Origin of the sequence: Micromonospora sp. LOL_013, from assembly GCF_048060315.1 — a bacterium.
GTDB lineage: Bacteria > Actinomycetota > Actinomycetes > Mycobacteriales > Micromonosporaceae > Micromonospora_E.
On sequence record NZ_JBHMIQ010000016.1, the window covers coordinates 57,672 to 115,098 of the forward strand.

Below are 57,427 nucleotides of genomic sequence, written 5' to 3' on the forward strand. Positions count from 1 at the left end.
GGAACCGGGCGCCGACGACGCCGAGTTCGTCCCGACCCGCAGCCAGGTCGTGGTGGCCAGCGCGGCCGGTGGCATCCATCCGCCGGTCGGCCCGGTGTCGCGGATCACCGCCGACGACGCCGCACTGGACGCGTCGACCCGGCGGCTGCGCCGGCAGGGCTTCGTCGGCCGGGCCTGCATTCACCCGAACCAGCTGCCGGTGGTGCATCAGGTCTACACGCCGACGGCCGCCGAGGTCCGGGCGGCCAGTGACACCATCGCCCTGCTCGAGACGGCCACCGCCGCCGGCACCGGCGTGGTGCTGGACACGGCCGGCCGGCTCGTCGACGCGGCGGTGCTGCGCGGCGCCCGCCGTACGCTGACCCTGGCCGAACGGGCGGGCCTGGGATGAGCGGCGGCAACCGTGCCCCACGCGCTCCACGGCCGGAGCAGGTCGACCTGACCGCGGCACGGCATCCGTGGCAGGAGGTGCCGATGCCCGGTGCCAACCTCGGTTTCCACCTCACCCGGCTGGCCTCCCGGTCGGGGGCGTTCGTCGTGCACGGCCACTTCCCGCCCGGTTTTGCCCGCGACGTCGCTGGCGGCTACCTCGTCGACGAGGAGTTCGTCGTGCTCGCCGGGGAGCTGCACCTCGGTGACGCCACCTACCGGCGCGGCGACCTGACGTTCATCCCCGCCGGCGCGGTCCGGACCCGGATGTGGGCGCCCAGCGGTGCCACCGTGCTCGCCTGGTTCGGCGGCCCGGCGGTGTTCCATCCTGCGGACCAGCTGCCGGCCGGTGCCGCCCCGGTCGCCGAAACCGTTCATCTCGGACCGGACGCCGCGCTGCCGGACCTGCCCGGTGCCACCTGGGCGCCCGGCGACCAGGTCCCCGGCGGGGCCGCCGGAGACGTGGTCAGCGCCGACCTGTCCGGCTGGCGGCGGCTCGGTGCCGGACCGGCACCACGGCCGGGCGACTACGTCCGCGTGGAGAAGTAGCCGGATGGGCGCTCCGGTCTTCACCCAGCGGTGGCTCGGCATGCAGGGCATCTTCGGCGGCTTCGTCCTCGGCCGGATCGTCGACGTCGCCGACAGCGTCGACGGCTTCGCCCCACAGGCCGTAACCATGCACTTCGTGGCCGGCGTCCGACCCGGTCCGGTGGAGCTGACCACCGAGACGCTGCACCGGGGGCGGTCCACCACCAGCCTGCGGATCACCCTGGCCCAGCAGGGTCGGGCCCGGGTACACGCGATGGCGTCCCTGGTGCCGGTCGGGCAGAAGTTCAGCTGGCGTCGCCGCGAGGATCCGGCAGCGTGGGGCGACCCCGAGCAGTTGCCGGCGTACGCGCCCCGGCACCGGCCGCTGGCCTACAGCGCCCAACTGGACGTGCGGGCCGCCGGGCCGCCGAGCCTCACCGACGGCACCGCCGCCTGGGTCCGCATCTCGCCGCAGACCGATCTGGGTGGGACGCTCGGCCCGCACGCCGTCGCCTCGATCTACCTCGACGCGCTGCCGCCGGGGCTGTTCGCCCTGTCCCAGCCGCCGCATTTCGTGCCGTCGGTGGACTTCACCATTCACTTCGCACCCGACCTCGGTGACGTCGCCGGCCAATGGCACCACGTGACCAACCGGACGGTCTGGTCGACGGCCGGCTTCTGTGTCGACGAGTCGACGCTGCACGACCGGGCCGGTAATCCGATCGCCCAGCTCCGTCAAGGCCGGGCGATTCAGTGGCGGGATCCGTACCGGGACCGAGCGGCCGACGGCGCCGTCCCGCCTGGCACTCAGCCGGGGTGATCCTGCGGTAGGTGGCAGGCGGCCAGGTGGCCGTCGCCGCGTGCGGTCAGCACCGGATCGTCGACGGCGCACCGGTCGAACGCCGCCGGGCAGCGGGTCCGGAAGTTGCAGCCACTCGGCGGGTCGGCGGGAGACGGCACCGAACCCCGCAGGATGATCCGTTCCCGGGCCCGCTCGGCGACCGGGTCGGGCAGCGGCACCGCGGACAGCAACGCCCGGGTGTAGGGGTGCGCCGGCCGGGCGAACAGCGTCGCCCGGTCGGCCACCTCCACGATGCGGCCGAGATACATCACCGCGATCCGGTCACTGAGGTGCCCGACCGCGGCCAGGTCGTGGGCGATGAACAGGTACGCCAGCCCGAGTTCGTCGCGCAGGTCCTCCAACAGGTTGATGACCTGCGCCTGGATAGACACATCGAGGGCGGCGATCGGCTCGTCCGCGACGATCAGCTCGGGCTCGCAGGCCAGCGCGCGGGCGATGCCCACCCGCTGGCGCTGCCCGCCGGAGAACTCGTGCGGGTGCCGGTGCGCGTGGTCCGGGTCGAGGCCGACGAGTTCCAGCAGTTCACCGACGCGGTGCCGGCGGGCCCGCGACCCCCGGTGCAGGCCGTGCACCGCCAACGGCTCGGCGACGACCGAACCGATCGTCATCCGGGGGTCCAGCGACGCGTACGGATCCTGGAAGATCATCGTAAGGTGCCGGCGCATCGCCCGCAGGTCGCGTCGGCGCAGCGCGGTGACCTCGGTGCCCCGCACGCTGACCCGCCCACCGGTGGGTTCGACCAGTCGCAGCAGGCCCAGCCCGGTGGTGCTCTTGCCGCACCCCGACTCGCCGACCAGCCCCAACGTCTCGCCGGCCGCGACAGTGAAGCTCACCCCGTCGACCGCCCGGACCACCGCATTCTGCCGGCGGCGGAGCCCGCCACCGGCGACCGGGAAGTGCACCCGCAGGTCGGTCACGCTCAACAGCGGCTGCTCAGTCATCCCCACCGTCCGTACCGGTGGCGGTGCCACCGACGACGTCGTAGAAGCAGGCCACCCGGTGGTCCGGGCCGACCGTGCGCAGCGGCGGCACCTCGGTGGCCGCCCGTGGGTCGTGCCGGTAGCCGCAGCGCGGATGGAACGCGCAGCCCGGCGGCAGCGCCGTCGGATCCGGCGGCTGGCCGGGGATCGTCGTCAGCCGGCGCGGCCGATCGGCGCCGACCCGGGGCACCGCCGCCAACAATCCCATCGTGTACGGGTGCCGGGGCGCGGCGTACAGCTCGTCGACCGGTGCCTGTTCCAGGATCCGTCCGGCGTACATGACCGCCACCCGGTCGGCGATCCCGGCCACCACCCCCAGATCGTGGGTGATCCAGACGACCGCGAGACCCAGCCGTCGTTGCAGCCCGGCGACCACTTCGAGGATCTGCGCCTGGGTGGTGACATCCAGCGCGGTGGTCGCCTCGTCGGCGAGCAGCACCTTCGGCTCACAGGCCAGCGCCATCGCGATCATGACCCGCTGGCGCATCCCGCCGGAGAACCGGTGCGGGTAGTCGCCGAGCCGCTCGCGGGCGTCCGGCAGCCCGACCTGTTCGAGCAATTCCACTGCCCGGTCGCGGGCCGCCGTGCCGGTGGCCACGCCGTGCAGCTCAATCGGCTCGACCAACTGCGACCCGATCGTCTTGACCGGGTTGAGGGAGGTCATCGGGTCCTGGAAGACCATCGCGATCTCGTTGCCACGGATCCGCCGCAGCTGGCGCTCACCGGCGGCCAGCAGGTCCACACCGTCCAGCAGCACCTGCCCGGTGGCGGTGGCCGCCTCGTCGAGCAGGCCGAGGACCGCCAGCGCGCCGACGGACTTGCCGGACCCCGACTCGCCGACGATGGCCAGCGTCTCACCCGGGCGCACGTCGTAGCTGACCCCGTTGACCACCTTCGCCACCCCTCGCCGGGTGCCGATGCGCACCGTCAGGTCCCGTACCGACAGCACCGGGTCGCCGGCCATCAGCCCTGCCCCCTCGACTCGATGACCGACCGCTGCCGTGGGTCGAGCGCGTCGCGCAGCCCGTCGCCGACGACGTTGAACGCCAGCACGGTCGCGAAGATCGCCAGACCGGGGAAGACGCCCATCCACGGTGCCTGACTGACGAAGTCGCGGCCCTCGGCGAGCATCCGGCCCCAGGCCGGATCGGGTCGCTGCACGCCCAGACCCAGGAACGACAGCGCCGCCTCGGCCAGGATCGCGAACGCCAGGCTCAGCGACGTCTGCACGATCACCGGCGCGGCGATGTTCGGCAGCACGTGGCGGAGCAGGATCCGCAGGTCGCCGGCGCCGACGGCGCGGGCGGCCCGGACGTACAGCTGGGCCGAGACCACGAGCGTCGCGGCCCGCACGATCCGGGCGAAGATCGGCGTGTAGACGATGCCGATGGCGATCATCGCGTTGGTGATGCCCGGGCCGAGGATGGCCAGCACCGCGATCGCGAGCAGGATCGCCGGGAACGCGAACAGCACGTCCATGGTGCGCATCAGCAGCGCGTCCGTCGCGCCGGAGTAGAAGCCGGCGACCAGCCCGATCAGCAGCCCGGCGGTCAGCGAGATGCCCACCGCGACGAACCCGACCTGCAGCGACACCCGGGCGCCGACCAGCACCCGGCTGAGCACGTCCCGGCCGAGATTGTCGGTGCCGAACGGGTGCGCCCACGACGGGCCCGCGAGCCGGCCCGGCACGTCGACCGCGTTCGGGTCGTACGGGGCCAGCCACGGCCCGACCACGGCGACCGCCGCCAGCACGGCCAGCACCAGCAGCCCGGCCAGGGCCAGCCGGTTGCCCAGTAGCAACAGGAACAGGCGGCGGGTCATCGGCGCCGTACCCGCGGGTCGAGGTAGCCGTACAGCAGGTCCACCAGGAAGTTGACCACCAGGAACATCAACGCGATGGCCAGCACCGCGCCCTGCAGCAGGCTGTAGTCACGCCGGACGACCGCGTCGTACGCCAGCCGACCCAGACCGGGCCACTCGAAGATCACCTCGACGATCACCACCCCGCCGAGCAGGAATCCGAGCTGCAGACCGACGGCGGTCACGATGGAGATCCAGGCGTTGGGCAGCACGTGCCGGCGGACCGTCTGCCAGCGGGACAGCCCCTTGGCCCGGGCGGTACGGGCGTAGTCCTGGTGCAGCGCCTCCAGCACCGCCGAGCGGACGAACCGGGTCAGCACCGAACCGGAGATCAGCCCCACGGTCATCGCCGGCAGCACCAGGTGGTGGGCCGCCCGGGCCGGATCGTCCAACGGCGACACGTAACCGGAGGCCGGCAGCCAACCCAGCAGCAGCGCGAAGAGCAGGATGTACATGATCCCGCTCCAGAAGTCCGGCACCGAGATCCACAGCTGGCTGAACCCGGTGGCGATCCGGTCCACCAGTGACCCGGAGCGCACCGCGGAGACGATGCCCAACGGCAGCGCGATCGCCAGCGCGACGGCGAGCGCCGCGCCGGCGAGCAGGCTGGTCGGGCCGAGCCGGGCCAGCAGCAGTCGGGTGACCGGCTCACCGCTGCGGAAGCTGACCCCCAGGTCGCCGGTGACCGCGCGGGCCAGCCAGCCGCCGTACTGGGTCAACAGCGGCTGGTCCAGCCCGGCGCGGGCCCGCATCGCCTGGTACAGCTCCTCATCGAAGCGGGTGCCCAGGGCCAGCCGGATCGGGTCGCCGGGCACCAGCTGGACGATCAGGAAGACCGCGACGCTGACCCCGAGCATCGCGACGACCGTCTGCAGCGCCCGCCACAGTAGGAAACGCGCCATCGCGCCGGCTCAGTCGGTCAACCGTACGGTCCGCAGCCGGGTCTTGCCGTCCGGGTGCATCTCCACGCCGGACACCTGCGGCGCCCAGGCCAGCGTGGCCTGCGGGCTGTACAGGTAGCCGTAGCTGACCTCGTCGATGATCAGCCCGGCCGCCTGGTGGTAGAGGTCGCGCCGTTCGGTGTCCTCGACGCTGGCCCGAGCCTGGTCGAGGTACTGGTCGACCTGCGGGTTGGCGTAGCCGTGGAAGTTGAACGAGCCGGCGGAGTGGTGCTGGGCGTAGTAGGCGTACTCGCCGTCGAGGTTGTTCAGCCAGCCGAGGACGTAGCAGTCGTAGCTGCCGTTGCCCTGCTCGTCGAGCCAGCTGGCGAAGTCAAGGGTACGGATCTCAACGTTGACGCCGGCGTCGCCCCACTGGCTGGCGATCACCTCGGCGGCGGCCAGGGTGTGCGGGTACTCGTTGGTCAGCATCAGGTCGACGGTGAGGTCGGTGACGCCGGCGTCGGCGAGCAGCTCGCGGGCCTGGTCCGGATCGTGGCTGAACGGGGCGTAGTCGGTGGCCCAGAAGTTGCCCGGCGGCATCGCCGACTGCACCGGCGTCGCGGCGTCGAAGAAGGCGGCCTGGGCCACCTGTTCGCGGTCGATGGCGAACGACAGCGCCCGGCGTACGTCGATGTCGTCGAACGGCGGCCGGTCGAAGTTGCAGGTGAAGTACCAGTAGTCGTTGCTGGCCTGCTGGCCGAGCTCGACGTCGGGGTCGTCGCGCAGGGTGGCGATCTCCTGGGCCGGCACGTTGTTGGTCAGGTGCACGGCACCGGTGCGCAGATTGGTCAGTGCGGTGGTCGGCTCGGAGACGAACCGGAACTCGACCCGGTCGACGTACGGACCGGTGCCCCAGTAGTCCGGGTTGGCCTCCAGCACGATCCGGTCACCGGGGGTGTAGCTGACGAACCGGAACGGCCCGGTGCCGATCGCGTCGGTGGTCAGCCCGTCGCCGTCGATCAGCTCGGGGGCGACGATCGCCATCCCCTTGAACCCGCCGATGTTGGCCAGCAGGTTGGGGGTCGGCTGGTTGAGGACGAACTCCACCGTACGGTCGTCGACCTCGCGTACCTCATCGACGGTCTCGAACCGCCAGGCGTTCGCGGCGGTCTCCGCGTCGGTGATCCGTTCGAAGCTGGACACCACGTCGCTGGCGGTGAACTCCCGCCCGTTGTGCCAGGTGACGCCGTCGCGCAGCTGGAAGGTCCAGGTGAGCAGGTCCTCGCTGACCTCCCACTCGGTGGCCAGCGCGGGTTGGAAACTCAGGTCGGGGGCCGGCTCCACCAGGGTGTCGTAGACGTTCTCCAGCACCAGGAAGGTGGACGACGCGGTGGAGACGTGCACGTCCAAACTGTCCGGCTCGCTGGAGATGGCCACCACCAGGGTGCCGTCGGAGGTGGGGGTCCCGTCGTCGGTCTCCAGGGACTCGCCGGCCGAGCAGCTGGCCAGCGCGAGCGCCGCCGCGGCGGCGAGGCTCGTCGCCAGCCCGGCCGACCGGGTGGTACGCGCGGATCGCTGCCGGTGCGGGAACGCTGGGGAGGGATTCACCGTCTGTCTCCTACCTCGTTGTCGCCGTTACGGGCTTGACGGGCCGGGTTGCGTCGACGGGATGGTGCACGTCGGGGCTGGTGCACATCGCCAACTGCGTGGTGCCGCCGGATGTTGCCGCGACTGGCTGCGGATCGGTGCACCGACCCTAGTCGATCGCCGCAGGGGTCACAACTCGATGACCTTAGGTGACCGTGGTCCACGTCGGGTCGGTCCACAGTCCGAATGGAACGGTTCATTCAGCGACAGCTCGCCTTGACACACTGGCAAACACATTCATAGCCTTCAGTTTCTTGTATCGTTTCATCGACTGTCACGGGTGCCTGACACCGTCCTGCGGCCGGCCGGTCGGCCAGAGCCGGCCACGCCGCCCGTCGACCGAGGAGATTTCCGGATGAACCGTCGTACCCGACGTCGCCGTCCCCACCGTCCACCCACCGCCGTGGCGTTGCTCGTCGGCGTCCTCACGCTGACCCTCGGCCTACCGGCCAGCGCCGCGTCCGCCGATCGGGCCGACCCTGTCCGCGGCCCCGCCAGCGGACCGACCGATGGTGGTCGCCCCGACGCCGTCCAACTCGAACATCTCGACCGCGGCCTGGTCGCCGCCACCACCCACCAGGGCGTCTTCCTCAGTTGGCGACTGCTCGGCCACGAGGCGACCAGATCCGGTGCCACCGGCATGACCGGTGCCGACTTCCACGTCTACCGGGACGGCCGGCGACTGGCGACCGTGACCGACAGCACCAACTACCTGGACACCGACCCCGTGACCGGCGCCGGCTACCAGGTCGCCGCCGTGGTCGACGGCGTCGAGGTCGACCGCAGCGGTCCGGCGCACCCGTGGTCGCAGGCCTACCTCGACCTGCCGCTGCGTCGGCCCGCCGACGGGGTCACCCCGGCCGGTGAGGCGTACACCTACTCCGCCAACGACATGAGCGTCGGCGACGTCGACGGCGACGGGCGGTACGAGTTCGTCGTCAAGTGGGATCCGTCCAACTCCAAGGACGTCTCTCAGGTCGGCTACACCGGACCGGTCTACCTCGACACGTACCGGCTGGACGGCACCCTGCTGCACCGCATCGACCTCGGGGTCAACATCCGGGCGGGCGCCCACTACACCCAGTTCCTGGTCTACGACTTCGACGGCGACGGCCGCTCGGAGATGATGCTGAAGACCGCCCCCGGCACCAGGACGATCAGCTACCGGCCCGACGGCCGGGTCGCCGACGAACGCTACGTCACCATCCCGGAATCCGACCGGCGGGCCGGCTACTCGCACCGCGACGACTACCGGATGTCCGCCGCCGACTACCACGACCACCTGGTCGACATGTTCCAGGGCTGGCACGCCCACCCGGAGGTGATCGCCGGCAACTGGCCGGCCACCCTGGAAGCGGCGTTCGGCATCGACCCGGCGTACGAGTATCCGCTGTCGCGGACCGACGCGCAGGCCCTCGCCGACCACTTCATCGACGTCTACGCCCCGGCCCGCAGCAGCCGCAACAACCTGCGTGCCTTTGAGGGCTTCATCGTCGACGGCCCCGAGTACCTCACCGTGTTCGACGGCGCCACCGGGCAAGAGCTGCAGACCGTCCGCTACCAGCCCGGTCGGCACGACGACGGCCTGATGTGGGGCGATTACGCGATGTCGCGGATCGAGCCGGGCAACCGGGTCGACCGGTTCCTCGCCGCGGTGGCCTACCTGGACGGCCGCCGTCCGTCGGCGGTCTTCGCCCGCGGCTACTACACCCGCTCCACCCTGGTCGCTTACGGGTGGGACGGGCGCAAGCTCACCGAGCAGTGGTACGTCGACAGCGGCTGGACGCCGATGACCAACCCGTTCAACGACTCGCCACACGGTCGCGACGGCACCGACGACGAGTTTGCCACCATCACCACCCAGGGGCAGCACTCGATCAGCGCGGCCGACGTCGACGGCGACGGCCGGCACGAGATCGTCTACGGCGCCGCCACCATCGACGACGACGGCAGCCTGCTGTACAGCGCGTTCGCGCAGCTGCCGCCGGGCAGCGCGGCCCCGGGCACCTTGGCCCGGCTCGGCCACGGCGACGCCATGCACGTCACCGACATCGACCCGCATCGCCCCGGCTTGGAGGCGTACCTGGTCTTCGAGGGCGGGCGGTGGGCGCCGTACGGGCACGGACTGCTCGACGCCGCCACCGGCGAAGTGATCTTCGGCGCCTACTCCGGAGTGGACACCGGCCGGGGCATGATCGGCGACATCGACCCGCAGCACCCCGGCCACGAGGCGTGGGCGGTCAGCGGACTCGGCCTGCACACCGCCGCCGGCGAGCCGCTCGGCTCACAGATCCCCGGCACCAACATGAGCATCCGGTGGGCGGCCGACGGCACCACCCAGATCGTCGACGGCGCGATCGACCAGACCCCGACCATCGACGACTGGCGCCGGGGTCGGCTGCTCACCGCCGAAGGCACCCGGACCAACAACTACACCAAGGGCAACCCGGGCCTGGTCGCCGACGTCCTCGGCGACTGGCGGGAGGAGCTACTGCTGCGTACGGTCGACAGCACCGCGATCCGGATCCACCTGAGCACCGAGGTGACCGATCGCAAGATGTACACCCTGATGCACGATCCGCAGTACCGCGCCGAGGTGGCTCGCCAGCAGACCACCTACAACCAGCCGTCGTACCCCGGCTTCTACCTGGCCGCCGACACCGACTTCGGAAAGGTGCCGGTGCCGGACCTCTGGGCACCGGGCAGCCTGCCCGCGCTGCGGACCGCGTACGACGGGTTCCGGCGCGACGGCGCGATCACCGGACCGATCACCCACCGGCTGTCCGCCGCGCTGCATCAGGCACAGTGGCACCTCGACCGGGGGCGCACCGGCCCGGCGACGCAGGCCCTGCAGCGCTTCGTGCACCATCTGGCGCATCCGCACCGGCGCGACCGTGTCGACCCGGCCGCCGCGGCCGCGCTGACCCACCGGGCCCGGACAGTCATCGGCATGCTCGGCTGACCACGACTCGACAGACCGGGAGCCGACCACGGGAGCTGACCGGCGGTGCGCGACGGGCCGAGCCCGTCGCGCACCGCCGGTGGCGGCTACCGGTAGGGTCGTCGCTCGTGGGAAGACTGTGGCAGGGCGTGACCGCGACCGTCGGCCGGCTGGCCAGTCAACGCGTACCGGCGCAACGGCGCCCGACGCCGGCCAAGCTGGCCCGCCGCCGGCAGGTGGCCGCGTTGCAACGGCGGCAGCTGTCGTACGCACCCGAGCTGGACGGGCACGCCGATCCCGGCGAGATCGTCTGGACCTGGGTGTCGTACGAGGAGGACCCCCGGCAGGGCAAGGACCGCCCAGTCCTGGTGGTGGGCCGGCGCAGCCGCACGCTGTTCGGGCTGATGCTGTCCAGCCAGTCCGACCGCGACGGGCAGCGGCACTGGCTGTCGCTAGGTACCTGGGGCGACGACAGCCGGCCGAGTTGGATCCGGCTCGACCGGGTGCTCACTATGCGGGAGGACAGCATCCGGCGTGAGGGTGCCATCCTCGATCGGGGCCGGTTCGACCGGGTGTGCCAGGCATTGCGGGCCGGTTACGGCTGGTCCTGACCGGGCTAACGCCCGGCGGTTGCCATGCTGGCCGCATGGTGACGGCATCATGAGGATCGTTCGGCTGGCGATTTTCATCACCGGCAGCTCCGGTGGGTTACGGACCGGGTAGGCCGCCTACTCGCCGAGCTCGCCCCGGACCGGCTGGAGGTCTCCGACCTCACCCGGTTCCGCGTACGACAGCGCCGGGCGTGGGCATCGAGCTGCCCGCGCCCGGCGTTGACTGGCGGATCAGGTGGTCAGCACCTGGCCCAGTCCAGGTTGAACAGGGTGTCGACGTTGCCTTCGGTCGTGGTCATCGACATGCTGGCCTGGCCGCTGGAGGTGCCGGCGTCCACTCGCAGTTCGGTGTTGATGTTCAGTACCCGCTGCTGCCCACAGGGGACGTACACCAGCACTGGTGCGTGGTCGGCAGTGGCCCAGAAGCCGTTGTACGGTCCGCCGAACGTGGCGTCGGTACGGCTGTTGTCGGACGAACCCTGCCAGTAGTAGTTCGTCTGCTGCCGGCCGGTCGCTCCACTGGGAATCCGGGCCCGACCCCGGTAGTCCGCGGTGGCGACCGCGAAGGTCCAGCCGGCCGGCACCTTGACGAGCACACCGAGTTGGCAGTTCTTCCGGCTGTCCGTCGGGTCGGCCCCGTCACCGACGGTGGCGAGGAAGTCGTAGTAGCGAATCCGGAAGCCGGTGTTGTCGGGGTTGGCAACGACCCTGGCCGTGCCGGGCGCGCAGCCTGAACCACTGGCGGCCACCACCTCCACGGTGATGTCGCTGTCCGGCAGGGCGCTCGACGTTGCCGGGGAGGCATGGGCCGGAGCGGTCAGAGTCAGCGCGAGAACCGTGCCGAGTGCGGCGGACAATCCGTGTCTCGCGCCGGTGAGGCTTCTTTTCATTCCGTTCCCCTCGGGGCTCAGGTTATGACGGCTGGGGCACACACGACTTTGCGGAACAACCGCGCCGTTGATCTTCGTCTGCTGGGCCCTTTGGATCATGGGGATTGGGTCCAGAGTGTTTCGGCGGGGCGTCCTGCGAAAAGATGATAGCGACGCGCGTCGATTCATGCAAGTATCTTCTAGCGTCGAAATGTTGATATTGATTCCGCCCAGGTTGCACGTGGTGTGTTCGTTCCGGTGAGATCAACTAGCCGGTCATGGGAGGCAGTTTGAACGACCTATAGGCATGTTGTGGGTGATTTGTGCGGTTGGCACGGTCGCCGCCTGCTCCGTCTGTTGGGTCGGTGGTTGGTGGCGAGATGGCGTGCGACCAATTTCTGGAAGCCACTTCAGGGAATTAAATTTACGTTGACAACGATCAATGCTTGTACGTAGATTGTTGCGCACGCATCGTCGCATCACACATCGGAGGAGGTTTCATGCGCAAACTGCTGACGCGTGGCGGCGTGGTGCTTGCGTTGCTCGCCTCATCGTTGATCTCGGGCGCACCCGCGTCTGCCAAGGGGATCCTGGATGACCCACCGGATGACCAGGTCGTGATCGACCTGGTCGCGATGGCGGGTTCCGGTTGTCGGCCAGGTACCGCCGACGTCGCCGTCTCGCCGGACAACACCGCCTTCACTGCCATCTACAGCGACTACCTGGTGCAGGCGGGTCCGGGTATCTCGGTCACCGAAGGTCGCCGGAACTGTCAGCTCAACGTGCTGGTGCACGCGCCGGCGGGCTACACCTTCGCGATCGTGAAGGTGGACTACCGCGGCTACGGGCTGCTCAGCCCGGGTGCCATCGCCACACAGCGGGCCAACTACTACTTCCAGGGAATGACTCAGGGCACCTTCAGCAACCATCCGATTCCGGCTCCGCTGGACGACAACTGGATGGTGAGCGACGAGGTGCCGATCGCCTCCGTGGTCTGGCATCCGTGTGGCGAGATCCGTAACCTCAACATCAACACCGAGTTGCGCCTGAGCAAGGGATCGTCGACGGACGTTAGCTTCCTGACCATGGACTCGACGGACGGCAGCATCGAGACGATGTACCACCTGGCCTGGCAGCCCTGCCCGTGAACTGACTCTCCCCGTAACCGATGACAGAGGGTGGCCGGCGCGACCGGCCACCCTCGACCGGGTTCATCCCCGGGGCCGCGCCGTCGTACCGGCCCAGCCCGACGGCCCCTACCGGGCCGTCGGTACGTACTCCGGTCACCGTCAAGGAACGGTCCTGCCACGACGACCCACCCGGCTGCTGGTCGGACTGCTGCTGCGGGCCGGCCGGCGGGTGCCGGCGCCGGGCCGACAAACTGGCGTACGCGAGCCCGGCGTCGGGGTAGAGCTGGCTGACCGGGGGCTTCCGAATCGATGGTCCAGCAGTGCGCCGGTTCACCCGGCCCGGCTCCGGCCCACCCATCGGACGGACACCGGGAGAGCAACGGCGGTCCGCGAGCAGACCAGGAGCCGGGCGGCCCAGGCCGCCCGGCTCCTGATCTGCTGTTACCTGCTGGTCAGGGCTGGCTACGCGGGCTGTCGGGGCCCAGCGTGTCGATGAACTCGTGCGGTCCGGTCACCTCGGACGCCGTCCGGGCCTGCTGCGCCCGGGCAGACATCCGCTCGGCCACGGTCCCCGCCGGCACTCCGGCGCGCTCGGCAGCGTCGACGACCTTCCCGTACGCCTGCTCGGCCAGGACCAGCGCACGCCGGTAGTCGTGCCGGGCGAGCGCGTGCTCGGCCGCACCGATCAGTCGGTCGGCCGCCCGCAGGTCCCGATGGGCCCGGCCGGGGTGCGGACCGTCCAGCACCGACTCGGCGAGCCGGTTTGCCGCCTCGTTGTACGTGGCGGTGAGGAACCGGTCGCTGTTGTCCCGGTCGAACTGGCTGAAGTCCCAGTTCAGGTCGATGTAGCTCATCATCGAGTTGACCTGGTCGCCGGACCAGGCGAAGAAGAAGTCGTCCTCCGGGCCGTAGTCGATGCCAGTTTCGCTGTCGTAACCGTCGTGCGGATGACTCATGCCCAGGTGGTGTCCCACCTCGTGGATCAGCGTGGTGGTCAGCCCGTAGCCGCTGTCGACAATCTCCGGGGAGACGAACGCGAAGACGTACGACTGCGTACCGTCGGTGTAGTTGTCGTCGGCGAAGCCCAGCGCCGGCACCGGGGTGCCGGCCGGCAACGCGTAGCTGAACACCGGTAGTTCGTAGTCGACCCGGTTCTGATCGTCGAGCACCCGGTCTAGTTCAAAACTGTTCTGCAGATAGAAGTTGGCGAACGGCGGGTAGCCCAGCTCCGGGTAGCAGGACTCGTCGTCGAGCAGCACGGCGTAGTAGCAGCGTTCGGCGTCACCTTCGAACGCGAGGTTCTGTCCGTCGTAGTCCAGCACGTTGCGCCACCGCAGTTCCCGCAACTCCAGCTGCAGTAGCTCCTCGTCGATGTAGCGGACCGAGGCGTTGACGCCGTCCCAGCCTTCGTAGACGTTGCTGTCGATGTTGATCGTCTTCGGCGGCGCGGCACTCGGCAGCTCCGCCGGGTACAGCGGCGACGTGGTGAACAGCAGGTTGATCGCCACGTAGCGGGTGATCAGAGCGAGATCGCCGGTGAGCGCTTCGGGGGAGCGGTAGCCGGCGGCGGCGTACTCCCAGACCGGCGGCATCCGGTAGTCCTCGATGCCGTTGCCGTCCAGATCGGGAGCGTCGACGTTCCAGTTCTCGGTCCACGACTCCGGCCCGGCCGACAGGTCGTGGAACCACACCCGGCGGGTGGAACCGAGACCGTTCTCCTCGTCGTCGGCGGTGGTGCCGCCCCACGCGGAGATCTTCCGGCTGTCCCGCTCAGCGCCGAAGTTGTGCCCGGTGTCCGGATCAGGTTCGTCGGTTTTGGTGTAGACGTGGAATTTGAAGTCCGACCGGCCGAACCAGTTGATGAAGAATATGGTGTTGCGTCGGGTGTCGACGCCGGCCGGTGGGTTGAGGGCCAGCCACCGCTCCACGCTCGGTGCGTCGATGTGGTGGTTGTCGGTGATCGTGGCGACGTTGCCCTGCTGCTCGTTGTAGAGCTCCTGGTAGGCGGTGAGCGGTGCAGGCGTGGCCAGCCGCTGCAACTCGGCGAAGAACCGGTCCTCGTACCGCTTGTTCGCGTACCGGAGGTGGTAGTCGTAGGTGTAGGTCAGGCCCAGCTTCTCGACCTGGTCGTACCACAGCCGGGAGCGGACCACCGGCTCGTAGCGCTGTGGCAGTTCGTCGAGGTACGCCGACCGGTCCACCTGCGTCCGGCTGTAGCCGAGGAAGACCACGTTCACCGGAACCTTCTCGGTGAGCGCCGGCGCGCCGCCCGGATCAAGATGCGAGAAGTGCGGCGTCGCCGCCTGGCTGGCCGGTGCCGCGGCGACGAGCATCAGTAGTGCCGCCGCCGCCGCTGTCAGGGTTGCCGCTGTGGACCTCGTCGTTGTCCTTGTCGACATTCAGTTTCCCTCCATAGACGACAGGTGGTCGCCGGTTCGGTCAGCCACCCGTGGCAGGGGCGTTTGCCCTCCGCTGTGGACACGGTGTCATCGATCATCAGCGCTGTAAATCCGTCGCCGGTAGAACCTGACGAACCCGCCGGGGGTGTGTGCCCGGTCGGTTGAACCGGGCATCCGTCGGAGCCGTATCCCGGGTTGACGGCGGGCGGTCCGCTGGGTACGGCGATTCGGGAGGCCACGTGGGGGAGCGGGAGCTGGGGCTGCGGCGGGTAACAATGATCACCGGCGGGCTGGCCGTGGCGAGCATCGCCGGCACGCTCGGCGTCGCTGTGGTGGCGCACGCCGATCACACGGCGGACCAGGACGCGAACACTCCGGCGGACAGCGTGCAGGGCGAAACCGCGCCGCAGCCGGCCGGTGTCGACGGGCAACCCGCCCCGGGTCTGGCGGGTACCGATCCGGCGGCGACGGCCGGCGACGGACAACCTGCCCCGGACGGCGCGACCGAGCCGGACCAGCCGGTCGGCCAGGCCCCGCCGACGGCGGAGTTTCCGCCGGTGACCGGCGGTGGTGGCGAACCCGGCCAGGCCACCTCCGGCGGGTCGTGAGGCGATGCCGCTGCTGGAGACCATCCCGGTCGGGCCGGACTGCGCGCAGTGGCAGGTGTGGGGGACGCTGGCCCGGGTGGTGGTGAGCGACCCTGCGGCGGTGCCGGCGGCCCGAACGATCGTCGACGACGTGCTGGCCGCCGTCGACACCGCCTGCAGCCGGTTCCGCGCCGACTCCGAACTGGTCCGGGCATGCCGCAGCGGAGGAACGCCGGTACGGATCAGCCCGCTGCTCGCCGGCCTGGTGTCGGTGGCGCTGCGGGCGGCCCGCGAGACCGACGGCGACGTCGACCCGACCGTCGGGTCGACGCTGTGCCGGCTGGGCTACGACGAGGATCTGCGCTGGGTGACCCTGCATGGCCGGCCCGCCGTGGCGCGGACCGTCCTGCCGGCCGCGGATTGGCGTCAGGTCCGGCTCGACGGGACCGAACTGACCGTACCGGACGGGGTGCAGCTGGACCTGGGCGCGACCGCAAAGGCCTGGGCAGCCGATCGCTGTGCTCGGGACGTCGCCCGCCGGTGCCGGGTCGGTGTGCTGGTCGCCCTCGGCGGCGACATCGCCACTGCGGGGCCGGCCCCGGACGAGCGTTGGCGGATCCGGGTGCAGGACCGTCCGTCGGATCCGGCGTGCGTGATCGGTCTGCCGGCCGGTGGCGCGGTGGCCACCTCGAGCACGGTGAGCCGGCAGTGGACCGCCGGAGACGCCACGATGCACCACATCGTCAACCCCCGCACCGGTACGCCGACGGGCCGGGTGTGGCGCAGCGTCTCCGTGGCGGCGTACAGCTGCGTGCGGGCGAACACGCTGAGCACCGCGGCGCTGGTGCGCGGTGCGGCCGCCGATCGGTGGCTCGCAGGTCTCGGGGCACCGGCCCGGCTGGTGGCCGGGGACGGCACGGTGCGGACCGTCGGAGGCTGGTCCGCGGAGGAGGAGACACAGTGACGGAGGCAGGGTGGTTCGTCGCGCGCGGCACCGGGGTGACGGCGCTCGTCCTGTTGTCGGTGGTCGTGGTGCTGGGAGTGGGCAGCCGGTCGGGCCGGCCGGTGTTCGGGCTGCCCCGGTTTGCGGTGAGCCTGGTCCACCGCAACGCGGCGCTGCTGGCGGTTGGGCTGCTGACGGTCCACGTGGTCACATTGCTCTTCGACCCGTACGCCAAGCTCCGGGTGTACGACCTGTTCGTGCCGTTCGGCGCCGAGTACCGTCCGCTGTACATGGGGCTGGGCACGCTCGCCAGTGACGTGATGCTGGTGCTGGTGGTGACCAGTCTGCTGCGTCGGCGGATCGAGGTGCGGTTGTGGCGGGCGCTGCACTGGCTGGCGTACGCCGCCTGGCCGGCGGCGCTCGGCCACTCGGTCGGAACCGGTACGGACAGCGGCCAGACCTGGATGGTGGCGGTCAACGCCGGATGTCTGGCGGCTGTGCTGGGCGCGCTCGGTTGGCGCCTGCTGCTGTGGGTGCGGCCCCGGTCGCGACGGCGGGCCACCGACGACGCTCCCCGACCCGGGGGGCGGGCCCCCGGCGGATCGCACCGGCGGTCGGGACCCACAACCGACGAGGCAGCCGTCCGCCCGCCGACCGACTGGCTGCCCGCCGATCCGCCAGGCGACCGCGCGCCTGTCTGGTACCCACCTGCCGCTCTCGCCGGGTACCCACCCGCCGGCTACCAACCTGCCGGGTACCAGCCGACCGGGCCGATGTGGGACCGGCCGCCTGCGGCGGCAGGTCAGGCAGAGCACCCGGTCGGTTCCTACGGAGGCGGCCGGGCCGCCTCCGTACCGTCCAGCCTGCTGGACATGTACCGCAAGCCGGGATCGGTCTCCCAGCCGGCGGACCCGCCGGGCTGGCTGCCCGACGCTGACGCCGATGGTGACTTCGTCGCCCGGCGACCACCCGAGGCCGGTGCCATCCCGCCGTCCGGTGACTCCGACGGCTATCGGATTGCGGGCCAGCGTTCCGGCCCTCAGGGCGGGGTGAGAGCCCGGACACGTCCCGCATGATCGCCTCAATGCGGGCCGGGTGCCGATCGCCGAACACCTCGTGCGAAACTCCGTCACGAAGACCAAGTGGGCATGCATCGCGAAACGCAATGTCTGCCGGTACGGATGCCTTCGTGTTCAGCCATAGACCTACACGGTACGTGTAACTCGTGCAGCTCTGTCCTTCAGCTTCAGGGCGGATAGGATGCCAGCGTGAAGAGGATCCACACCCGGGCTCACCGGGTGACGTCGTTAGGAGTGACGACAGGTGAACGATCCGCACGGTGCACGGTTGCAGATTGACTGGGCTCGCTGTGACGGTCGGGGTCTCTGCATCGAGCTGCTGCCCGAGCTGCTGATCCGTGACGACTGGGGCTTTCCGATCTCCCGGGACGGCAGCCGGGAGCCGGCGGTGCCTGCGGAGCTGCGCCGGCACGCCGACCGTGCCGTGGCGAACTGCCCGGAGCTCGCGTTGCGGTTGACCTCCGCCCAGCCGGCGCGTCGGCGACCCTGACCGGTTCTGCCGTCGGCGCCGCTGACCGCGTGCCGCTGTCGCCGCGCTGACCCACACGTACCGCCGCCGTCCTTCCCTGGTCGACAGGCGTCTAGCATGGGCAGGCCTCGTCGGTCGCGGCGTGGCGAGCAAGCCAAGGACACGACCTTGACATCTTCCTCTGCTGAAGCGGGGAGATTCGACTCTCACGGGTCGAATCTCCTGCCGTCACCGGAAAGGCAACGTGGACGTCGATGCGCTCCGGCGGCGAGTCGACTCTCCCTGCCCTGCTCCGCAGGAGTCCGTATCCTCCCCTGCCTGAAAGGCCGCAGTATCCACGGAAGGCATCTGATGACCAACGACGACGTCCGGCAGCCCTGGCTGCGCCCGGTTCTCAGCCTCGCGGAACACGCTGCGGGCGTTCGGCGCGGCGAGCTGTTCGACCGTGCCGGCTGTGTCATCGTGCCGGGCCGGCGACTCGGGCAGCTGGTAGGTGGACGTCCGCCGGGTGTTACCACCCGGCAATGGAGTGTGGCCACTCGGGCGCGGTTCGATTTCGTGGTCTGTGCTGCCGACGACTACCGTCCGGTCTTCGTGGCCGACTTCGTCGACCCCGCCGACCGGACCGCAGAGCAGCGACGCGACGAACGAATGACCGACGCCGTGTGCGAAGCGGTGGGCCTGGCGGTGCTGCGGGTCGAGTCGGCGGCGTTGACGGCGACCGGTCCGGGCCGGCGGGTGGTGGAGTACGTGCTCGACGCACGAACGTTCCAGCAGAGCGCGGCCGGGTTGTGGTCCGGCGAGATCGTCGGGGAAATCAGCTACCGGGACATCGTCGGCCGGTTGCCAGACGGTCGGACCGGCCGGGTCAATGATCTGGGCGCGGTGGCCCGCGTCCGGGCAGTGGAGGCCTTCGTCAGCCGGCAGCTGTCCGATCCGCTCCTACGTGGCCTGCACCTCGAATGGAAGGACGGCGGCGCAGAGGGCTGGGCCTGGCTGACTGCCGGCGAGGGTGGGCTGCTGTTCGAAAGGGTACGGATCTGGCCGCACCGGCTGCACTTCGGGATAGCGCCCGGACGATTCGCTGAAGACCTGGCGGCGGCGGCCGTCGGGGAGCGGTTGACGACACTGGAACTCAGTGAGCCGCAGTTGTGTAAGCGTCACGAGCTGGCCGGCGAGTTGCGGGCCTTGCTGTCCCGCCGTGCCGAGATGAGTGGCGAGTTCGCGTTCGACCATGTGTCGTTCGACTGATCGCGTGCCTCCCGGCCATCTGGCCGATGGGGCGGTGGCGCCGGCGGATGTCCGCCCTTCCGCTGGACAAAATCGTCCGGCGGTGCCGCCGGCGCCGATAACCTAGCTGCCCGAGTGACGCGTGGGCAACTCTGCCGGGAATGTGACCGACGGGTGGTCAGCCCTTGTGGTACGCGGCGATCACGTTTGCCGGGATGCGGCCGCGTTCGGAGACCGGGTAGCCGTTCTTAGCTGCCCATTCGCGGATGGCGCGGTTCTGCTCGCGGTCGGAGCGGGCCGGCGCGGCCGAGTAGCTCCCGCGGCCGCCCCGGCCGCCGGCGCTGCTGCGGCTCACCCGGGTGCCGGCGGCGATGTACGTGTCCAGGGCTTTGCGCAGCTTGCCGGCGTTCTTCTCGGACAGATCTATGGTGTAAGTGACACCGTCCAGCGAGAACTCGACCGTCCGGTCGGCCTCGCTGCCGTCGAGGTCGTCGGTCAGCAGAGTAATAACTTTCTTGGCCACAGATGCTCACTCCTCGGGATACGGCCGTGTTCGGAATTGAGTCTGACGCATTGGCCATCGATTCCGCAACACTTCGGCCATTGTCGGTGGTCAGGCGGTCGGCGTTCGCCGGCTCCGGATCTCGATCCGGACACCATTTGGCGCTGGCCAGGGGGCGGTCGGTCGAGGAAAACCGGCATCCGGGCGCGGGGGTCAATGCCTGCCCGGCGGGGTCACTGATCATCTGGTCCGCCGGCACTGGCCGCCCACACCACGTGGGATGGCCCACAATCCATTACCGAACCGACGGCAGCTCTCTAGGATAGAGGAGCAGTGACGATCGCCTGGTTCAGGCGACGACCGCAGGAGCGGTGAGCGTCCGGTTCGGATGCTCGGTAGCTGCCGTTTGATGGACGTGGGTGCCGGCTGCGGTGATCACCGCAGCCGGCGCTCATGTGCGATCCCTGCCGTCGAATTGCGCGGACAGCGGTCGGCCCCGCTGAGTTCACTCAGCGGGGCCGTGACGGTCGACCGACCCGGGTGGGTCAGCGGAGCCAGGCGTTGCGCCGTACCAGCGGCAGGTTCCGCCACCAGCTGGCAAGACCGTACCGAAAACCGGCGCCCGTCGCGGCCAGACCGAGCAGCACCAGGCCGTAGACTAGGTGGTCGTCCAGGAACGGGTTGGTGGCGATCGGCAGCGACGCCAGCCACATCAGGGTCAGCAACAACGAGCCGGATACTGCGGCGACCCACATTCCGACGCCGAGGATCAACGCCACGCCGATGCCGAGCAGGCCGACCATGAACAACCAGTCGGCCCAGGCCTGACCGGCCATGCCGCTGAAGAATCCGCTGAACGGGCCCTCCACGTTGCTGAGGTACCCGGTGGTCGGGGATCCGCCATTGATCCAGGCTCGCTCACTGGGGGTCGACTTGCCAAGACCGGCGAGTTTGTCGAGGAAAGCCCAGAGAAAGACGAATCCGAGGGCCAGTCTGGTCACTGCCCAGACGACCTCGCCGAACCGGGTCTCGGCTGGCGTGGCGGCGAATCCCCTGTCGGTGGTGGCTGGTGCCGGGTGTGTGGTGCCTGCCATCTCGATCCCTCCCCTGTCGTTGACCGGTGTCGGTGTCCGGCGCTCTCTCCGACACATCGATTGTCAGGGGATTTCCCGGCAGGGCGGCAGGGCCGGAAGTCCCGCCGGCCGGTGCCGGAGGTCGGTCGGGCCGGCGGCTATCAGGGGCGGCTATCCGACTGCAGCCGACCGGCGCGAGTAATCCCGGGCGTGTTCCAGCAGCTTCACCAGGACCTCCTTGCCGGACTGCCGTTGCCGGGCGTCGCAGAGCACCACCGGCACGTCCGGATCGAGGTTCAGCGCCAACTGGACCTCGCCGAGCGCGTACTGCCGGGCACCGTCGAAGCAGTTGACCGCGACGATGAACGGGGTTCCCCGCTGCTCGAAGTAGTCGATGGACGGAAAACAGTCGGCCAGCCGCCGGGTATCGGCGAGAACCACTGCTCCGAGCGCGCCCGTCGCGAGCTCGTCCCAGACGAAGAGGAAGCGCTCCTGGCCGGGGGTGCCGAACAGGTAGAGAACCAGGTCCTCGCTGATGGTGATTCGGCCGAAGTCCATCGCCACCGTGGTGGTGGACTTCTCCTCCACGCCGGAGACGTCGTCGACGGCGACCCCGACCTCGGTGAGCAGTTCCTCGGTGCGCAGTGGCCGGGTTTCACTGACCGAACCGACCAGGGTCGTCTTGCCCACCCCGAAGCCGCCGGCGATGAGCACCTTCACCGCGGTCGGCGCGATCGGCCTGGTGCCGGCCGGATCAGAGCGCTCGTAGTCCATTGATAACCGCCTCGAATACGCTGTCGTCAGTCGGGTTCGACGCCGAACGGGGTTCCTGTACCTCGACCAGTGCGTGTTCGAGCAGGTCGCCGAGGAGGACTCGGACGGTGCCGAGGGGCAGATCCAGGTAGGCCGCGACCTCGGCCACCGACAGCGGCTCGCGGCAGCGGTCCAGGATCGCCAGGTGCTCCGGGCCGAGACCGGCTTCCCCCGGTGGGGTCCGTGGCCTGGCCAGCACCAACGAGATGAGGTCGAACCGGCCGCGGCGTGGCCGGGTGCGGCCGCCGGTCATCGCGTACGGCCGGACCACCGGCCCGGCGTGGTCGTCGATCCACCGGTCCTCACCGGATTCGTCGGACTGGCTCATCGTCGCCGGGTCACTTCTCTGTGTGGTTCTCGGCCGGGCGGGTGCGGGAGGCCAGGTACTTGCCGGCCCTGGTCACCAGCATCGCCATCTCGTAGGCGATCAGTCCCACGTCGGTCTCCTCGCTGGCCAGTACGGCGAGACAGGCACCATGCCCGGCCGCCGTGACGAACAGGAACGAGGACTCCATCTCGATGATGGTCTGTCGTACCGGTCCACCATGGAACCGTTTGCCGGCGCCGCGGGCGAGGCTCTGGATTCCGGCGGCCAGTGCTGCGAGGTGCTCGCCGTCGTCGCGTCCCAGGCCGGCCGAGGCGGCCATCAACAGGCCGTCCACGGAAAGCACGATCGCATGCTCGGCCTGCTTGACCCGACCGACCAGATCGTCGAGCAACCAGGTGAGGTCCGCGATCGAGGCGGTCTGCTGCATCAGTGGTTCTCCTGTTCGTGCCAGCCCTAGCGCTGAGGCTCACGCCGATGGTGGGTTCCGGTCGTCGCTGACCGGTGCGGTGGCCGGTGACTGTCCTTGCGGCGCCGTCGCAGAGTCCTCGGGCGGCGGCGCGTCGGGCAGTCGTGCCGCGTCCGATCGACCTTGCCTCGTTCCGCTCTGGTATGCGCTCATCATCCGTAGTACCTGCTCGGCCGGGCGGGCAGGGGGATCGGCCGGCTCGCCGTCCGGGTGCCGGTCCCGCTGCGACCTGTCGGGCCGGTTCGCACCCGGTCCACCGGCGGATCCGGCGGCTGCGGAGCGTACCCGGACCGGTAGCCCGGACGGGGTGTACGTCGAGGTGTGTGGCCCGGCTGGCGGGGCGGCCCGGACGCGGTCAGGCTGGGGCTCGGGCTCCACCGGCCCGGCCGGACGTCCCGCCGGTGCGGCCGTCGCCGGTGTGTCGCCGTCCGGTGCCGGTCCGGGCTCGGAGCGGGCGGTGGCGGCCACCGGGGCGACCGCCCGCACGGTGGAATGCCGCTCGGCGGCCCGACCCGGGCCGGCTGCGGCCGCCAAGGGCAGCGTATCGATGGTGTCGGAGGTAGCAGGCACCGTCGCTGGGAGCCGGCCGCTGGAGCGCAGATCCGGGTCGGTGGCTTCGTCGCCCGGCACCACCAGTTCCCGTGGGATCAGCACGACAGCGGTGGATCCGCCGTACGGCGACTCCTTCAGGTGCACCCGGATGCCGGTGCGTTCGGTCAGCCGGCTGACCACGAACAGGCCGAGCCGGACGGTGCTGGACAACCGGAACTCCGGATGCTCGGTGATCCGTTCGTTTGCGGCGGCTCGCTCGTCGTCGCTCATGCCCAGCCCGCGGTCCTCGATCTCCACCACGTAGCCGTTGGCGACGAACTGTCCCTTGACCTGGACGGTGGTGTGCGGCGGGGAGAACGACAACGCGTTCTCGATGAGTTCGGCGAGCAGGTGGATCACGTCGGCGACGGCCCGGCCGGCCAACGAGACCTGCCCGATCGGAGCGACGGTCACCCGGGTGTAGTCCTCGACCTCGGCGATGGCACCCCGGACTACGTCCACCATCGGCACGTCGCGGCGCCAGGTCCGGCCGGGGGTCGAGCCGGAGAGCACGATCAGATTCTCTGCGTTGCGCCGCATCCGGGTGGCCAGGTGGTCGACCCGGAAGAGCTCCTCCAACTTGTCCGCGTCCTCCTCCCGGCGTTCCATCGAGTCGAGCAGGGTGAGCTGCCGGTGGACCAGCGCCTGGGTCCGGCGGGCCAGGCTGAGGAACACGTCGCGTACGCTGCGCCGCAGCTCGGCCTGTTCCACGGCGGTGCGCACGGCGGTTTCCTGCACCCGGTTGAACGCGCGGCCCACTTGCCCGATCTCGTCGTTGCCGAACTCCAGCGGCGGTGCCTCGGCCGCCACGTCGACCTCCTCGCCCCGGCCGAGCCGGTCGACCACGCCCGGCAGCCGATCCTCGGCCAGCCGGTGCGCCGCGTCCCGGAGCCGTTCGAGCTGGGCGACGATCGCCCGCGCGGTGGTGATCGACATGATGATCGACGCGACGACCGCGAGCATGCCGAGACCGGCCGCGAGTAGCAGCCGGAGCAGTACCAGCAGGGCCACCGGCACGGCTCGGTCGACGAGGTCGTCGCCGCCGGCCAGCACGATCGTGCGTAGATCGGACATGGTCGTGTCGGTCGCGGGCCGCCACTGCGCCTCGGTCAACGGTGCCGACGAGGAGGACGGCCCGCTCGCGACGATCCGCTGCTGAGCGTTCCGGAAACGTTTGTAGCTGTCGCTGTCGACCAGTTCCGCGTACCGGGCCCGGTCCGGTTCCGGCAGGTTCACCACGGTGGCGTTGACGAGGAATTCCTGTGCGCCGACCAGCTGTACGAACCGGGTGTGCTCGGCCGCGGTGAACCGCTTCGCGACGATCACACCGGCGATCAGCGCATCCTGCTGGGCGACCAGTTCCTGACTCCGGTTGAGATCGGTCAGGGTCGCCGTGTCGTCGGCGATGTCGCGTTCGTCGAGATTGCCCAGCGCACCGAACAGTTGGAAGAACGCGGCGATCGTGTTGGTGTAGTCCTCGTGTGCGCTGCCCCGGTCGACTTCCCGTGCCTCGACGGCGTCGCGGGTGACACGCAGCTCGGTCAGCCACTGCACGGTGTCGGCGACCTGCTGTTCCAGCTCGGCGCCGGCCGCGAGGTCCGCCCACCAGTGCTGGGCGGATGCCCGGAATTCGTCCGCGAGCCGTTCGTTCGCCTCGCGCAGCTCGACCAGTTCGCTGCGGCGTTCGTCGGTCGGCCCGGCCAGGTATGCCATCGCCAGGCGCCGCTCGGACTGCAGCCCGAGCAGCAGCGGCTCGCTCGGCTGGTAGATCTGGCTGTCGTAGGTCTGCACCCACAATAAATTCAGGCCGTCGCGCAGGGTCACCCATGCGGCGAATGCCCACAGCGCGCTGAGCGACAGCAGCAGCGCGACAATCTTGGTACGCAGGTGAAATCCGCGTGACACCATTACACCGTCCCCGGCCTGACCTGCGAATGTCTCGTCATCTGCCTGCTACTCCTGGCCGTACATGCGCGGACCGCGCCGCGCCTGTTCATGAGCGCATGGGCACGGCGCACGCTAGCAGCGTCGCGGTCCGGTGCTCAAGCGTGCCTGTTGGAGCCGGTGACGCGTGCCCGGTGAACGAGTTTGCCGGCGGCCACGATCTCTGCCGCGACCACTGTGATCGGTTGGTAGAGGTCCTTGTCGTGCCAGAGGGCCGGCCCCTGGTCGGCGGTGGACGGTACGAGATGGGCGGCACCCCGGCGGGCGGCCCGTAGCATCCGGTCACTGGGCGGGTCGGTGGTGGCGAGCAGGATCCGTACCGCGTACGCGGTCTCTTCGGCGGTGCCGTGCCAGCGCCCCCAGGAGCCGTCCGGCCGTTGGGTACGCAGCACCCAGTCCACCGCCCGCAGCACGGCGGCTGCCGGCCGGGCCCCGGTGCCGGCGGCGGACAACGCCAACGCGCAGGCGGCGGACAACGCCAACGCGCAGGCGGCGGTCGCGTAGTACGGCGAGGCGTGCCAGCGGTCCTGCCAGGAGCCGTCGGGTTGCTGCTGGTCGCACAGCCAGGTGCTGATCGACCGGCGGAGTACATCCAGGTCGGCGGCGCGCCGGCCACCCCCGACCGCCTGAAGGGTGTCGAGGGCGTGCGCGTTGGTGGTCACCGAGGCGCCGTCCTCACCCGGCCAGGTGGCAATGTGGTCGCCGGCCCGGAAATCGAGCAGCACCGCCGGATCGGCTGGCTGTCCGAGCAGCGCGAGACAGTGCAGGACCACGGCGGTGGTGTCGGCGTCCGGCGGCAGGCCCGCCCCGGTCGCCGCACCGGCCGGGGTGAGCGCCGCACGCAGGGATCCCGGCAGTTCGGGCGGCACCAGCATGGCGACGTCGGCGCGCAGCAGGGTGGTCAGGGCCCAAGCCCGCTCGAACACGGCGACGGGCGTGGCACACGGCACCGGACCGTCGTGTTCGCGTACCACCGTTTCCAGGTAGCGGCGCGCGGGCACCGGGTCGATTTCGGTGCGGATCGGGTCGATGGTGGCGAGCCAGGCCGCGGTGGCGGCCGGCGAACCGCCGACCGTGCCGGCCCGTCGGCCCGTCCCGGATCCCGTGAGCGGGTGTGCCGGCACGGGCGCCACCACTGGACGGCTCAGCGGCGCCGCCTGGTGGGCGAAGGTCTCGTACGCGTGCAGCAGCTTTGTCGGCACCGGCCGGCCACCGGCGGACAGCCGGCGTACCGCGTCCAGCCGGCCGGAGTCGAGTTCACCCCGCAGCCGTAGTAGGGCGTCGGGCGCCGGGTCGTTCGCGGGCGGGCCGGGGCGGTGCCGTAGCCGTTGGTTGATCCGGTCGACCAGCGCCGGCACGATCAGGTCGACGGCGGGGGTGTCGGGCAGTGTCCCGCCGGTCGTCGCGGCGAGGATCCGGTGCGCGGCGGTCAGCCCCCGCATCGTCGCGTCGGGCAGCGGCGTGGCGGTGGACCGGACCGCCGCCGGTACGGCCGCGACGCCGAGCAGCGCCTCGACGGCGCTCAACGTCGGGACCAGCGCGTAGCCGCCCGGACCGCCCCAGCTGCCGTCCGGCTGCTGGCTGGCCAGCAGATGTCGCACCCGAGTCCGGTGCCCGGTCAGCCAGGGGGCGAGGCTGACCAGGCGGGCTGTCTCGTAGACGGAGACGTCGGTGTGGCCCCAGGGCTGACCGGGCAGCCGGTCCACGACTTCCTGCGCGGCCCGGTCCCAACTGTCTGTGACGGGGCCGGCGTACCGTCGGGCACGGCCTGGGACCGGGCCGGTCGTGGCGGGCCCGCCACTGGGCGCGGCCCGGCTTCCGGTGACCGTCACAGCTCGCCCCAGAAGTCGGTGACCCGGTAGAAGCCGCTGGTGTATCCCAGCTGCCGGGACAGGTAGGCGGCCTGGTTGGGGCAGCGGATCTCCAACGGCCGCAGCAGGTCGCGACACCGGTCCACCAGATGTCCGATCTGGTCCTCCACGACACCCCGGTCGGCGGTCACCAGCAGCGCGTTGAGGTCACCCCAGGTGGTGTCCCGCCTGATCGAGGCGAGGTCGTTGACCAGTCGGAGCACCCGCTGCACCTCCCGACTGACGGTGATCAGCTCGGTCAGGTGCGCGAGCGTCGGGCCGTCACCCAGACGCAGCCAGTGCGTCGCGTTGACGAAGGTCGATCCAAAGTTGTCGGCGTTGTCGAGGTAGTCGGCGAAGGTCGGGCCGGCTTCCGCCGGGGCGGTGCGGCGGGCCGCCTTCCACCGCCATTCCCGGTGCATGGCGGTGAGCGTCCGGTCCAGCTCGGCCCACCAGCGGTCCCGTCGGGCGGCGAAGGCGGGTGCCTGGTCGAGTTCGGCGACGAGGTCGGCGAGGAATCGGCCGAGTTCGTCGTCGGGTCCGGCCGCGGCGCCGTGCGCCACCGCACGGCACCGGTCGACGAGGGCGACGATCTCGTCGTCAGTCGTGGCCCGGTAGTCGATCAACCAGTCGGCGGCGAACACCCACAGCGCGGCCCGGTTGGCCAGCCGTAGCTGCTCCGGGGTGCACCAGGGCGCGGCGAACGCGGTGGCCAGCGAGATCGCGGCGCTGACCGCCGGGTCGAACGGGCGGGCCGGGAACAGACCGGGGTAGGCCCGGGTGTGTTCAGCCAGGTCACGCTGACCGTGGATCGCGATCGCGCAGATCCGGCCGTTCTCGGCCGCGCTGTGCAGGTTCGCTGCGGCCGATGAGGACATCGAGTGCATCAGACCGTCCGGGAGAGGGCAGCAGGTTCCATCCGGACCCGTACCGGTGCGTCGGTCCGTACCGACGCACCGGCCTGCGGCGTGGGCAGCCGTCCGTCCGTCACCCGCACCCGGAACCGGCTGAGGACCGTGGCGACGATCAGCGACGCCTCCAGGTAGAACAGGTGCTGGCCGAGGCACTGGTGCGGCCCGCCGCCGAACGGGAAGTGAGCGTACCGCTGCCGGCGCCGTGCCGCCGCCGACGGACCGGTACCGGGGTCTTCCGTACCGTCGGGGTCGAACCGGTCGGGGTCGAACCGCTCCGGGTCCGGCCAGACCGTGGGCAACCGGTGGGTCAGGTACGGGCTCGCCACCAGTTGCGCGCCCGCCTCGATGCGGACCCCGTCGATCACGTCGGCGGCGAGCGCGGTACGTGGGATCAGCCAGGCCACCGGGTACAGCCGCAGCAACTCGTCCAGCACCATCCGGGTGTAGCGCAGCCGGGGCAGGTGGTCGCGGCGGACCGGTCCGCCGCCGACCACCTCGTCGATCTCCCGCTGCAGCCGGTCGGCAACCGCCGGGAGGCGGTGCAGCAGCGGCCAGAGCCAGGTCAGTACGCCGTAGGTGGTTTCGGTGCTGGTGGCGAACATGGCCACCGTGTCGTTGCGGATCTGCGCCTCGTCGAAGGCCCGGCCGTCACGGTCGCGGGCCCGGACCAGGGTCCCGACGACGTCGTCGGTGTCGTCGCCGTCGGCCCGGGCCTGTCGTACCACCGGCAGCACGATCTCGTCGATGGTCCGTACGGCCTGACGGAACGCGCGGTCGCGGGGCAGCGGGACCGAGTTGGGCACGAATGGCAGGAGCAGCCTCGGCAGTACGGCGGTGGCGATGGTGTCCTGGGCTGCGGCGATCCGCAGCGCCTGATCGGTGGTGAACCGGTCGGCGAACATGACCCGGACGATGGCGCGGCAGACCAGCCGGGCCAGTTCGGCGCCGATGTCGACGGTGTGTCCGTGCCGGGCCGCGTCGGCCAGCGGCCCGGTCGCGTCCGCGATCGCCGTGGCCAGGTCGTCGGTGAGGGCGTCCAGCCGTCGTGCGGTGAACAGCGGCTGCAGCGTACGGCGGCTGTCCGACCAGACCGGACCTTCGCTGAGGATGCCGTCGCCGAACAACCGCAGGATGGGCCGCCAGAGCAGGCCACGGCCGTCGCGCAGGTAGTTGGTCGCGTTGTCCCGCAGCACGTGCGCCACCTGAGCGGGATCACTGACCAGGTAGAGCCGGGCCGGTCCGGCGGACAGCCGGACGATGCCGCCGTCGGCGTCGGCGGTGAGCCCGACGAGGGTCCGCAGCGGGTCGCGGACCAGCCCGGGCAGGACGCGTAGCGCCGCGACCGAACGCATCGGGGCGGAAGAGGCACCCGGTCGGGGTGTTCGACCCGTCATGCTGTCACCCTGCACACGATCTCCGTTCCGCCACCTGACCGCAGGGGTCCACCGGGTCGACTAGTGACTGATTGAAAGCATAGGACGACGTTCGGCTGATCATGCCATGACGAACACGGCCAATCTAGGTTCATAGATGTTAAATTCTCCCTTGGTGCGCACACTTTTCGGCGCGCCAGCCGTCCGGTCGTCTGCGCCGGCATTCGACATGGCCTGGTGTGGTATGAGTGCACGGTGACCCAGACGCAGCCCGGCACCGGTGCCGACGACCCGAAGCCGAGCCCCCGACGGGCGTCCGGCTGGCCCTATCTGGTGGAGTTGATCGCACTCTGCGGGCTCGTGGTGGCCCAGCCGCTGCTCGACGTGATCGGTCGCAGCCCGGACTTCTTCTTCTTTCACGGTGCCGGACCGGCCGCCGTTCTCACCCTGGTCGCGGTGATCGTGCTGGTTCCGCCGGTGCTGTTGTGGGGTCTCGGCTGGCTGGCCGGGCTGGCCGGGGCGACGGTCCGGCGGTGGACCCATCTGGCCCAGCTCGGCGGTCTGACCGTGTTGTTCATCGTGCAGATCGGAAAGACGCTGATCGATGTGCGGGGCCCGCTGCTGGTGGTGCTCGCCGTCGTCGTCGCCACCGTGTTGCTCGCGGGGTTCGCCAGGTCGACGGTCGCCCGGCAGGTACTGCGGGTCGCCGCGGTCGGTCCGCTGGCGTTCGTGCTGCTGTTCGTCTTCGCCTCGCCGTCGTCGGCGGTGCTGCTCGGCCGGGGGGCGTCCGGCGCGCCGGTGCGCAGCATCGGTCCGCATCCGCCGGTCGTCATGATCATCCTCGATGAGTTCCCGCTGGTGTCGCTGCTCGACGAGCAGGGTGAGATCGACGCCGAGCTGGTGCCGAACTTTGCCCGGCTGGCGGCCGGCTCGACCTGGTACCGCAACGCCACCACGGTGAGCGGCAAGACCGTCAACGCGGTGCCGGCGATGCTGACCGGACGGTACCCGACCGGGGAGTTGACACCGCACTACTCACAGCACCCGGACAACCTGTTCACCCTGCTCGGACCGGCCTACCAGATCGAGGCCTGGGAGAACGTCACCCAGCTCTGCCCGCCGCAGCACTGTCGGGGACGTCCCGGGCAGGACCGGGGCAGCCTGCCGGTGATGCTGCGGGAAACCGCGGCACTGTACGGCCAGTTGATCTCCCCGGACGATTCGCTGGACGACCCGGCGGCGAGTTTCCGCGAACCGACGGTGGCCGACGACATTCGGGCCAACGACAAGTCCCCGGACGCCGGCCCCGGGTTTCGGATGAGCCGGTTGAAGGAGAACCAGCCGGCCAGGTTCACCGGGTTCCTCGATTCGCTGCAACCCCGGGACACCCCGACGCTGCACTTTCTGCACCTGCTGATGCCCCATTCGCCGTGGACCTATCTGCCGAGTGGGATGCGGTACGACGGTCCGGGCGGGCTGCCGTACGACGGACCCTGGTGGGCCCGGCTCACCCATCAGCGGCATCTGCAGCAGGTCGGCTACACGGATCTGCTGATCGGCGAGGCGTTGCGCACGCTGCGCGCGAACGGCCTCTACGACGACGCGCTGATCGTGGTGACCTCCGACCACGGCGGCAGCTTCAGCGAGGGGATCGCCGGCCGGGAGATGGACGACCAGTTCGCCGCCGCCGCCGAGCTCGCCTGGGTGCCGCTGTTCGTCAAGGAACCCGGCCAACAGGTTGGACGGATTGACGATAGTAACTGGGAGCAGGTCGACCTGCTGCCGACCGTCGCCGACCACGCCGGGGTGCAGGTGCCGTGGCGTACCGACGGCATCTCCGCGCTGCGCGGCGAACGGGAGACTACCGACAAGCGGTTCGACCCGCGACCAGGCGAGCCGGTGACGATCGACGGCCCGGTCCACTTCGCCGCCGTACGGGCGGGTGCCAGCGCCCGGCCGGTGTTCCCGCCGCTGCCGGCGGCCGACCTGATCGGCGCGGCGGTCGACGATCTGGCCGTGGTCGGCACCGGCCCGCCGGCGACCGTGACGAATCTGTCCGAGTACCAGGACGTCCGGGCGGAGCGCGGCAAGATCCCGGCGCTGGTGCACGGCACCCTGCCGGAGTCGGTGCCGGTCGGCGCCCCGCTCGCGGTCGCGCTGAACGGGCGGGTCGGCACCGTGGTTCAGGCGGCGCGCGACGGTGCCGGGCAGCTCCGGTTCGTCGGGCTGATCCCGGACGAGCGGCTGTTCGTCGCGGGCTCCAACCAGTTGGAGCTGTTCCTGGTCGTCGACCCGGCGGATCCGGTCGATGACGACCGGTCCGGTGCGGCGGCGACCGTTCGTCGCCTGCCCACCACCGGCTGATCCGAGCTGCCCGCCCACCTGCGGACGGTCCACCCGATGGATCGTGTCCAGCTCAGGCTTAGCGGAGCCGGCTGCTGGGTATGTGTCTGCCGACAGCACGCGCCGGAACCGTCGATACGGCACCAGCCAGGGTCGATGTCGGCGCGACGTGCGGGTGCCGACGCCGGACCGAAGGAGGCGACCATGGTCGGCAGGATGATCAAGCGTTGGGCGGTCGTCGCGGTCGCCGTGCCGCTGGCGGCGGCCGGGGCGCGCAAGCTCAGCTCGGTGGTGGAGTCCCGCAAGGGGCCGTCGCGCACCTCGAACCTGCTGCGGCGGGCGGGGGACGCGCTGCACCGGAACAAGCGGCACCGCTAACGGCGGCGAGCCGCGACAGGTTGCCCGGTTCGCAGCGCGGTTGGGTCCGTCGCTGCCGAACCGGGCCTCCGCCGGTCGAAGCCGGGCCTCCGCCGGCCCAGGGAACGACCGGCGGAGGCCCGAGGGTCAGGCCGGGCAGCTGCCGGCCGCCCGGCGCTTCTCGATCGCGTCGGCGGCGCCCGAGGCGTACTCGACGAGCACGCCGCCGCCCGGGTCGAACCGCCAGGTGTCCTGCACCAGCCGCAGTGAGCTGTTGCCCACGGTGTCCTCGCGGCGCCAGGTCAGGTCGACGGCCGTCTCGTCGACCGGTGTGACCTCCTGCAGCTGGAACTCGACGCCGTCCTGCACCGGGCACGTCTCGTTGGTCTCGACGAACACGTCCTCCGGAACCGACTGTTGGGCCTCGGTGGTCCACAGCCGCCAGGCACCCGACCAGTCGCCGCCAGCGATCAGGTCGAACTCCTGCTGAGCGACATTGAGCGCCTCGGCGACGTTGACCTGGATCGGCTCGCGGGTCTCGGTCGGCGTGTCGACGCCCGGGACCGACGGGGTGCCGGGGGACCCCGTCGGGGGCGGGGTGCAGCCGGCGACGAGTGTCAGGGCGGCCACCCCGACGAGTACGCTCGCGGTAGAGCGGCGCATGACTGTTCCTCCTCTCGGTGCGCCTCCGGCAGGGGACGGCTTTGGGAGCGCTACCAGAGGTCAATCTGGCAGCTTAGGCCCAGCATCAACTTTTGTCGATCACCTGCGGGTGGTCGGAGCGGTGCTGTGTATCAGGTGTGTGAAACTCTGTGAACAAGGTTGCGCGGGTGGACTCGGCTGTTTGGCTTCTCTGCCTCGCCATACGCCGGGACAGTCTCGGTGAACGGATTTCGCCTCTTGTTCACGAACGTTCAGCCTGATAGAACACGGGGTGGGCGCGTCGTGCTTCGCGGCCCGCTTCGCCGTTCGACCCGCTACCTGAACGCACAGCTACCTGAATGCAAGGTCACCCTCGCCGTTCACGACGGAGGTCTTCTCCCATGGCTGGTACCTCTCCGCGGGGCGATTCCGCCTCGCCCGCCCTCTCCCGCCGGTCGGTGCTCCAGTTCGGGGGCATCGGCGCGTTCCTGTTCGCCACCGGCGCCTGTGCCTCAGGATCGGGCACCGACGGCTCCGACGACGCCTCCCCGGGCACCTCCGCCGACACCCTGCGTATCGCCGTCTCCAGCTACCTGAGCAGCTGGGACCAGGACTTCGTCGGCTTCGACCCGGTCGCGCTCATGCTGTACAAGAACGTCTTCCCGTACATGATCGACTACGGGGTCACCGAGGTCGACGGCTCCCGGATCCTCGACACCGAGAACGTCATGGCGACCTTCGCCGAGTCGTTCGAGCCGAACGCCGACCAGACCGTCTGGACCCTCAAGCTGCGTCAGGGCGTAACCTTCGCCAGCGGCAACGAGATGACCGCCGCCGACGTCAAGTGGTCCAAGGACCGGGCGTTCGCCGCCCAGGCCAACGTCGCCGGCATCTACCGGACCATCGGCCTGACCGAGCCGGACCAGGTCACCGTGGTCGACGACTACACCGTGCAGTTCACCCAGGCGTTCCCCAGCGCGCTGACCCGGCAGATCCAGGCGATCTCGCTGTACGTCTTCGACTCCGAGGAAGCGAAGAAGCACGCCACCGACGCCGACCCGTGGGCCACCGAGTGGTTCACCAACAACGCCCCGACCGGCGGCTACTTCAACGTCGAGCGGGCCGTGCAGGGCCAGGAGATCGTGCTGACCGCCAACGAGGGCTACCCGGGCCCCGACCCGGCGCAGACCACGACCATCCGGATCTCGGTGGTCCCGGCCGCCGCCAACCAGCGGCTCCAGCTGGAAGCCGGCGACATCGACGTGGCGCTGGGCATCGGCCAGCGTGACATCGCCGATCTGAAGAACACCGACGGCGTCAAGGTCATCTCCGCGGCCAGCAACGAGCAGGTCGCCATCCAGATGTCGGTGACCACCGCGCCGTTCGACAACGTCGACGTTCGCAAGGCCCTCGCCCACGCGGTGCCGTACGACCAGATCATCAACAACGTGTACGGCGGCGACGCCCGCCCGACGAAGAGCCTGGTGCCGCTGGACATGCCCGGCTACGACGAGCGCGGCTACCCGTACGGCTACGACCCGGACGCCGCCCGCGCCGCGCTCGCCGCCGCCGGGGTCGACCAGATCAGCTCCGAGCTGGTCTACGCAACCGACAACGACACCCAGCAGCAGATTGCGGTCCTGGTGCAGAGCGAGGCCCGCAAGGTCGGCATCGAGCTGGAACTGGTCCCGCTGGACCCGGCCACCCTCGCCGAGCGGCGGCAGCAGAAGAACATCCCGCTGCAGATCACCGCCGGCCAGCTGTGGGTCAACGACGTCGAGTACATGCTGGCCACCAGCTTCGTCGAGGGTGCCAACCTCAACTACTCCAACTACGTCAACCCGGAGCTGGAGGAAATCTACGAGCGGTCGCACACCGTCGTCGACCCGGCCGAGCGCAACGAACTCTGGCTGCGGGTGCAGGAGATCCTCGCCGCCGACGTGCCCTGGGCGATCCTCTGCCAACCCAACTTCAACCTGCCGGTACGCGAGGACGTCGCCGGCTGGGTCCAGCCCATGGACGGACTGGCCCGGCTGCGCTACCTCCACGCCTCGGCCTGACCGACCCCGGCACCCACCCCTCATGCGCATCGCCCGTTTCGTCGCCCGCCGGCTGCTGCAGCTCGTACCGGTGCTGCTCGGCGTGATCGTCGCGACCTTCGTCCTGGTCCGGGTGCTCCCCGGGGACCCGATCCGGACCATCCTCGGCCCGAACGCCACCGAGGTCGAGGCCGCGGCGGCACGCGCCCGCTACGGGCTGGACCAGCCACTGTGGAAACAGTTTCTGGACTACCTGGGCGGGCTGCTCACCGGCGACCTCGGCACGTCGATCCAGAGCGGCAACGCGGTCGCCGGTGAGCTGGCCCTGCGAGTCGGTCCCACCCTGCAACTGGTGGTGCTGGCGGTCGCCGTGGCGGTGCTCATCGCCGTGGTCGGCGGCATCTGGTCGGCGCGCCGCGCCGACCGGGCAGCCGACCACGGCATCCGGGTGCTGGCGCTGATCGGCAACTCGGTGCCGGAGTTCTGGCTCGGCCTGGTGCTGGTGCTGGTCGGATACAGCATGCTCGGCTGGTTCCCGGCCCCCAGCGGCCGGGTCGCCCCGGACACCAACCTCACCCCGATCACCGGCGCCGAGCTGGTCGACGCCGCGCTGACCGCCAACGGACCGGCGTTCACCTCCGCGCTGGCCCACCTGGCGCTGCCGGTGGCCACCCTGGCGATCGTGGTGGTCGCTCCGCTGCTGCGCAGTGTGCGCGCCTCCGCGCTGGAGGTGCTGCACTCCGAGGCATACACCGCCGCCGCCGCGCACGGGTTGCGCGACCGGCTGCTGCGCCGCGGCTACCTGGTGCGCTCCGCCCTGGTTCGGCTGCCGTCGCTGGCAGCCCTGGTCTTCGGCACCGCGATCGGGTCGACCGTGCTGATCGAGTACGTCTACTCGTGGCAGGGCTTCGGCCAGTGGGCGCTGCGCGGGCTGCTCTACCGCGACTTCCCGGTGGTGCAGGCCTCCGTGCTGCTCATCGCGGTCTGCTACGTCCTCGTCTTCCTGATCGCCGACGTGGTGCACTCGATCCTCGACCCGAGAGTGAAGATCTGATGGTTGACCTGCGCGCGGCCGGCGGACCGGCGGACAGCGCCGACGCCGCCGCCCCGGTGGTGGCCACCGGCACCGCCCGGGGCGGCCGGTTCGCCACCGTCCTGATCTCCGTCGGCGCGACGATCCTCGCCGTGGTGGCGCTGGCCGCGATCGCCGCGCCGCTGCTGTCGTCCTGGGGCCCGCAGGAAATCGACCCGGCCGGCACCCTGCTGCCGCCCGACGGCAGCCACCCGCTCGGCACCGACATCAACGGGATGGACGTGTGGAGCCGGCTGCTGCACGCCGGCCGGCTCGACCTGGGCATCGCGGTCGCCGCGGTCGCCCTCGCCGTGCTCGCCGGCACCACCCTCGGCCTGGTCGCCGGCTACTTCGGCGGCTGGATCGACGACGTGCTGATGCGGCTACTCGACATCTTCCAGGCGTTTCCCACCTTCATCCTGGCCCTGGCGGTGGCCGCCCTGCTCGGCGGCGGCACGGTCAACCTGATCCTGACCATCGCCCTGGTCAACGCCCCCGGCTACGCCCGGCTGGTGCGGGCCGAGGTCCGCTCGGTACGCGAACTGCCGTTCATTGACGCCGCCGTCACCTCCGGCGCGTCGCACCTCGGCGTGCTCTGGCGGCACGTGCTGCCGAACAGCCTCACCCCGGTCCGGGTGATCGCCCCGCTGGGCTGCGGCTGGGCGATGCTCACCCTGGCCGGACTGTCCTTCCTCGGGCTGGGCATCTCGGTGCCGACCGCCGAATGGGGGTCGATGATCAGTCTCGGCTCACCGGACGTGGTCGCCGGCCGCTGGTGGACCTCGGTGCCGCCCGGCCTGTTCCTGCTGATCAGCGTGTTCGGCTTCAGCCTGCTCGGCGAAGGGCTGCAGGAACGCGCGGAAGCGAAACGGCGGTGACCGCGATGGACCCGACGACGATCACCCGGGACCTGCTCGCCATCGAGAACCTGTCGGTGCTGATCCGCCGGCCCGGTCGGCAGGTCGCCGCGCTCAGCGGGGTCGGCCTGCACGTCGACCGGGGCGAGGTGGTCGGCCTGGTCGGCGAGAGCGGCGGCGGCAAGTCCATGGTGGCCCGCTCGATCGTCGGCCTGCTGCCCGGCGGCGCGCAGGCCACCGGCCGGGTCCGCTTCCACGGCGGCGACGTCAGCAGTGACGCCACCGCCGACCCCGGCGGCGGGCCGGGGGACGGTGCCGGCAACACCGGCGGCCCGGTCGACGTGCTGCGGCTCGACCCGGAGCAGCTGCGCCGCCACCGCGGCCACGGCGCGGCGATCTGTTTCCAGAACCCGCGCGGCGCGCTCAGCCCCACCCGTACCGTCGGTCGGCAGTTGACCGACCGGCTCACCACCCATCAGGGGATGACCCGGCAGCAGGCCCGCCAGACGGCCCGGGAACTGTTCGCGGCGGTCGGTATCCGCAGCCCGCAGCGGCGGCTCGACGCGTACCCGCACGAACTGTCCGGCGGGATGGCGCAGCGGGTGATGATCTCCCTGGCCACCGGCTGCGCGCCCGGCCTGCTGATCGCCGACGAACCGACCACCGGCCTGGACGTCACCCTGGCCCGGGAGATCCTCCGCCAGTTCCGCCACGCGGCCGACGCCGACCGGCGCGGGGTGCTGCTCATCTCGCACGACCTGGCCTCGATCGCCGAGGTCTGCGACCGGGTGGTGGTGCTCTACGCCGGCACCGTCGTGGAGAGCGGGCCGGCGGCGCAGGTGCTGCGGGCCCCGGCCCACCCGTACACCCGGGCGCTGCTCGCCTCGGTGCCCGACGTGGACGGCCGCCCGGTCCGGGCCACCGGCGGCGGGATGCCGCTGCTGACCGCCCCGCCCGGCGACTGCCCGTTCGTCTCCCGGTGCGCGCATGCCACCGACCGCTGCGCCGCGCAGCGTCCGCCGACCGGCGCCGTGCCGGCAGCAGCGTCGGACCGCGTCGCGTCGGACCGTACTGCCGTCGGCGGTACGGCCGGTTGGACGCTGGCCTGCTTCCACCCGCAGACCGGGCCGTTGGTCACCGATCCGGCCGTCGTCGACACGTCGGTGGGCACCGCGTCGCCTGGCACCGCACCGCGGGTCGACGCCGAGCGGGCCGGTGCCGCCGAGCGGACGGTGCTGCGCATCGACGACGCGCATATGGTCTACCGCAGCCGGTTCGGCCGCGGCGGGCACCACGCGCTGCGCGGCGTCGACCTGACCGTCGCCGCCGGCGAAACCCTCGGCGTGGTCGGGGAGAGCGGCTGCGGCAAGTCGACCCTGGCCAAGCTGATCCTCGGGCTGGTCGAGCCGGCCAGCGGCACCGTGGAAATCGGTGGCGCCCGGATGGCCGAGCTGCGCGGCCGGGCGCTGCGCACCCTGCGGACCCGCGCCCAGATGGTGTTCCAGGATCCGTTCGGCGCGCTCAGCCCGCGCCGCACCGTCGCGGACGCCATCGCCGAACCGCTGCGCGCGCTCGGCGTACCGGCGCCGCAGCGGGCCGAACGGGTCGGTGCCGCGCTGGACCGGATGGAGCTGGACCGGTCGATCCTCGCCCGCCGCCCGCATGAACTTTCCGGCGGGCAGGCGCAGCGGGTCGGCATCGCCCGTGCCCTGGTCGGCGACCCCGACCTGATCGTCTTCGACGAGCCGACGTCGGCGCTGGACGTCACCGTGCAGGCGCAGATCCTCGAAGTGATCCGCGACGTCGCCGCCGACCGGGACCGGGGCAGCGTGTTCATCTCCCACGACCTGGCCACGGTACGCGGCTTCGCCGACCGGGTGATCGTGCTCTACCTGGGCCGGATCGTCGAGGAAGGACCGGTCGACGAAGTCTTCACCAGCCCGGCGCACCCGTACACCCGGGCGTTGCTGTCCAGCGCGCCGAGTCTCGGCGCCGGGTTCGGCGGCGGCCGGGTCGACCTGCTCAAGGACCTCGACGAGACCGACGCCGCCGCCGGCTGTCCGCTCGCCGCCCGCTGCCCGTTCGTCACCGGCCGGTGCCGCACAGAGGAACAGCAGCTGCTGCCGTACGGGCGCAGCCGGGCGGCCTGCTGGCGGGCCCCGGAGATCCCCGACCTGCTGACCGCATCCGAAAGGTGACCTGAGACGATGCCCGCACCGCACATCCGGCTCGCCGTCGACATCGGCGGCACCTTCGTCGACGCGATGGAGCTGGACACCCGTACCAACCAGGTCCGGTTCCGTAAGGCGTCGACCACCCCGGCCCGCCCCTGGGAGGGGGTGCTCGACGCGGTGACCGCGCTCGGCACCGACCTGTCCGAGGTGGAGCTGTTCATCCACGGCACCACGTTGGGGCTCAACGCCGTGCTGGAGCGCCGGGGCGGGGCCACCGGCATCATCACCAACGAGGGCTTCCGGGACGTCTTCCTGCTCGGCCGGGGCAATGTGCCCGCCGACCACATGTACGACTTCCAGTACGAGCGGCCGGAGAGCCTGGTCAAACGGCGGTACACCGCCGGGGTGACCGGCCGGCTGGACTACCAGGGTCGGGTGGTGACCGAACTCGACCCGGACAGTGTCCGGGCGGCCGCCCGCACCCTGGTCGAGGAGCACGGGGTCGGGTCGATCGCGGTCTGCTTCCTGCACTCGTTCATCGACCCCAGCCACGAACGCGCCGCCGCCGCGCTCATCCGCGAGGCGTACCCGCAGGTCAGCGTCTCGGTGTCGACGGACATCGTGCGCGAGCACCGCGAGTACGAGCGGACCAGCACCACCGTGCTGGAGGCGTACATCCGGCCGATCTTCGAACGCTACGTCGACGAACTGGAGTCCGGGCTGGCCGACCGGGGCTTCACCGGCCGGTTCCTGATCATGCGTTCCGGCGGCGGGTCGATGACCTCGACGACGGCCAAGAAGTCGCCGACGCACACCGTGCTGTCCGGCCCGGCCGGCGGCATCGTCGGCGCCGCCTACCTGGCTGGCGCGCTGGGCCGGGACAACCTGCTCACCTTCGACATCGGCGGGACGTCGCTGGACGCCTGCGTGATCGAGGCGGGCAGCCCGGTCGCCGCGTACGAGGCGCAGCTGGAGCACTTCCCGCTGCTGATCCCGACGTACGACATCCGCACCATCGGCGCCGGCGGTGGCTCCATCGCCTGGCTGGACCGAGGGCTGCTGAAGGTGGGGCCGCAGAGCGCCGGCGCCGATCCGGGGCCGGTTTGCTACGGCCGGGGCGGGCAGCGGCCGACCGTCACCGACGCCTCGGTGGTGCTCGGCTACGTCGACCCGGACCGGTTCCTCGCTGGCACCATGGGGTTGCAGGCCAAGGCGGCGCAGGCGGCGCTCGACGAGCAGATCGCCACCCCGCTGGGGCTGAGCCCGACCGCCGCCGCGGCCGGCGTCTACGACGTGCTGCTGGCCCGCACCGTCGGCGCGGTCCGGCAGATCACCGTGGAACGCGGCCACGACCCCCGGGTCTTCTCGCTGCTCGCCTTCGGTGGCGCCGGCCCGCTGCTGGCCCCGCTGCTGGCCCGCGAAATGGGCATCCGGGAGGTGGTGGTGCCGTTCGCCCCGTCCGGCTTCTCCGCCTGGGGGATGCTGTCGGCCGACATCGTCGACGACTTCTCCCGGACGGTGCTGGCCACCCTGGACGCCGACGCGCCGGAGGGCAGCGTCGACCTGGCCGCGTTGGAGGCGATGTTCGTCGAGGTCGAGGCGGAGGCGGTCGGCTCCCTGGTGGAGCAGGGCGTCGACGCCGGCTCGGCGGTGCTGGAACGCCAGCTGGAGCTGCGCTACCTCGGCCAGGAACACACCCTGATCGTCACCGTCGGCGCCGAGCTGGACCGCGACGCGGTCCGGGCCGCGTTCGAGGAGTTGCACCGCACCCGGTACGGCCACGCGATGAGCAACCGGCTGCAGATCCTCAACCTGCGGGTGCGCGGCATCGGCCGGACCACCCGCCCGGAGCTGGTCCGCCCGCCGGCCGGCGACGGCGACCCGACCCGGGCGCTGCTCGGCCGCCGCGACGCCTTCGACTTCGGCACCCGCGAGGTGGCGTCGTTCGCCGTCTACGACCGGGCGAAGCTGGCGCCGGGGGACCGGTTCGCCGGGCCGGCCCTGGTCGACGAGGGCACCTCCACCACGGTGGTGCCCAGCGGGCAGCACGTCGAGGTCGACCCGCACGGCTACCTGCTGGTGACCCTGGAGGAGGCGAAGTGACCACGCTGGACGGAGCCACCGCCGAGGTGGTGCGCAGCTACCTGATCTCCGCCGCCGAGGAGATGCGGGCCACGTTGATCCGTACCTCGTTCAACCCGGTGATCTACGAGGTGCACGACTTCGGCATGTCGATGTACGACGCCGACCTGCGGCTGATCGCCGAGGCGACCGGGTTGACGTTCTTCCTCGGCGCCAACGACTTCTCGCTCGCCAAGGGCGTCGAGTACGTCGGCCGGGAGAACCTGCACCGCGGCGACATCGTGCTGCTCAACTACCCGTACTGGAACGCGGCGCACGCCTCGGACGCCACCCTGTTCGCCCCGGTGTTCATGCCGGACCCGGCCGACGCCGACCCGGACGCCGACGGCGACCTGGTCGGGTTCCTCTGCGTCCGGGCGCACTGGATGGACCTGGGCGCGAAGGACCCGGGCTACGTGCTCGACTCCACCGACATGCACCAGGAAGGGCTGATCTTTCCTGGCACCAAGGTGGTCTCCCGGGGCGAGCCGGTGCCCGAGATCATCGAGCTGATCCGCTTCAACTCGCGGATGCCGGCCGAGGTCCTCGGTGACCTGCACGCCCAGATCGCCGCGCTGCGTACCGGTGAGCGGCGGTTGCTGGAGATCCTGGCCAAGTTCGGCCGGCCCACGGTGGCCGCCGCCGTCGACGCGATCATCGCCGACGGCGAGGCCCGCAGCCGGGCCGCCCTCGCCGCCCTGCCGCAGGGCTCGTGGACCGCCACCGACTGGGTCGACGACGACGGCATCACCGAGGATCCGGTGAAGATGCAGGTCACCGTCACCATCGCCGACGGCACCTTCACCGTCGACTTCGCCGGCTCGTCACCGGCGGTGCCCGGCCCGATCAACATGCCGTACGGGGCCACCGAGGCGATCTGCAAGGTGATCCTCAAGTCGTTGACCTCACCGGACCAGCCGTCGAACGCCGGCACCATCGCGCCGCTGCGGGTCAGGGCCGAGCCGGGCAGCCTGTTCCACGCCGTCTACCCGCAGCCGACGTTCACCCTGTGGACCGGCATCGTCGCCGTCGAGCTGATCCTCAAGGCACTCGCCCAGGGCATGCCGGACCGGCTGCCGGCCTCGTCCGGCGGCGACGTGCCCGGGTTCATGATGGTCGGCATCCACCCGGACACCGGCCAGCTCTTCGCGGTCAGCAACAACGACCCGGTCGGCTGGGGCGGCACCCGGGAGCACGACGGGATGAACGCCGCCACCCACGTCTCCGGCAGCACCGGCCGGATGACCCCGATCGAGGTGCTCGAGGCCCGGACCGGGATGTTCTTCGAACGGTTCGAGATGCGCACCGACTCCGGCGGCGCCGGCCGGCACCGGGGCGGCGTGGGGCTGCGGCGCGACATCCGGTTCGTCACCCCGGGCGAGTTCCTGTCGGTGATCAAGAAGACGAAGTCGGCGCCGTGGGCGCTCGACGGTGGCGGGCAGCCGGACCCGAACCAGGTGATCGTGCACCCGGGCACCGACCGGGAACGCCGGGTCAGCACGAAACGGACACCGGTGGTGCCCGGTGACCGGGTCACCCTGCTCACCGCCGGTGGCGGCGGGCACGGCGACCCGCGCCGGCGCGACCCGGCGGCGGTCCGCGAAGACGTCGCCGAAGGCTACGTGTCACCGGCCGCCGCCCGCGAGGTGTACGGGGTCGAGGTCGATGACTGACAATGCCACTGTGGATGGCGCGGCGACCGAGGTGGTGCGTAGCTACCTGGTGGCCGCCGCCGAGGAGATGCGCTCCGCGCTGGTACGCACCGCGTTCAACCCGGTCATCTACGAGGTGTACGACTTCGGCATCTCCATCTACGACGCCCGGCTGCGGCTGGTCGCCGAGTCGACCGGGCTGAGCCGGTTCCTCGGCGCCAACGACTACTCGATCCGCAAGGGCGTCGAGTACGTCGGCCGGGAGAACCTGCACCCCGGTGACGTGGTGCTGCTGAACTACCCGTACTGGAACGCGGCGCACGCCTACGACGCCACCCTGTTCGCCCCGGTCTTCCTGCCGGAGCCGGCCGGTGCCGGCGGCGACGGGCCGGCCGGGGACGGCACGCTGATCGGGTTCCTGTGCGTGCGGGCGCACTGGATGGACCTGGGCGCGAAGGACCCGGGCTACGTGCTCGACTCCACCGACATGCACCAGGAAGGCGTCATCTTCCCCGGCACCAAGGTGTTCCGCCGGGGCGAGCCGGTGCCCGAGATCATCGAGCTGATCCGCTTCAACTCGCGGATGCCGGAACTGGTCATCGGCGACCTGCACGCCCAGGTCGCGGCGCTGCGCACCGGTGAGCGCCGGCTGATCGAGCTGGTCGAACGGTTCGGCCCGGCCACCGTGACCACGGTCGTCGACACCGCGATCGCCGCCGCGCAGGCATCCACCGCCGACGCGATCGCCGCGCTGCCGCAGGGCTGCTGGACCGCCGTCGACTGGCTCGACGACGACGGCATCACCGACGAGCCGATCAAGATGCAGGTCACCGTCACCATCGCCGACGGCACCTGCACGGTGGACTTCACCGGATCGTCACCCGCCGTCGCCGGACCGGTGAACCTGCCGTACGGATCGACCATCGCCACCGCCCGGGTCGCGTTCAAGGCGCTCACCACCCCGACCGAGCAGACCAACGCCGGGCACTTCACCGCGCTGCGGGTGGTCGCCGAACCAGGCAGCCTGTTTCACGCCGTCTACCCGGCCGCCACGTTCACCCAGTGGACCGGCACGGTGGCGATGGAGCTGATCTACCGGGCGTTGGCCCAGGGCATGCCGGACCGGCTGGCCGCCTCGTCCGGTGGCGACGTGCCCGGGTTCATGATGGTCGGCACCCACCCCGACACCGGGCAGCTCTACGCGGTCAGCAACAACGACCCGGTCGGCTGGGGTGCCTCGCCCGACCACGACGGCATCGGCCCGGCCAACCACCTGTGCCAGACCCAGGCCCGCAACACCCCGGTCGAGGTGCTCGAAGCCCGGACCGGGATGTTCTTCGAACGGCTGGAGATCCGCACCGATTCCGGCGGCGCCGGCCGGCACCGGGGCGGACCCGGGCTGCGCCGCGACATCCGGTTCACCACCGCCGGCGAGTTCCTGTCCGTGGTGAAGAAGACCAGGTCGGCGCCGTGGGCGCTGGACGGTGGCGGGCAGCCGGACCCGATCCAGGTGGTCGTGCACCCCGGCACCGACCGGGAACGACGGGTCAGCACGAAACGCACGCCGGTCGCCCCCGGTGACCGGGTCACCCTGCTCACCGCCGGTGGCGGCGGGCACGGCGACCCGCGCGACCGCGACCCCGAGGCGGTTCGCGAAGACGTCGCCGAAGGCTACGTGTCACCGGCGGCCGCCCGCGACGTCTACGGCGTACCCGTCCCCGCACCCGCAGAAAGGCCCGCGATGACCAATCCCGCTGACCGGACGCCGGCATGAGCGCCGCCACCCACCGCGAACCGGTCGACACCGTGCTGACCAACTGCACCGTCGTCGACGCCCGCGTCCTCGACGGCGTCGGCCCGGTCACCGACGCCGCCGTCTGGGTACGCGGCGACCGGATCGCCGCCGTTGGCCCGGCCGCCGAGGTGACCGCCGCCGCCCGCGCCGAGGCCGACGTCACCGAGGTTGACCTCGGCGGTGCGTACCTTACGCCCGGGCTGACCAACATGCACACCCACCTGTCGCTGTCGCTGCCCGGTGCCGGCGGGCAGAGCGTCAAGGACCTGACCCCGCACGAGCTGGCTCTCTACATGGCCGACGGGGCCCGGCGCACCCTGCTCTGCGGGGTGACCACGGTTCGCTGCGTGGCTGAGAAGGACCATGCCGACTTCGCGCTGCGCCGGGCGATCACCGCCGGCCGGGTCACCGGGCCACGGATCTTCACCGCCGGCCGGGCGCTGGTCTGCACCGGCGGGCACGGCCACGAGAGCACCGACACCCTGGAATGCGACGGGGCCGACGGGTTCCGGCGCGGCGTGCGCAGCCAGATCAGGGCCGGCGCCGACCTGATCAAGGTGATGATCTCCGGCGGGATCGCCGGCGAACACGAGTCGATCCACACCCGGCAGCTGTTCCCGGACGAGATGGCCGCCGTCATCGACACCGCGCACGCCTGGGGCCGCAAGGTCACCGCGCACGCCGGCCCGGCACCGGTCATCGGTGAAGCTGTCGAGCTGGGCCTGGACTGCGTCGAACACGGCTACCAGCTCACCGAGGAGGTGGCCGCGCGGATGGCGCGGCGCGGAACCGCCCTGGTACCGACCCTGCTGGTCACCCGGTGCAAGGAGTTCTTCGACGAACTCGGCGTACCGCAGTGGATGCAGTGCCGGTCGCTCGGTGCCGGACCCCAGCACCTGGAGAGCTACGCGATGGCCCTGGCCGCCGGGGTGGAGGTACTGCTCGGCAGCGACATGCCGCCGTTCTGGTCCTTCGAGGGCACCAACGCCTCGGTGCGGGAGCTGGAGTACCTGTCGGAGAGCGGCATCGGCCCGGCCCGCGCCCTGTACGCCGGCACTCTCGGCCCGGTCCGCTGGCTCGGCGCCGAGGCCGACCTCGGCACCGTCGAGACCGGCAAGTACGCCGACCTGGTGGCGATGGACGCCGACCCGGTCGCCGACACGTCGGCGTTCCGGGGCGTGCGCTGGGTGATGTCCGGCGGCCGGGTGGTCCGCGACGACCGCGCCGGCTGGACCGCCTGGTGAACGACGTGAGGAGCAGAATGTCCGAGCAGGAGACCGCCGAGATCGCGGCCGCGATCGGCGACATGTACGACGCGTTCCTCGCCGGCGACAGGGTCCGCTTCGACCGGCACCTGCACGCCGACGTGACCACCTGGGAGACCCATCTGCCCGGCCCGCTGCGCACCCGCGACCAGCTGGACGCCTACCGGGAGCGGCGCGACGCCGCCGGGGCCCGGCCGGTGCTGGACCGGCTGGCCCCCGAGGACCTGCGGATCGACGTGTGGGGCGACGCCGCGGTGGCCCGCTACGTGCTGGTCGCGGTGCCGGCCGGCGGCGGCCCGGCCGAACACAGCCGGGTCACCGACGTGCTGCGCCGCACCGGCGACGGCTGGCGGATCGTGCACCACCACTCCGAACTGGTCCGCCACCCGGCGGGACCGGCCCGCGAACCGGCGCTCGAACCGGCCGGCGGCCCGGCATGAGACGCCTCGTCGCCACCGGGTACGGCGAACCCGACCAGGTGCTCACCGTCGCCGACCTGCCCGAGGATCCACCACCCGGCCCCGGCCAGGTCCGGATCGCCGTCGCCACGGTCGGGCTGAACTTCCTCGACGTGATGCTCTGCCGGGGCAGCTACCCGGTCCGCCCGGCGCCGCCGTTCACCCCCGGCGTCGAACTGGCCGGCCGGGTCGTGGCCACCGGCACCGGTGCCGAAGCGCTCGCCGACACCGACGTGGTGGCCTGCCCGGCGCTGCCGCACGGGGCGCTCGGTGAGACCGTCACCATCGACGCGGCGCTCGCCGTACCGCGTCCGGCGGGCATCGACCCGGTCGTCGCCGCCGCCGTCCCGGTCACCTACCAGACCGCCTGGTTCGCGCTGGACCGCGCCGTGGTCCAACCTGGTGAGACGGTGCTGGTGCACGCCGGAGCCGGTGGCGTCGGCATCGCCGCCACCCAGCTGGCCGCCGCCCGCGGTGCTCGGGTGATCTGCACCGCCGGCGGGCCGGCGAAGACCGCGCTGTGCCGCGACAACGGCGCCGACGTCGCCGTCGACTACCTGGCCGGCGACTTCGTCGCGGCGGTAAGCGACGCCACCGGCGGTGCCGGCGCGGACGTGATCGTCGACCCGGTCGGCGGGGACGTGTTCACCCGGTCACTGGACTGCCTGGCGTTCGAGGGCCGGCTCGTCGCGGTCGGTGCGGCCGGCGGCAACCCGCCACCGGTGGACCCGATGCGGCTGATCGCCGGCAACCACACTCTGATCGGGCTCTCCTGGGGCTCGACGTACCCGTGGACCCGGCCGGACGCGGTCGCCCAGGCGTACCAGCGGATCTTCGATCTGATCGCGGCCGGCGCGGTCCGGCCCCCGGTGAACCGGGTCGTCGACCTGGCCGGCACCCCGGCCGCGCTCGCCGACCTGGCCGACCGGCGTACCACCGGAAAGATCATCGTCCGGATCGACCCGAGGGAGCAGTCATGAGCGATCAGAATGTCGGCACCGACGGCGGCGACCTGACCGACGGCGGCGACATGGAGGTCTACGACCTGCGGGTCAGCGTGGACCGGATCACCGGCCGGTCGGTCTGCGGGATGGCCGTCGGCGACCACTTCGACCTCACCGACAGCGCACACCTGAAGATCCCGGAAGGGAAACACTTCTGCGTGTACGCGCTCGCGTCGGTACTGCCGTTCCTGGCCGCCAAGCAGCGCGACATGCCGCCGGGGGACTGGCTGGAACGCGACACCCTGTTCGCCTGCCCGGACCCGGAGGAGGGCCTGGTCATGCGGGTCGAACGGACCTGCAAGCGGCGGATGAACTCGGCCGACCTGACCTGAATCATCGGAGGTTCGCGTGGCTGTGGAAATTGGACTCGGCCTGCAGAGCGACAAACGCGCCGGCGACTACGCCCGGCTGGCCCGTGCTGCCGAGGCGCACGGCTTCGACGTGCTGAGCGTCTTCGGTGACCTGATGTACCAGCCGCCGATCTTCCCGCTGCTGGAGATGGCCGCCGCCACCGATCGGGTCCGGCTCGGCACCGCCTGCCTCAACCCGTACTCGATGGCGCCGTACGAGATCGCCGGCCAGCTCGCCGCGCTCGACCTGGCCTCGCACGGGCGGGCCTATTTGGGGCTGGCCCGCGGCACCTGGCTCGGCGCGGTCGGCATCGAGCAGCCGCGCCCGCTGACCGTGCTCGCCGAGGCCGCCGAGGTGATCCGCCGGTTGCTGCGCGGCGACCGGTCCGGGTTCGACGGCAAGGTGTTCCGGCTGGCCCCGGACACCGCCCTGCGGTACGCGGTGCACCGCCCGGACCCGCCGCTGCTGCTCGGCGCGTGGGGGCCACGGGGTGCCGCGCTCGCCGGCCGGATCGCCGACGAGATCAAGGTCGGCGGCAGCGCCAACCCGGACATGGTGCCGGTGATCCGCGACCGGCTGCGTCCCGGCGCCGACGCCGCCGGTCGGTCCGTCGACGACGTCGGCATCGTGTTCGGCGCGGTGACCGTGGTGGACACCGACGGCGCGGCGGCCCGGGCGAAGGCCCGCACCGAGGTGGCGATGTACCTGGCGGTGGTCGCCGACCTGGATCCGACCGTCACCGTGCCGGACGAGCTGCTGGCGCAGGTCAAGTCGCTGGTGGCGGCCGGACGCGACGTCGACGCCGGCCGGCTGGTGCCCGACGACCTGCTGGACCGGTTCGCCTTCTCCGGCACCCCAGAGCAGGTCGCCGCCCAGGCGCAGGCGCTGATCGACGCCGGGGTGCGTCGGGTCGAGTTCGGCACCCCGCACGGGCTCACCGACGACCGTGGCGTGGAGCTGCTCGGCAGCGCGGTGCTGCCGCTGCTACGTAGGGAGGTTTCCCGATGACAGTCGACGGTGTACTCGTCGTCGCCGGCCCGGGGCTGACCGTCGACCCGGAACTGCTGCGGGGCCTGGTCGTCGCCGAAGCGGCCGGCCTCGGCGTGGTCGGGGACTTCGTGGTCGCCGCCGACGCCGACGAGGTTCGCGGCCTGCTCGACGGGGTCGGCAGCGTCGGCGGGCGCGCGGTGGTGCTGCTGCCCGGCCCGGACCCGGCGGTACGGGCGCTGCTGACCGCCGACGGCCGCTGGGCAGGCCGCACCGTCCACTACGACCCGCAGGTGACCGACCCGCAGCCGACCGGTCCTGGCTCGGTCCACCTGTCCGGCCGGGGAGTGTGGGGGCTGGCCTGGGCGATCCGGCACGCCGTGCACCGGCTGCGCCGCCCGGCGCGACGGATCGCGTACGGCCCGGACCCGGAGCAGTGGGGCGAGTTGCGGCTACCGGCCGATGCGCCTGGTGTGTCCGCCGGGCCGCTGCCGGTGGCGGTGCTGCTGCACGGCGGCTTCTGGCGGTCGATCTGGGCGGCGGACCTGATGGACGCGCTCGCCGTCGACCTGGCCGACCGGGGTTACGCGGCGTGGAACCTGGAGTACCGCCGGCCGGACCGGCACGGCTGGCCGGCCACCACCGCCGACGTGGCGACCGGTCTGGCGGTGCTGGCCAACCTGCCGGAGCTGACCGGTGGCGCGGTGCCGGACGGTCTGCTCGACCTGGACCGGGTCGCGGTGTTCGGCCACTCCGCCGGCGGGCAGTTGGCGCTGCGGCTGGCCGCCGACGGCGGTCCGGTGCCGGTGGCGTTGGCGGTCTCCCTGGCCGGGGTGCTGGACCTGGCCGAAGGGGACCGGCGGCAGGTCGGCACCGGCGCGGTAGCCGCCGCGCTCGGCGGTGACCGCGACACCGTGCCGCAGGTGTACGCCGCCTCGGATCCGATGGCCCGGCTGCCGGTCGGGGTGCCACAGCTGATCGTCCAGGGTGCCGGCGACGACCTGGACCTGATCGACTTCAACCGCCGGTACGTGGCGGCGGCGCGGGCCGCCGGTGAAGACCCGGGCTGGCTGGAGCAGCCGGGCGACCACTTCTCGGTGATCGACCCGGCCGCGCCGATCTGGCAGGCGACGATGACGCAGGTGGACCGCTTCCTGGACCGGGTCCCGGGCCGGTGACGGGCCGGACCCGGTCAACCGGCCCGAAATTATTACGTGTCAGTGAACATGTTGCCCACTAGTGGGCAGTGCGGCGGTCAGAACAGCCGTGGGGTGACCACCGACACGACGGTGGTCACCTGGTCGGTGTCGTTGTACAACCGGTGCGGGGTGCTGGACCGCAGGTGCAGGCTGTCGCCCGGGTAGAGCCGGTGCTCCACCCCGTCGACCTCGTACAGCAGCTCGCCGCTGACCACGTAGGCGAACTCCTCGCCGAAGTGCCCGTACGCCTCCTCGCGACGCCCGCCCGGCGCGATGTGCACCAGCATCGGCTCCAGCACCAGGTTGGGGCCACGGTCGGAGAGCATCCGGTAGGTCTGCTGACCGGAGACGTACTCGGTGGCGCCGTTGTCGGCCCGGGTGAGGGTGAAGTGCACCGGCAGGCTGCCCTGCGGGTCCTCGGCGGTTTCGGTCGGCTCCGCGCTGAAGAACTCGGCGACCGGCCGGTCCAGGGCGGCGGCGACGCTGTTGAGCGCGGTCAGCCCGATCGACGAGACACCCCGCTCGACCTGGGACAGGAACCCGATCGACAGGTTCGCGCGGCTGGCCAGACCGCGCAGGGTCAGCCCCTGCTCCTTGCGGAACTGGCGCATCCGGGCGCCGACCAGATCCTGGCGTGCGTCGCCGTCGGCGACGACGCGATCAGACCTGCGCACCGGACCTCCCGTGACCCCCGCGCGGACCGCCCGCCGGGCCGCGCCGATTCTTGTTCAATGGTATCGAACTAACTGCCCCAACCGGAACCCCGACCGGACGTCGTAGACGGCTAATGCGCACCCTGACGAGCGGACACCTGCCGACCGCGAGCTTGACTACACAGCGTGTCGATCGTCATCCTTGACGTGAAATCCTGCGGAGAACGGGATTGACGGAAGCTGGTGTCCGGTGGCTAGGCTGCTCCAGCAGTCACATTTACACATCGCGGGGGTGGACGTGCCGTACGGCAGGCGCCAGTTGACGTTCGACGCAGACCGGGTACTCAAGGGACTGTCGGGTTGGCCGCCTCGCCTCGCTGCTGGCGTGGCGACCCTGCTGGTGGTCACCCTGGTGCCGGCCGCACCAGCGGTCGCCGCAGCCAACCAGGCACCAGACCGCCCGACACAGCTCACCGTGCACGGCCGCGCCTGCGAGCCGGGCGCCGGCAGAGTCTGGACGCTCACGACGACACCGACGTTCGCCGCCCGCGCCAGCGACGCGGACGCCGGTCAGCAGTCGCTCACCACCACGTTCTCCTGGCGGCGGGTCGGTCAGCCCCCGCACACCATGCAGCAGGTGCAGCAGAGCACCGGCAATCCGTCCTTCGCCTCCGCTACGGTGCCGACGGCAGCGGCGCTGGAGCACGGCGCGTCCTACCTGCTCCGCGCGCGCACCAGCGACGGCACGTCGACCGGGGGCTGGTCGGCGCCGTGCCGGTTCACCGTGGACGTCGTCGCACCACAGCCCCCGTCGGCGGTCACCTCGGCCGACTATCCGCCGATGGCACCCAACCAGCCGCCGGTCGGCGGGGTCGGTATCCCGGGAATCTTCACGATCAGCCCGCCGGCCGACGCCACCGGCATCGTCGGCTACGCCTACACCCTCGACAGCGGCATCGGCCCCGGCTCCGCGCCGGTGGTGCCGGCCGCCGCCGACGGCTCTGCCACGCTCGAGCTCCAGCCGAGCAGAGACGGCTTCAACACCTTGCGGGTCTGGTCGAAGGACCAGGCAGGGCTGGTTTCCACGGTGGTGGAGTATGAGTTCCGGGTCGCCAGCGGCAACGCGCCGGCCGCGCACTGGGGCTTCGACGACGGTGGTGCCGTCGGCGACGACGACACCGGCAACGGTAACCCCCTCACCGTCGTCGGAGCCACCACCGCGCCAGGACGGAGCAGTCCCGCCCTGTCACTGACCTCAGCCGGCGACCACGCGGCCACCACTGGACCGGTCACCTGGCCGCACCCGACGACCGCTGCCGCGCTCACCCTGCGTACCGACCTGACCTTCACCCTGTCGGCGTGGGCCAAACTCGATGCGGCCGGCACCGCACAGACCGTCGTCACGGTCGACGGCAGCACCACCTCGGTCGCCGCAATCGGCTACGACGCGACCGCCGACCGGTGGCGCTTCACGATGGCCGACGGCGACTCCGCCGCCGCCACGCTGATCAGCGTGGACTCCGACACCGCAGCCGTCCCCGGCCGGTGGACCCACCTCGCGGCGACCTACCACAACCCCTCCGGCGCGATGCAGCTGCACGTCAACGGCGTTCGGCAGAACGCGACCGCCACTCTCGCCGGCAGCGTCGCCGCCACCGGGCCGGTGACCGTCGGGCAGGCGCTCCGGGCCGGCGCGGCCACCGACCAGTTCTTCGGCCAGCTCGACGACGTCCGCGTCTACCAGCGAGCGCTCTCCACATCGGAGATCGGCGAGCAGGCCCGCCCGTTCGCGCCCCAGGTCAGTCTGCCCGACGGAGCCAGTGTCGATTTGGGCACCTCCGTCCCGGTGACCTTCGACGCTGGCGGCGACACCAACGTGACCCAGTTCCGCTACAGCGTCGGCTCGGCCATTCTGAACCAGAACGCCGTGCCGGACGTGCCCGGAGGCTCGGTCACCGTGTCCGTCACCCCGACGGCACTCGGTGACGTGCCGGTATTCGTCGGCAGCCGGACCGCCGAAGGCCTCACCAGCCCGCTCACGAGCGTGACCCTGCAGGTGCTGCCCGCACCCGTGCCGGTCACCGGCACCGTGTACGGAACGGACTTCATGCCGGTCGGTGCCGGCGTAACGGTCACCCTGGAGCCGGGTGGTCGGCAGGTATCCACCGGCGCCGACGGCGGTTTCAGCTTCGCGGACGTCAACCCGGGGCAGTACACGGTGACCGCGAGCTCCGGCGGTGGTGACTGTGGAACCGTCGCCAGCACGGAGGTCACCGTCCCCGATATCGCCGACGTCGTGCTGTTCCTGTCCCCGGTGGCCAGCCCGGACGGCAGTTCCTGCCAGGAACTGACCCAGCCGTTCACGCCGGTGTCCGGTACGGCGCTCGCCCTCACCGGTGACGACGAGGTCACCGAGACCGCACTGCCGTTCCCGGTCACCTTTTTCGGCCAGACCTACGACTCGGCCTGGGTGGACACCAACGGGATCCTGACCTTCGCCGACCCCGGCGGCTCGCATCCGACACCGGCCGGCATCCCCACCGTCGGCGGACCCGATGCGATGGTCGCCGCGTTCTGGGACGACCTGATCGTTGACGGGCAGGCCAGCGTGGTGACGGCGACGCGGGGCTTCGCGCCGTTCCGCGAGTTCGTCGTCGAATGGCGGGACGTACGCCGCGCCGCCGACCCCGACGAGCGGATGACGTTCCAGGTGGTGCTCGGTGAGCTGGGCGTGATCCAGGTCAACTACACCGGGATCGACCCGGCCAGCGCGGGTGAGCGCGGCGTCGGTGCCACCATCGGCGTCGAGAACGCCACCGGCACCGGCGGCCTGGAGTACTCGTCCGGCACGCCGGTGCTCGTCGACGACCGTACAGTGGCCTTCCTGCCGGGTGTCTGACTGTCGTGGTGTCAAGCCCCGGGTTGATGGAGAGTTGGCTACAGTAGCTGGTATTCCGACTTCAGTGCGTCGAGCGCGAGTTCCGTGAGGGCTTCCCAAAACTATTTCCAGGTCGGTTTAACGTAATCCGTAAACGCGAAAGATCTCCAACTTGGTCACCGTAAGTAATGTGGCGGGGAACTGTTCCAGCGATCTGCGGAATCCGGTCTTGAGAACCTTCCAACACTTCAGGTGGGCGATCGCGCGTTCAACGGCGGCGCGGAGCCGGTTGAGCGCGGTGTTGCACGCACGTCGGACCTCGGTCAACTCCCGACCCCGGGGCTTCTTGTACGGACTCGCGATGCCGGCACCCTGGTAGCCCTTGTCACCGATCATCCCGGGCCCGCCCGGGGCGTGATGGCCGCCCCACCGGGCGGCGATCCCGGAGACGTCGAAGGCCTTCCGGTCGTGCGTGCCCCCCGGACACGGATCACCCACGTCGACCACCCGTCCCGCGAGGTTGGCGACCACCTGCACGTTCTGCCCGCAGAAGCCCTTCTTCTCGGAGAACAACCCGTCGACGTCGTCGCGTTCCCCGACCGGCACGACCAGACCATCGACCAGGACCGCGTCCCGACGGGCCTGGTCACGGACCCGCTCGTACAACGGGGTCAACACCTCGTCCACCAACGGTTCCACCTCGTCCCGGTAGCGCTCCACGGTCGTCGAGCCGCGGCCGAACACCTCACCGAGCACGTCCGGCGCGAGGTTGTGCCGCAGCCCGAACAGCACCATCACCAGCGCCGTGTCCAGCGGCAACGCCCGCGGCCGTCCCACCGGCAGGTCCCAGTCCAGCAGCGCGTCCACCTGCTCGACCAGCCAGTCGACTTGATCGGAGTCCAACCCGGTCATACGCTCGCAACGCGGCGGCCGGCCGTTGATCGTTTGAGTCCACACAACCCGAATGATCTAGACGATGCCGGTCGCCGTCTCCACAAGCGACACGTCCGAGTTGACCGCACCCCGGCCGTCACACTGAGTTACATAGACAAAGCTCGGTACCGAATCGGCGGACCCCTTTCGGGAAGTCCTCCGTGTAGAGCGACGTCGAGACCGCTGGTGTTTCTCCCAGATTCGTGATGTCGCCAGGTAACCCTGTGCGGGACAGATCGATGGAGATGTCGGTCCACGGTTCGTATCGGCCAGCTATCCGCCGGCCGACGCCTCGAGCATCAGATCTACCGCTTCCTTCATGCCGTAGCGGGAGTCGAGCAAGTCCAAGATTTGTGCCTCGGTACGGGGCTGACCAGTTCTGCCGGAGCGGCCCGCGATCGTGGTGAGAGCCGCCCAGGCTCGGGTGGGGTCGAGCGCGACGGTGTTCGCCGCAAACTCGGTCGGGGGCAGCACCTGCAGGCCGTACGGCATCTTGCTGGCCGGTAGGTCCCGCAGATTGTGGGTGACGATCGCACCGGCACCGCCAACGGCGGCGGCGGCGACCAGATGTTCGTCGTCGGGATCAGGGAGCCCGTACGTGCCGTCCAGACCTTCCCATCCGTTGACTTCGGCATCGTCGAAGTGTCGCCGCATCTGTGCGACGAGATGATTGGCCCGCCTGGTCGCCGTGCTGGCATCCGCGCCTCGGTTGATCAGCTTGGCTCGCTCCTCGTACGCCAGCTCATCGAGGATGACGGTGTTCCACACCGGTCGGTACAGACCTTCGATCGCTAGGGACAGGAGGAAATCCCTTTGTAGGCTCGGCCACAGCACGCAAGTGTCCAAAAGAGCGGCGAACATCGTCCTATTCTGATGGTCCGGTCCGTCGCCGTGCGACCGCCCGGCGTGCTGCCCGTAGTCGAGTGATTACGCTGTCCAGGTCCTCCTCGTCGTCGATGCTTACCGCAGTGGCTTCGAGGGCGGCGTACTGCTCGGCTCGGCGGCGTTCGCGGTAGGCGAGCAGGTGAGGTAGTCGGATACGGCGGTGGGTGCCCACCCGTTCGAACGGAATCTGGCCCTCGTCGAGCAGCTTGATCACCGTGGGGCGGCTGATGCCGAGCAGATCGGCCGTCTGTTGGGTGGTCAAGGTCAAGGTCTGTGGGGCAACAGTCACCGCGAAGCCTTGCTGCAAGGCGTCAACTACCTGTCGAAGCGCTGCGTAGATCTCGGCGGGCAGCTCCACCCGATCGCCCGGCGTGGCTCCGACGAGGAAGTATCGCGGCAGCGCTGACCCCCTGCCTGCCTGTTCGTGAGCCCGCAGGAAGTCATGGACCTGAGCGAGCTGCTCGTTGCGCTGGGGTAGATACGTCTCTTCCTTCAGTGCAGATGCCACCATGATCCCTGCCTCCTCGAAAGTATCGTAACTACCTTCGTTTGTTTCGTCTACGGAAGATGCAAGGTTGTCTGGGGGCCTGCGTAGCTGTCATCTCCCGACTCGGGAAGGGGGACGCGGGAGGCGACGGTACGCCCCACACCGTGAGCCTCGGTCCTGTGCCGCAGTAGGGCCGAGTCTCCCCTCGGTCGGGGCGGCGGGTGGGTCGGCGCCGAGCGCGTGTTTACCAATCAGGAGGTACGCCATGTACATCTGTGCACTCACCAGCGCCGCACCGCTCGGCTATCTCGCCGGGCCGTTCTCATTCCGGGTCAAGAGCCGCTGGTGCCCCAAATGCGGCGAACTCACCACCACTCCACCGCCGCCCGCTGCGGACGGCCGACGAAGCCCGGGCAGGCCGAACGTATGAGTGGGAGTTTGCGGGTAGGGTTCCTGCTCGGCTGGCAGGCTGGCGCGACGTCAGCGGGTGCGGGCGAGCAGGTCGGCGTAGCGGGCCAGGGCGTGGATGGGGTCGATCACCGGGACCGGCACTGCCGCGCGCAGCACGTCGAGCTGCCCGGACCAGAAGGTGCAGGCCACGAAAATCGCCTGGGCCTCATGGTCGACGTAGGCGCGGCGGGCCAGCTCGGGGCCGTGCTTGCCGATCGCCTCGGCCATCCGCTGCCGTACCTCGGTGCCGACCGCCGCCGCCTCGTCGAGCGAGGCCTCCCCGGTCAGTCCCGGGGTGACCTCGCGCTGCGGGCGTCGCACCGGCACCGGTGCCGCGCCGGCGAGTAGATCCAGGCAGCCATACTCGCGGGCCAGTTGGCGTATCCAGTTGGCGTCCTGCGGCAGTTGCTCGTTGGGGCCGGAGGCGACGCCGGGGTAGAGGACCGAGAACCTGCCGTACGCGGCGGCGATCCGGGTGGCCGCCTCGAACGGCCCGGTCACCGGTACGTCGACCAGCGACTTCGCCTCGCGTAACGCCGGATCGGAGGCGCAGGCGACGGCGATCGCGTCGAAACCGTCGTCGGCGCCGGCGCGCACCGCGCCGAGCAGCGGGCTGTAGAGCAGGTCGTCGGCGGCGATGTACGCGCTCGGCGGCACCCCGCGCAGGTTGCGGACCACGATCTCGGTGTCCGGGCCGACCGCCTGCTGCGCCGTCTCCCGGTCGTGTTCGTTGTGCACGTCGATGCCGAGCGGGTTGATCACGAGGACGCGTGGCACGACCCGACTCTCCCTTCGATCAAGATCGCGCCACGCTACCAGCGCCGGCCGCCTCGCTATCAGCTCAGCATCGGTGCTGAGCTGCGAAATCGCCATCACGCGGTGGGTCGCGGCCCGCGTGGTCGGGCGTTCCGCACCGGCGGTGACGCCGGCCCGGAACGCCCGCATCGATGTGGTCGACTGCGGTCGACGCTCAGCCGGTCAGCTCGGCGTCGACATCAGGATCGGCAGCACGGCCCGCGCCTCGGCATGACTGGTGTTGCGCATCGCGGTGGCGGTGGTCCCGGGGATGTCCCACGGGTTGCTGGTCGGCGGGTAGTACATCTTCTTGGTCGTGACCGCGACGACATTGTTGTAGGCCACGCACCGGGTCTCCCACCGGTAGATCTTGCCGGACTGCGGGATGCCGGTGAGCCCGAGCAGGTTGGTGGTGCAGTTCGGGGCGAGAGCGGACAGCACCGTGTTGTTGCTACCGATCGTCAGTTCGAGCAGCCCTCTGGTGCTCAGCCCGGCGTGAGCCCGGGCGGTCAGGGCCAGCGGGCCGACCGTATTGAGGGTGAAGCCGAGCTGGTCGGCGGAGGCTTCGTCGGTGACGACTTCGAGCAGGCTGTCGATCAGGGTGACGCAGGCGGTGGTGTCCCGGGCGTACGCCTGGAGGTTGTCCTGGGTGAAGGTCTTGATGTCGTCGAAGTCGATGATGGCGCTGCGCGCGCAGGCCTTGGCCTGTGCGGTGGCGATCCGGTCGATCT

The 57,427-nt window shown here is 70.9% G+C and carries 50 protein-coding genes (2 of these 50 only partly in view); 27 read left to right on the plus strand and 23 right to left on the minus strand.

All coding sequences use genetic code 11. The features are described 5' to 3' along the window. The 3 genes from ACFHWS_RS12815 to ACFHWS_RS12825 all read left to right on the plus strand — a co-directional run. A protein-coding gene (locus tag ACFHWS_RS12815; RefSeq protein ID WP_416554237.1) for an HpcH/HpaI aldolase/citrate lyase family protein crosses the window boundary here: on the plus strand, positions 1-391 show its 3' portion. The gene continues 470 nt to the left of window position 1, outside the view; the window shows 391 of its 861 coding nt (coding positions 471-861); its start codon lies beyond the left edge, outside the window; its stop codon occupies positions 389-391. A gap of 83 nt (positions 392-474) precedes the next feature. Further along, positions 475-978: a hypothetical protein gene (locus tag ACFHWS_RS12820; RefSeq protein WP_416554239.1), complete on the plus strand. Its 504-nt coding sequence runs from the start codon at positions 475-477 to the stop codon at positions 976-978. Positions 979-982: 4 nt separating this feature from the next. Then, positions 983-1,777: a thioesterase family protein gene (locus ACFHWS_RS12825; protein ID WP_416554241.1), complete on the plus strand. Its 795-nt coding sequence runs from the start codon at positions 983-985 to the stop codon at positions 1,775-1,777. Here the strand turns inward: ACFHWS_RS12825 and ACFHWS_RS12830 are convergent. Genes ACFHWS_RS12830 through ACFHWS_RS12850 form a run of 5 tightly spaced genes read right to left on the minus strand, consistent with a single transcriptional unit; the run spans position 1,765 to position 7,148 of the window. Beyond that, a complete protein-coding gene (locus ACFHWS_RS12830) occupies positions 1,765-2,760 on the minus strand; it encodes an ABC transporter ATP-binding protein (RefSeq protein ID WP_416554243.1) in 996 nt (331 codons plus the stop codon). The two genes, ACFHWS_RS12825 and ACFHWS_RS12830, sit on opposite strands and share 13 nt — an antisense overlap. Then, entirely contained in the window at positions 2,753-3,763 is a 1,011-nt protein-coding gene (locus tag ACFHWS_RS12835; protein WP_416554245.1) for an ABC transporter ATP-binding protein, read from the minus strand. Before ACFHWS_RS12835 ends, ACFHWS_RS12830 begins: the two co-directional genes overlap by 8 nt. Then, positions 3,763-4,620 carry an ABC transporter permease gene (locus ACFHWS_RS12840; protein WP_416554247.1) on the minus strand — a complete coding sequence of 286 codons (858 nt, stop codon included), beginning with the start codon at positions 4,618-4,620 and terminating at the stop codon, positions 3,763-3,765. The genes ACFHWS_RS12835 and ACFHWS_RS12840 overlap by 1 nt, the downstream gene beginning before the upstream one ends. Beyond that, positions 4,617-5,561 carry an ABC transporter permease gene (locus ACFHWS_RS12845; protein WP_416554249.1) on the minus strand — a complete coding sequence of 315 codons (945 nt, stop codon included), beginning with the start codon at positions 5,559-5,561 and terminating at the stop codon, positions 4,617-4,619. Before ACFHWS_RS12845 ends, ACFHWS_RS12840 begins: the two co-directional genes overlap by 4 nt. A 9-nt stretch (positions 5,562-5,570) precedes the next feature. Continuing rightward, complete coding sequence (locus ACFHWS_RS12850; protein ID WP_416568256.1) at positions 5,571-7,148, minus strand: ABC transporter substrate-binding protein; 1,578 nt, start codon at positions 7,146-7,148, stop codon at positions 5,571-5,573. A 394-nt stretch (positions 7,149-7,542) separates the two neighbouring features. Between ACFHWS_RS12850 and ACFHWS_RS12855 the strand changes: the two genes are divergently transcribed. Beyond that, positions 7,543-10,149 carry a rhamnogalacturonan lyase gene (locus ACFHWS_RS12855; RefSeq protein ID WP_416568257.1) on the plus strand — a complete coding sequence of 869 codons (2,607 nt, stop codon included), beginning with the start codon at positions 7,543-7,545 and terminating at the stop codon, positions 10,147-10,149. 107 nt (positions 10,150-10,256) lie between these two features. After that, the gene (locus ACFHWS_RS12860) at positions 10,257-10,739 is read left to right on the plus strand and encodes a type II toxin-antitoxin system PemK/MazF family toxin (protein WP_416554255.1); all 483 of its coding nucleotides are present in this window, start codon (positions 10,257-10,259) and stop codon (positions 10,737-10,739) included. A 239-nt stretch (positions 10,740-10,978) separates the two neighbouring features. On the opposite strand, the gene ACFHWS_RS12865 is transcribed toward ACFHWS_RS12860, so the two are convergent. After that, positions 10,979-11,629, minus strand: coding sequence for a DUF4360 domain-containing protein (locus ACFHWS_RS12865; RefSeq protein WP_416554257.1), 651 nt, complete (start codon positions 11,627-11,629; stop codon positions 10,979-10,981). 479 nt (positions 11,630-12,108) lie between these two features. On the opposite strand from ACFHWS_RS12865, the gene ACFHWS_RS12870 reads away from it, so the two are divergent. Then, complete coding sequence (locus ACFHWS_RS12870) at positions 12,109-12,756, plus strand: DUF4360 domain-containing protein (RefSeq protein ID WP_416554259.1); 648 nt, start codon at positions 12,109-12,111, stop codon at positions 12,754-12,756. A 434-nt stretch (positions 12,757-13,190) separates the two neighbouring features. Here ACFHWS_RS12870 and ACFHWS_RS12875 read toward each other — a convergent pair whose 3' ends face one another. Next, positions 13,191-15,137, minus strand: a complete 1,947-nt coding sequence (locus ACFHWS_RS12875; protein WP_416554261.1) for a hypothetical protein — start codon at positions 15,135-15,137, stop codon at positions 13,191-13,193. 239 nt (positions 15,138-15,376) lie between these two features. On the opposite strand from ACFHWS_RS12875, the gene ACFHWS_RS12880 reads away from it, so the two are divergent. The 5 genes from ACFHWS_RS12880 to ACFHWS_RS12900 all read left to right on the plus strand — a co-directional run bounded on the left by ACFHWS_RS12880 (position 15,377) and on the right by ACFHWS_RS12900 (position 19,466). Then, positions 15,377-15,745, plus strand: a complete 369-nt coding sequence (locus ACFHWS_RS12880; RefSeq protein ID WP_416554263.1) for a hypothetical protein — start codon at positions 15,377-15,379, stop codon at positions 15,743-15,745. 4 nt (positions 15,746-15,749) lie between these two features. Continuing rightward, the gene (locus tag ACFHWS_RS12885) at positions 15,750-16,688 is read left to right on the plus strand and encodes an FAD:protein FMN transferase (RefSeq protein ID WP_416554265.1); all 939 of its coding nucleotides are present in this window, start codon (positions 15,750-15,752) and stop codon (positions 16,686-16,688) included. Then, the gene (locus ACFHWS_RS12890; protein ID WP_416554267.1) at positions 16,685-17,743 is read left to right on the plus strand and encodes a ferric reductase-like transmembrane domain-containing protein; all 1,059 of its coding nucleotides are present in this window, start codon (positions 16,685-16,687) and stop codon (positions 17,741-17,743) included. The genes ACFHWS_RS12885 and ACFHWS_RS12890 overlap by 4 nt, the downstream gene beginning before the upstream one ends. Before the next feature lie 247 nt (positions 17,744-17,990). Further along, on the plus strand, positions 17,991-18,236 hold the full coding sequence (locus tag ACFHWS_RS12895) for a ferredoxin (protein ID WP_416554269.1): 246 nt from the start codon (positions 17,991-17,993) through the stop codon (positions 18,234-18,236). A 330-nt stretch (positions 18,237-18,566) separates the two neighbouring features. Beyond that, a complete protein-coding gene (locus tag ACFHWS_RS12900; protein WP_416554271.1) occupies positions 18,567-19,466 on the plus strand; it encodes a DUF2726 domain-containing protein in 900 nt (299 codons plus the stop codon). A 157-nt stretch (positions 19,467-19,623) separates the two neighbouring features. Here the strand turns inward: ACFHWS_RS12900 and ACFHWS_RS12905 are convergent, their stop codons facing one another. The 9 genes from ACFHWS_RS12905 to ACFHWS_RS12945 all read right to left on the minus strand — a co-directional run bounded on the left by ACFHWS_RS12905 (position 19,624) and on the right by ACFHWS_RS12945 (position 29,320). Further along, entirely contained in the window at positions 19,624-19,968 is a 345-nt protein-coding gene (locus tag ACFHWS_RS12905) for a histone-like nucleoid-structuring protein Lsr2 (RefSeq protein ID WP_282230225.1), read from the minus strand. Between the two features lie 524 nt (positions 19,969-20,492). Further along, complete coding sequence (locus tag ACFHWS_RS12910; RefSeq protein WP_416554273.1) at positions 20,493-21,041, minus strand: hypothetical protein; 549 nt, start codon at positions 21,039-21,041, stop codon at positions 20,493-20,495. A gap of 150 nt (positions 21,042-21,191) precedes the next feature. Beyond that, complete coding sequence (locus tag ACFHWS_RS12915) at positions 21,192-21,794, minus strand: GTP-binding protein (protein WP_416568258.1); 603 nt, start codon at positions 21,792-21,794, stop codon at positions 21,192-21,194. Next, on the minus strand, positions 21,775-22,161 hold the full coding sequence (locus tag ACFHWS_RS12920; RefSeq protein ID WP_123600961.1) for a DUF742 domain-containing protein: 387 nt from the start codon (positions 22,159-22,161) through the stop codon (positions 21,775-21,777). The genes ACFHWS_RS12915 and ACFHWS_RS12920 overlap by 20 nt, the downstream gene beginning before the upstream one ends. Positions 22,162-22,171: 10 nt before the next feature. Continuing rightward, on the minus strand, positions 22,172-22,588 hold the full coding sequence (locus ACFHWS_RS12925) for a roadblock/LC7 domain-containing protein (protein ID WP_416554277.1): 417 nt from the start codon (positions 22,586-22,588) through the stop codon (positions 22,172-22,174). A gap of 39 nt (positions 22,589-22,627) precedes the next feature. Continuing rightward, entirely contained in the window at positions 22,628-25,126 is a 2,499-nt protein-coding gene (locus ACFHWS_RS12930; protein ID WP_416568259.1) for a nitrate- and nitrite sensing domain-containing protein, read from the minus strand. Positions 25,127-25,260: 134 nt separating this feature from the next. Next, positions 25,261-26,868, minus strand: coding sequence for a prenyltransferase/squalene oxidase repeat-containing protein (locus tag ACFHWS_RS12935; protein ID WP_416568260.1), 1,608 nt, complete (start codon positions 26,866-26,868; stop codon positions 25,261-25,263). Between the two features lie 122 nt (positions 26,869-26,990). Next, positions 26,991-27,890: a terpene synthase family protein gene (locus tag ACFHWS_RS12940; RefSeq protein ID WP_416554283.1), complete on the minus strand. Its 900-nt coding sequence runs from the start codon at positions 27,888-27,890 to the stop codon at positions 26,991-26,993. Positions 27,891-27,898: 8 nt separating this feature from the next. Further along, positions 27,899-29,320, minus strand: coding sequence for a cytochrome P450 (locus ACFHWS_RS12945; RefSeq protein WP_416568261.1), 1,422 nt, complete (start codon positions 29,318-29,320; stop codon positions 27,899-27,901). Between the two features lie 234 nt (positions 29,321-29,554). Between ACFHWS_RS12945 and ACFHWS_RS12950 the strand changes: the two genes are divergently transcribed. Beyond that, positions 29,555-31,663 (plus strand): sulfatase-like hydrolase/transferase, encoded by a 2,109-nt coding sequence (locus ACFHWS_RS12950; protein ID WP_416568262.1) that lies wholly within the window; start codon positions 29,555-29,557, stop codon positions 31,661-31,663. Between the two features lie 183 nt (positions 31,664-31,846). Beyond that, entirely contained in the window at positions 31,847-32,020 is a 174-nt protein-coding gene (locus tag ACFHWS_RS12955) for a hypothetical protein (RefSeq protein ID WP_416554289.1), read from the plus strand. Between the two features lie 126 nt (positions 32,021-32,146). Here ACFHWS_RS12955 and ACFHWS_RS12960 read toward each other — a convergent pair whose 3' ends face one another. Next, positions 32,147-32,662 (minus strand): hypothetical protein, encoded by a 516-nt coding sequence (locus ACFHWS_RS12960; RefSeq protein WP_416554291.1) that lies wholly within the window; start codon positions 32,660-32,662, stop codon positions 32,147-32,149. A gap of 380 nt (positions 32,663-33,042) precedes the next feature. On the opposite strand from ACFHWS_RS12960, the gene ACFHWS_RS12965 reads away from it, so the two are divergent. The 13 genes from ACFHWS_RS12965 to ACFHWS_RS13025 are packed head-to-tail and all read left to right on the plus strand — an operon-like array spanning position 33,043 to position 49,594. After that, positions 33,043-34,701 (plus strand): ABC transporter substrate-binding protein, encoded by a 1,659-nt coding sequence (locus ACFHWS_RS12965; protein ID WP_416554293.1) that lies wholly within the window; start codon positions 33,043-33,045, stop codon positions 34,699-34,701. A 22-nt stretch (positions 34,702-34,723) separates the two neighbouring features. Then, entirely contained in the window at positions 34,724-35,734 is a 1,011-nt protein-coding gene (locus tag ACFHWS_RS12970) for an ABC transporter permease (protein WP_416554295.1), read from the plus strand. Continuing rightward, entirely contained in the window at positions 35,734-36,630 is an 897-nt protein-coding gene (locus tag ACFHWS_RS12975; RefSeq protein ID WP_416554297.1) for an ABC transporter permease, read from the plus strand. The genes ACFHWS_RS12970 and ACFHWS_RS12975 overlap by 1 nt, the downstream gene beginning before the upstream one ends. A gap of 5 nt (positions 36,631-36,635) precedes the next feature. Beyond that, on the plus strand, positions 36,636-38,807 hold the full coding sequence (locus tag ACFHWS_RS12980) for a dipeptide ABC transporter ATP-binding protein (protein ID WP_416554299.1): 2,172 nt from the start codon (positions 36,636-36,638) through the stop codon (positions 38,805-38,807). A gap of 9 nt (positions 38,808-38,816) precedes the next feature. Next, positions 38,817-40,886 carry a hydantoinase/oxoprolinase family protein gene (locus tag ACFHWS_RS12985; RefSeq protein ID WP_416554301.1) on the plus strand — a complete coding sequence of 690 codons (2,070 nt, stop codon included), beginning with the start codon at positions 38,817-38,819 and terminating at the stop codon, positions 40,884-40,886. Then, positions 40,883-42,577: a hydantoinase B/oxoprolinase family protein gene (locus ACFHWS_RS12990; protein ID WP_416554303.1), complete on the plus strand. Its 1,695-nt coding sequence runs from the start codon at positions 40,883-40,885 to the stop codon at positions 42,575-42,577. The genes ACFHWS_RS12985 and ACFHWS_RS12990 overlap by 4 nt, the downstream gene beginning before the upstream one ends. After that, positions 42,570-44,330: a hydantoinase B/oxoprolinase family protein gene (locus ACFHWS_RS12995; RefSeq protein WP_416554305.1), complete on the plus strand. Its 1,761-nt coding sequence runs from the start codon at positions 42,570-42,572 to the stop codon at positions 44,328-44,330. The genes ACFHWS_RS12990 and ACFHWS_RS12995 overlap by 8 nt, the downstream gene beginning before the upstream one ends. Beyond that, positions 44,327-45,595: an amidohydrolase family protein gene (locus ACFHWS_RS13000; protein ID WP_416568263.1), complete on the plus strand. Its 1,269-nt coding sequence runs from the start codon at positions 44,327-44,329 to the stop codon at positions 45,593-45,595. Before ACFHWS_RS12995 ends, ACFHWS_RS13000 begins: the two co-directional genes overlap by 4 nt. Before the next feature lie 17 nt (positions 45,596-45,612). Next, positions 45,613-46,056, plus strand: coding sequence for a YybH family protein (locus ACFHWS_RS13005; RefSeq protein WP_289212629.1), 444 nt, complete (start codon positions 45,613-45,615; stop codon positions 46,054-46,056). Next, positions 46,053-47,054, plus strand: a complete 1,002-nt coding sequence (locus tag ACFHWS_RS13010; RefSeq protein WP_416554309.1) for an NADPH:quinone oxidoreductase family protein — start codon at positions 46,053-46,055, stop codon at positions 47,052-47,054. The genes ACFHWS_RS13005 and ACFHWS_RS13010 overlap by 4 nt, the downstream gene beginning before the upstream one ends. Next, the gene (locus tag ACFHWS_RS13015) at positions 47,051-47,410 is read left to right on the plus strand and encodes a TIGR04076 family protein (RefSeq protein ID WP_416568264.1); all 360 of its coding nucleotides are present in this window, start codon (positions 47,051-47,053) and stop codon (positions 47,408-47,410) included. Before ACFHWS_RS13010 ends, ACFHWS_RS13015 begins: the two co-directional genes overlap by 4 nt. Before the next feature lie 16 nt (positions 47,411-47,426). Continuing rightward, on the plus strand, positions 47,427-48,437 hold the full coding sequence (locus ACFHWS_RS13020) for an LLM class flavin-dependent oxidoreductase (RefSeq protein ID WP_416554313.1): 1,011 nt from the start codon (positions 47,427-47,429) through the stop codon (positions 48,435-48,437). Further along, complete coding sequence (locus tag ACFHWS_RS13025) at positions 48,434-49,594, plus strand: alpha/beta hydrolase fold domain-containing protein (protein WP_416554315.1); 1,161 nt, start codon at positions 48,434-48,436, stop codon at positions 49,592-49,594. The genes ACFHWS_RS13020 and ACFHWS_RS13025 overlap by 4 nt, the downstream gene beginning before the upstream one ends. A 77-nt stretch (positions 49,595-49,671) precedes the next feature. Here ACFHWS_RS13025 and ACFHWS_RS13030 read toward each other — a convergent pair whose 3' ends face one another. Next, positions 49,672-50,289: a helix-turn-helix domain-containing protein gene (locus ACFHWS_RS13030; protein WP_233605752.1), complete on the minus strand. Its 618-nt coding sequence runs from the start codon at positions 50,287-50,289 to the stop codon at positions 49,672-49,674. A gap of 229 nt (positions 50,290-50,518) precedes the next feature. Here ACFHWS_RS13030 and ACFHWS_RS13035 point away from each other — a divergent pair, with 229 nt between their 5' ends. After that, the gene (locus tag ACFHWS_RS13035; protein ID WP_416554317.1) at positions 50,519-53,167 is read left to right on the plus strand and encodes a LamG-like jellyroll fold domain-containing protein; all 2,649 of its coding nucleotides are present in this window, start codon (positions 50,519-50,521) and stop codon (positions 53,165-53,167) included. Between the two features lie 117 nt (positions 53,168-53,284). On the opposite strand, the gene ACFHWS_RS13040 is transcribed toward ACFHWS_RS13035, so the two are convergent. The 5 genes from ACFHWS_RS13040 to ACFHWS_RS13060 all read right to left on the minus strand — a co-directional run. Continuing rightward, positions 53,285-54,058, minus strand: a complete 774-nt coding sequence (locus ACFHWS_RS13040) for a transposase family protein (RefSeq protein WP_416568265.1) — start codon at positions 54,056-54,058, stop codon at positions 53,285-53,287. A 294-nt stretch (positions 54,059-54,352) separates the two neighbouring features. Further along, complete coding sequence (locus tag ACFHWS_RS13045) at positions 54,353-54,940, minus strand: PIN domain-containing protein (RefSeq protein ID WP_416557428.1); 588 nt, start codon at positions 54,938-54,940, stop codon at positions 54,353-54,355. A 4-nt stretch (positions 54,941-54,944) separates the two neighbouring features. Beyond that, positions 54,945-55,475, minus strand: coding sequence for a helix-turn-helix domain-containing protein (locus tag ACFHWS_RS13050; protein WP_416568266.1), 531 nt, complete (start codon positions 55,473-55,475; stop codon positions 54,945-54,947). Positions 55,476-55,931: 456 nt separating this feature from the next. Further along, positions 55,932-56,678: an aspartate/glutamate racemase family protein gene (locus ACFHWS_RS13055; RefSeq protein WP_416557431.1), complete on the minus strand. Its 747-nt coding sequence runs from the start codon at positions 56,676-56,678 to the stop codon at positions 55,932-55,934. A gap of 201 nt (positions 56,679-56,879) precedes the next feature. Continuing rightward, positions 56,880-57,427: the 3' portion of a hypothetical protein gene (locus tag ACFHWS_RS13060; protein ID WP_416557432.1), read on the minus strand. 226 nt of this gene lie beyond the right edge of the window; the window shows 548 of its 774 coding nt (coding positions 227-774); its start codon lies beyond the right edge, outside the window; it ends in the stop codon at positions 56,880-56,882.

Bases quoted from the DNA above. Each gene is read 5' to 3' on its own strand.
- ACFHWS_RS13000 (WP_416568263.1), top strand. From the start codon at position 44,327: ATGAGCGCCGCCACCCACCGCGAACCGGTCGACACCGTGCTGACCAAC.
- ACFHWS_RS12835 (WP_416554245.1), bottom strand. From the start codon at position 3,763: ATGGCCGGCGACCCGGTGCTGTCGGTACGGGACCTGACGGTGCGCATC.
- ACFHWS_RS12825 (WP_416554241.1), top strand. From the start codon at position 983: ATGGGCGCTCCGGTCTTCACCCAGCGGTGGCTCGGCATGCAGGGCATC.
- ACFHWS_RS13015 (WP_416568264.1), top strand. From the start codon at position 47,051: ATGAGCGATCAGAATGTCGGCACCGACGGCGGCGACCTGACCGACGGC.
- ACFHWS_RS12915 (WP_416568258.1), bottom strand. From the start codon at position 21,794: ATGGACTACGAGCGCTCTGATCCGGCCGGCACCAGGCCGATCGCGCCG.
- ACFHWS_RS12840 (WP_416554247.1), bottom strand. From the start codon at position 4,620: ATGACCCGCCGCCTGTTCCTGTTGCTACTGGGCAACCGGCTGGCCCTG.
- ACFHWS_RS13010 (WP_416554309.1), top strand. From the start codon at position 46,053: ATGAGACGCCTCGTCGCCACCGGGTACGGCGAACCCGACCAGGTGCTC.
- ACFHWS_RS12870 (WP_416554259.1), top strand. From the start codon at position 12,109: ATGCGCAAACTGCTGACGCGTGGCGGCGTGGTGCTTGCGTTGCTCGCC.
- ACFHWS_RS13045 (WP_416557428.1), bottom strand. From the start codon at position 54,940: ATGTTCGCCGCTCTTTTGGACACTTGCGTGCTGTGGCCGAGCCTACAA.
- ACFHWS_RS12965 (WP_416554293.1), top strand. From the start codon at position 33,043: ATGGCTGGTACCTCTCCGCGGGGCGATTCCGCCTCGCCCGCCCTCTCC.
- ACFHWS_RS12955 (WP_416554289.1), top strand. From the start codon at position 31,847: ATGGTCGGCAGGATGATCAAGCGTTGGGCGGTCGTCGCGGTCGCCGTG.
- ACFHWS_RS12940 (WP_416554283.1), bottom strand. From the start codon at position 27,890: ATGTCCTCATCGGCCGCAGCGAACCTGCACAGCGCGGCCGAGAACGGC.
- ACFHWS_RS12900 (WP_416554271.1), top strand. From the start codon at position 18,567: ATGACCAACGACGACGTCCGGCAGCCCTGGCTGCGCCCGGTTCTCAGC.
- ACFHWS_RS12865 (WP_416554257.1), bottom strand. From the start codon at position 11,629: ATGAAAAGAAGCCTCACCGGCGCGAGACACGGATTGTCCGCCGCACTC.
- ACFHWS_RS12845 (WP_416554249.1), bottom strand. From the start codon at position 5,561: ATGGCGCGTTTCCTACTGTGGCGGGCGCTGCAGACGGTCGTCGCGATG.
- ACFHWS_RS12960 (WP_416554291.1), bottom strand. From the start codon at position 32,662: ATGCGCCGCTCTACCGCGAGCGTACTCGTCGGGGTGGCCGCCCTGACA.
- ACFHWS_RS12930 (WP_416568259.1), bottom strand. From the start codon at position 25,126: ATGGTGTCACGCGGATTTCACCTGCGTACCAAGATTGTCGCGCTGCTG.
- ACFHWS_RS13040 (WP_416568265.1), bottom strand. From the start codon at position 54,058: ATGACCGGGTTGGACTCCGATCAAGTCGACTGGCTGGTCGAGCAGGTG.
- ACFHWS_RS13050 (WP_416568266.1), bottom strand. From the start codon at position 55,475: ATGGTGGCATCTGCACTGAAGGAAGAGACGTATCTACCCCAGCGCAAC.
- ACFHWS_RS12925 (WP_416554277.1), bottom strand. From the start codon at position 22,588: ATGCAGCAGACCGCCTCGATCGCGGACCTCACCTGGTTGCTCGACGAT.
- ACFHWS_RS12995 (WP_416554305.1), top strand. From the start codon at position 42,570: ATGACTGACAATGCCACTGTGGATGGCGCGGCGACCGAGGTGGTGCGT.
- ACFHWS_RS12970 (WP_416554295.1), top strand. From the start codon at position 34,724: ATGCGCATCGCCCGTTTCGTCGCCCGCCGGCTGCTGCAGCTCGTACCG.
- ACFHWS_RS12920 (WP_123600961.1), bottom strand. From the start codon at position 22,161: ATGAGCCAGTCCGACGAATCCGGTGAGGACCGGTGGATCGACGACCAC.
- ACFHWS_RS13005 (WP_289212629.1), top strand. From the start codon at position 45,613: ATGTCCGAGCAGGAGACCGCCGAGATCGCGGCCGCGATCGGCGACATG.
- ACFHWS_RS12830 (WP_416554243.1), bottom strand. From the start codon at position 2,760: ATGACTGAGCAGCCGCTGTTGAGCGTGACCGACCTGCGGGTGCACTTC.
- ACFHWS_RS13025 (WP_416554315.1), top strand. From the start codon at position 48,434: ATGACAGTCGACGGTGTACTCGTCGTCGCCGGCCCGGGGCTGACCGTC.
- ACFHWS_RS12855 (WP_416568257.1), top strand. From the start codon at position 7,543: ATGAACCGTCGTACCCGACGTCGCCGTCCCCACCGTCCACCCACCGCC.
- ACFHWS_RS12910 (WP_416554273.1), bottom strand. From the start codon at position 21,041: ATGGCAGGCACCACACACCCGGCACCAGCCACCACCGACAGGGGATTC.
- ACFHWS_RS12875 (WP_416554261.1), bottom strand. From the start codon at position 15,137: ATGTCGACAAGGACAACGACGAGGTCCACAGCGGCAACCCTGACAGCG.
- ACFHWS_RS12885 (WP_416554265.1), top strand. From the start codon at position 15,750: ATGCCGCTGCTGGAGACCATCCCGGTCGGGCCGGACTGCGCGCAGTGG.
- ACFHWS_RS12980 (WP_416554299.1), top strand. From the start codon at position 36,636: ATGGACCCGACGACGATCACCCGGGACCTGCTCGCCATCGAGAACCTG.
- ACFHWS_RS12975 (WP_416554297.1), top strand. From the start codon at position 35,734: ATGGTTGACCTGCGCGCGGCCGGCGGACCGGCGGACAGCGCCGACGCC.
- ACFHWS_RS12985 (WP_416554301.1), top strand. From the start codon at position 38,817: ATGCCCGCACCGCACATCCGGCTCGCCGTCGACATCGGCGGCACCTTC.
- ACFHWS_RS12820 (WP_416554239.1), top strand. From the start codon at position 475: ATGCCCGGTGCCAACCTCGGTTTCCACCTCACCCGGCTGGCCTCCCGG.
- ACFHWS_RS12945 (WP_416568261.1), bottom strand. From the start codon at position 29,320: ATGACGGGTCGAACACCCCGACCGGGTGCCTCTTCCGCCCCGATGCGT.